At 45.4% G+C, this 57,671-nt stretch carries 51 protein-coding genes and 1 pseudogene (1 of these 52 cut by a window edge); 8 read left to right on the forward strand and 44 right to left on the reverse strand.

Annotated features, from left to right (window positions below):
• From DWX59_RS01940 to DWX59_RS02050, 23 genes are all read right to left on the reverse strand, one after another.
• On the reverse strand, positions 1–699 hold a 699-nt coding region (locus tag DWX59_RS01940; RefSeq protein WP_235844877.1), incomplete at its 3' end, for a CpsD/CapB family tyrosine-protein kinase.
• A 3-nt stretch (positions 700–702) separates the two neighbouring features.
• Positions 703–1,491 (reverse strand): YveK family protein, encoded by a 789-nt coding sequence (locus DWX59_RS01945; protein WP_117557186.1) that lies wholly within the window; start codon positions 1,489–1,491, stop codon positions 703–705.
• A gap of 31 nt (positions 1,492–1,522) precedes the next feature.
• Entirely contained in the window at positions 1,523–2,320 is a 798-nt protein-coding gene (locus tag DWX59_RS01950) for a CpsB/CapC family capsule biosynthesis tyrosine phosphatase (protein ID WP_117555775.1), read from the reverse strand.
• Positions 2,321–2,633: 313 nt separating this feature from the next.
• The gene (locus tag DWX59_RS01955; RefSeq protein ID WP_117555777.1) at positions 2,634–3,497 is read right to left on the reverse strand and encodes a tyrosine-type recombinase/integrase; all 864 of its coding nucleotides are present in this window, start codon (positions 3,495–3,497) and stop codon (positions 2,634–2,636) included.
• Positions 3,498–4,542: 1,045 nt separating this feature from the next.
• Positions 4,543–5,517, reverse strand: a complete 975-nt coding sequence (locus tag DWX59_RS01960) for a carbohydrate kinase family protein (RefSeq protein WP_117555779.1) — start codon at positions 5,515–5,517, stop codon at positions 4,543–4,545.
• A 63-nt stretch (positions 5,518–5,580) separates the two neighbouring features.
• A complete protein-coding gene (locus DWX59_RS01965) occupies positions 5,581–6,963 on the reverse strand; it encodes a NosD domain-containing protein (protein ID WP_117555781.1) in 1,383 nt (460 codons plus the stop codon).
• Between the two features lie 50 nt (positions 6,964–7,013).
• Positions 7,014–8,498 carry a glycoside hydrolase family 32 protein gene (locus DWX59_RS01970; protein ID WP_117555782.1) on the reverse strand — a complete coding sequence of 495 codons (1,485 nt, stop codon included), beginning with the start codon at positions 8,496–8,498 and terminating at the stop codon, positions 7,014–7,016.
• Positions 8,499–8,516: 18 nt separating this feature from the next.
• A complete protein-coding gene (locus DWX59_RS01975) occupies positions 8,517–9,347 on the reverse strand; it encodes a carbohydrate ABC transporter permease (protein WP_117557187.1) in 831 nt (276 codons plus the stop codon).
• 19 nt (positions 9,348–9,366) lie between these two features.
• Complete coding sequence (locus DWX59_RS01980) at positions 9,367–10,251, reverse strand: carbohydrate ABC transporter permease (RefSeq protein WP_117555785.1); 885 nt, start codon at positions 10,249–10,251, stop codon at positions 9,367–9,369.
• A gap of 25 nt (positions 10,252–10,276) precedes the next feature.
• A complete protein-coding gene (locus DWX59_RS01985; protein ID WP_117555786.1) occupies positions 10,277–11,509 on the reverse strand; it encodes an ABC transporter substrate-binding protein in 1,233 nt (410 codons plus the stop codon).
• A gap of 305 nt (positions 11,510–11,814) precedes the next feature.
• On the reverse strand, positions 11,815–12,798 hold the full coding sequence (locus DWX59_RS01990) for a LacI family DNA-binding transcriptional regulator (protein WP_117555788.1): 984 nt from the start codon (positions 12,796–12,798) through the stop codon (positions 11,815–11,817).
• A 258-nt stretch (positions 12,799–13,056) separates the two neighbouring features.
• Entirely contained in the window at positions 13,057–13,671 is a 615-nt protein-coding gene (locus tag DWX59_RS01995) for a dihydroxyacetone kinase subunit L (protein ID WP_117555790.1), read from the reverse strand.
• 12 nt (positions 13,672–13,683) lie between these two features.
• Positions 13,684–14,694: a dihydroxyacetone kinase subunit DhaK gene (locus tag DWX59_RS02000; protein WP_117557189.1), complete on the reverse strand. Its 1,011-nt coding sequence runs from the start codon at positions 14,692–14,694 to the stop codon at positions 13,684–13,686.
• 30 nt (positions 14,695–14,724) lie between these two features.
• Positions 14,725–15,456, reverse strand: a complete 732-nt coding sequence (locus DWX59_RS02005; protein WP_117555792.1) for an ABC transporter ATP-binding protein — start codon at positions 15,454–15,456, stop codon at positions 14,725–14,727.
• Complete coding sequence (locus tag DWX59_RS02010) at positions 15,449–16,210, reverse strand: ABC transporter ATP-binding protein (RefSeq protein WP_117557191.1); 762 nt, start codon at positions 16,208–16,210, stop codon at positions 15,449–15,451. The genes DWX59_RS02005 and DWX59_RS02010 overlap by 8 nt, the downstream gene beginning before the upstream one ends.
• 19 nt (positions 16,211–16,229) lie before the next feature.
• Positions 16,230–17,207 carry a branched-chain amino acid ABC transporter permease gene (locus tag DWX59_RS02015; protein WP_117555794.1) on the reverse strand — a complete coding sequence of 326 codons (978 nt, stop codon included), beginning with the start codon at positions 17,205–17,207 and terminating at the stop codon, positions 16,230–16,232.
• Between the two features lie 12 nt (positions 17,208–17,219).
• Positions 17,220–18,089, reverse strand: a complete 870-nt coding sequence (locus DWX59_RS02020) for a branched-chain amino acid ABC transporter permease (protein ID WP_117555797.1) — start codon at positions 18,087–18,089, stop codon at positions 17,220–17,222.
• Positions 18,090–18,188: 99 nt separating this feature from the next.
• Positions 18,189–19,430: an ABC transporter substrate-binding protein gene (locus tag DWX59_RS02025; RefSeq protein ID WP_117555799.1), complete on the reverse strand. Its 1,242-nt coding sequence runs from the start codon at positions 19,428–19,430 to the stop codon at positions 18,189–18,191.
• A gap of 31 nt (positions 19,431–19,461) precedes the next feature.
• A complete protein-coding gene (locus tag DWX59_RS02030) occupies positions 19,462–20,472 on the reverse strand; it encodes a zinc-dependent alcohol dehydrogenase (RefSeq protein ID WP_117555801.1) in 1,011 nt (336 codons plus the stop codon).
• A gap of 184 nt (positions 20,473–20,656) precedes the next feature.
• The gene (locus tag DWX59_RS02035; RefSeq protein WP_117555803.1) at positions 20,657–22,435 is read right to left on the reverse strand and encodes a sigma-54 interaction domain-containing protein; all 1,779 of its coding nucleotides are present in this window, start codon (positions 22,433–22,435) and stop codon (positions 20,657–20,659) included.
• 306 nt (positions 22,436–22,741) lie between these two features.
• The gene (locus DWX59_RS02040; RefSeq protein WP_117555805.1) at positions 22,742–24,265 is read right to left on the reverse strand and encodes a Na+/H+ antiporter NhaC family protein; all 1,524 of its coding nucleotides are present in this window, start codon (positions 24,263–24,265) and stop codon (positions 22,742–22,744) included.
• A gap of 55 nt (positions 24,266–24,320) precedes the next feature.
• Positions 24,321–25,271: a N(5)-(carboxyethyl)ornithine synthase gene (locus DWX59_RS02045; protein WP_117555807.1), complete on the reverse strand. Its 951-nt coding sequence runs from the start codon at positions 25,269–25,271 to the stop codon at positions 24,321–24,323.
• A 114-nt stretch (positions 25,272–25,385) separates the two neighbouring features.
• Positions 25,386–26,729, reverse strand: a complete 1,344-nt coding sequence (locus tag DWX59_RS02050; RefSeq protein WP_117555809.1) for an MATE family efflux transporter — start codon at positions 26,727–26,729, stop codon at positions 25,386–25,388.
• Positions 26,730–26,810: 81 nt separating this feature from the next.
• On the opposite strand from DWX59_RS02050, the gene DWX59_RS02055 reads away from it, so the two are divergent.
• Positions 26,811–27,461, forward strand: a complete 651-nt coding sequence (locus tag DWX59_RS02055) for a Crp/Fnr family transcriptional regulator (protein ID WP_117555811.1) — start codon at positions 26,811–26,813, stop codon at positions 27,459–27,461.
• An 18-nt stretch (positions 27,462–27,479) separates the two neighbouring features.
• On the opposite strand, the gene DWX59_RS02060 is transcribed toward DWX59_RS02055, so the two are convergent.
• Positions 27,480–28,439, reverse strand: a complete 960-nt coding sequence (locus DWX59_RS02060) for a LysR family transcriptional regulator (RefSeq protein WP_117555813.1) — start codon at positions 28,437–28,439, stop codon at positions 27,480–27,482.
• A gap of 273 nt (positions 28,440–28,712) precedes the next feature.
• Here DWX59_RS02060 and DWX59_RS02065 point away from each other — a divergent pair, with 273 nt between their 5' ends.
• Both DWX59_RS02065 and DWX59_RS02070 read left to right on the forward strand, forming a co-directional pair.
• On the forward strand, positions 28,713–29,726 hold the full coding sequence (locus DWX59_RS02065) for a uroporphyrinogen decarboxylase family protein (RefSeq protein WP_117555815.1): 1,014 nt from the start codon (positions 28,713–28,715) through the stop codon (positions 29,724–29,726).
• 35 nt (positions 29,727–29,761) lie between these two features.
• Positions 29,762–30,946: a hypothetical protein gene (locus tag DWX59_RS02070; protein ID WP_117555817.1), complete on the forward strand. Its 1,185-nt coding sequence runs from the start codon at positions 29,762–29,764 to the stop codon at positions 30,944–30,946.
• A gap of 287 nt (positions 30,947–31,233) precedes the next feature.
• On the opposite strand, the gene DWX59_RS02080 is transcribed toward DWX59_RS02070, so the two are convergent.
• The 9 genes from DWX59_RS02080 to DWX59_RS02120 all read right to left on the reverse strand — a co-directional run bounded on the left by DWX59_RS02080 (position 31,234) and on the right by DWX59_RS02120 (position 40,567).
• Positions 31,234–31,587 carry a hypothetical protein gene (locus DWX59_RS02080; protein ID WP_117555818.1) on the reverse strand — a complete coding sequence of 118 codons (354 nt, stop codon included), beginning with the start codon at positions 31,585–31,587 and terminating at the stop codon, positions 31,234–31,236.
• A gap of 86 nt (positions 31,588–31,673) precedes the next feature.
• On the reverse strand, positions 31,674–33,209 hold the full coding sequence (locus DWX59_RS02085) for a hypothetical protein (RefSeq protein WP_117555820.1): 1,536 nt from the start codon (positions 33,207–33,209) through the stop codon (positions 31,674–31,676).
• A 389-nt stretch (positions 33,210–33,598) separates the two neighbouring features.
• Complete coding sequence (locus DWX59_RS02090) at positions 33,599–34,588, reverse strand: ornithine cyclodeaminase family protein (RefSeq protein ID WP_117555822.1); 990 nt, start codon at positions 34,586–34,588, stop codon at positions 33,599–33,601.
• Positions 34,589–34,609: 21 nt separating this feature from the next.
• Entirely contained in the window at positions 34,610–34,876 is a 267-nt protein-coding gene (locus tag DWX59_RS02095; protein ID WP_117555824.1) for a tautomerase family protein, read from the reverse strand.
• Between the two features lie 12 nt (positions 34,877–34,888).
• Positions 34,889–35,602 (reverse strand): maleate cis-trans isomerase family protein, encoded by a 714-nt coding sequence (locus DWX59_RS02100; RefSeq protein WP_117555826.1) that lies wholly within the window; start codon positions 35,600–35,602, stop codon positions 34,889–34,891.
• A gap of 36 nt (positions 35,603–35,638) precedes the next feature.
• Positions 35,639–37,042, reverse strand: coding sequence for an MmgE/PrpD family protein (locus DWX59_RS02105; protein WP_117555828.1), 1,404 nt, complete (start codon positions 37,040–37,042; stop codon positions 35,639–35,641).
• Between the two features lie 103 nt (positions 37,043–37,145).
• Positions 37,146–38,600 carry an SLC13 family permease gene (locus DWX59_RS02110; RefSeq protein ID WP_117555830.1) on the reverse strand — a complete coding sequence of 485 codons (1,455 nt, stop codon included), beginning with the start codon at positions 38,598–38,600 and terminating at the stop codon, positions 37,146–37,148.
• 27 nt (positions 38,601–38,627) lie between these two features.
• Complete coding sequence (locus DWX59_RS02115) at positions 38,628–39,698, reverse strand: NAD/NADP octopine/nopaline dehydrogenase family protein (RefSeq protein ID WP_117555832.1); 1,071 nt, start codon at positions 39,696–39,698, stop codon at positions 38,628–38,630.
• 155 nt (positions 39,699–39,853) lie between these two features.
• On the reverse strand, positions 39,854–40,567 hold the full coding sequence (locus DWX59_RS02120; RefSeq protein ID WP_117555834.1) for an aspartate racemase/maleate isomerase family protein: 714 nt from the start codon (positions 40,565–40,567) through the stop codon (positions 39,854–39,856).
• Between the two features lie 284 nt (positions 40,568–40,851).
• Between DWX59_RS02120 and DWX59_RS02125 the strand changes: the two genes are divergently transcribed.
• A complete protein-coding gene (locus DWX59_RS02125; protein ID WP_117555836.1) occupies positions 40,852–42,186 on the forward strand; it encodes a sigma 54-interacting transcriptional regulator in 1,335 nt (444 codons plus the stop codon).
• Between the two features lie 361 nt (positions 42,187–42,547).
• Here DWX59_RS02125 and DWX59_RS02130 read toward each other — a convergent pair whose 3' ends face one another.
• Positions 42,548–43,657 (reverse strand): hypothetical protein, encoded by a 1,110-nt coding sequence (locus DWX59_RS02130; RefSeq protein ID WP_117555838.1) that lies wholly within the window; start codon positions 43,655–43,657, stop codon positions 42,548–42,550.
• A 502-nt stretch (positions 43,658–44,159) separates the two neighbouring features.
• Here DWX59_RS02130 and DWX59_RS30315 point away from each other — a divergent pair.
• Positions 44,160–44,450, forward strand: a pseudogene (locus tag DWX59_RS30315) (transposase); the annotation flags it as partial.
• Between the two features lie 390 nt (positions 44,451–44,840).
• Here DWX59_RS30315 and DWX59_RS02140 read toward each other — a convergent pair.
• From DWX59_RS02140 to DWX59_RS02160, 5 genes are all read right to left on the reverse strand, one after another.
• Entirely contained in the window at positions 44,841–45,746 is a 906-nt protein-coding gene (locus tag DWX59_RS02140; protein WP_147325735.1) for an SGNH/GDSL hydrolase family protein, read from the reverse strand.
• A gap of 87 nt (positions 45,747–45,833) precedes the next feature.
• On the reverse strand, positions 45,834–47,339 hold the full coding sequence (locus DWX59_RS02145) for an MBOAT family O-acyltransferase (RefSeq protein ID WP_117555842.1): 1,506 nt from the start codon (positions 47,337–47,339) through the stop codon (positions 45,834–45,836).
• A gap of 1 nt (position 47,340) precedes the next feature.
• Positions 47,341–47,571, reverse strand: coding sequence for a phosphopantetheine-binding protein (locus tag DWX59_RS02150; RefSeq protein ID WP_117555844.1), 231 nt, complete (start codon positions 47,569–47,571; stop codon positions 47,341–47,343).
• Positions 47,498–48,763, reverse strand: a complete 1,266-nt coding sequence (locus DWX59_RS02155; protein ID WP_117555846.1) for an alanine racemase — start codon at positions 48,761–48,763, stop codon at positions 47,498–47,500. Before DWX59_RS02155 ends, DWX59_RS02150 begins: the two co-directional genes overlap by 74 nt.
• Positions 48,764–50,269 (reverse strand): amino acid adenylation domain-containing protein, encoded by a 1,506-nt coding sequence (locus DWX59_RS02160; protein ID WP_117555848.1) that lies wholly within the window; start codon positions 50,267–50,269, stop codon positions 48,764–48,766.
• Between the two features lie 227 nt (positions 50,270–50,496).
• On the opposite strand from DWX59_RS02160, the gene DWX59_RS02165 reads away from it, so the two are divergent.
• The gene (locus DWX59_RS02165; protein ID WP_117555850.1) at positions 50,497–51,162 is read left to right on the forward strand and encodes a phosphatase PAP2 family protein; all 666 of its coding nucleotides are present in this window, start codon (positions 50,497–50,499) and stop codon (positions 51,160–51,162) included.
• Positions 51,163–51,289: 127 nt separating this feature from the next.
• Here the strand turns inward: DWX59_RS02165 and DWX59_RS02170 are convergent, their stop codons facing one another.
• The 3 genes from DWX59_RS02170 to DWX59_RS02180 form a co-directional block, all read right to left on the reverse strand.
• Positions 51,290–52,726 (reverse strand): PspC-like choline-binding domain-containing protein, encoded by a 1,437-nt coding sequence (locus DWX59_RS02170; RefSeq protein WP_117555853.1) that lies wholly within the window; start codon positions 52,724–52,726, stop codon positions 51,290–51,292.
• Between the two features lie 108 nt (positions 52,727–52,834).
• Positions 52,835–53,752, reverse strand: coding sequence for a histidine kinase dimerization/phospho-acceptor domain-containing protein (locus DWX59_RS02175; protein ID WP_207660391.1), 918 nt, complete (start codon positions 53,750–53,752; stop codon positions 52,835–52,837).
• Positions 53,753–53,774: 22 nt separating this feature from the next.
• Entirely contained in the window at positions 53,775–54,482 is a 708-nt protein-coding gene (locus DWX59_RS02180) for a response regulator transcription factor (RefSeq protein WP_117555857.1), read from the reverse strand.
• 196 nt (positions 54,483–54,678) lie between these two features.
• Here DWX59_RS02180 and DWX59_RS02185 point away from each other — a divergent pair, with 196 nt between their 5' ends.
• Entirely contained in the window at positions 54,679–55,383 is a 705-nt protein-coding gene (locus DWX59_RS02185; protein WP_117555859.1) for a response regulator transcription factor, read from the forward strand.
• 49 nt (positions 55,384–55,432) lie between these two features.
• Positions 55,433–56,713, forward strand: a complete 1,281-nt coding sequence (locus DWX59_RS02190) for a histidine kinase dimerization/phospho-acceptor domain-containing protein (RefSeq protein WP_207660392.1) — start codon at positions 55,433–55,435, stop codon at positions 56,711–56,713.
• 66 nt (positions 56,714–56,779) lie between these two features.
• Here DWX59_RS02190 and DWX59_RS02195 read toward each other — a convergent pair whose 3' ends face one another.
• Both DWX59_RS02195 and DWX59_RS02200 read right to left on the reverse strand, forming a co-directional pair.
• Positions 56,780–57,415: a hypothetical protein gene (locus DWX59_RS02195; protein ID WP_117555863.1), complete on the reverse strand. Its 636-nt coding sequence runs from the start codon at positions 57,413–57,415 to the stop codon at positions 56,780–56,782.
• A gap of 32 nt (positions 57,416–57,447) precedes the next feature.
• Positions 57,448–57,671 carry the end of a phosphatidylserine decarboxylase gene (locus DWX59_RS02200; protein WP_166460154.1) on the reverse strand. 604 nt of this gene lie beyond the right edge of the window, so only the last 224 of its 828 coding nucleotides appear in the window; its start codon lies beyond the right edge, outside the window; its stop codon occupies positions 57,448–57,450.

Below are 57,671 nucleotides of genomic sequence, written 5' to 3' on the forward strand. Positions count from 1 at the left end.
CCCCCCCCCCCCGCCATATTTCCCGTAATATTTTCCATAATATTTTTTGTAATATCCATTATCATAATCCGCACCCACCCGGTTAAGGACCGCGCCCAGGATTCGGCATCCGCTCTTTTCCAGCTGTACCTTTACTTTCTGGACCAAATGGCGACTGATTGTACCGCTTTCAATTACTATTACCGCCCCATCACATTGGCCGGCAATAATGGCCCCGTCAATAAGATTTGCCATGGGCGGAGTATCTATAATGATATAGTCATATTTTTCCTTTGCTTTTTCTAATAGTTCCTTAAATAACCGATCTTCCAGAAGTTCTGCCGGATTGGGGGAATACGGGCCGGCCAGGATCATGCTGAAATTTTCTATATCGGTGGCATAACAGATTTCCTCCATGGTTTTCTGTCCGCTGAGATACTGGGACAGACCGCTGGGGCTGCCTTTAATTTCATATCTTTTGACGAATACGGATTTGCGGATGTCCGCGTCAATCAGCAAAACCTTTTTCCCTATGCTCCCAAAGGACGCCCCAACAGAGAAAGCGATTTCACTTTTGCCTTCATTGGGCAATGAGCTTGTGAACATGATTGTTTTCAGGCTGCTTCCACAAAACTGTAAATTGGTCCTGAGCGTCTTGACGGACTCCTCAAAATGATAGTCCTTCTCACCTGTATTCTGCAGATTTAAAATTTGTTCCACGTCTTACTTTCTCCTCTCAGCCCTTTTTGCCTGGGTTTTCCGCTTTTTCCTGCTTTTCTTTCCTTCACTTCCCTTGTCCGGGTTATCCTTTTCCTCCCCGTTATTTTCCGGAATCACGGCCAATACACTGATGCCAAGATAACGTGAAACATCTTCCTCTGAACGGATGGTGTCATTCATGATGACCTGAAGTGTAATAAAACCGCATGCCGCCACGGATAAAGCAAGTCCTCCCAAAGCAGCGTTCTTCTTTATATTAGGAGAGGTGGGGTTGTCCGGCACGACACCATTTTCAATGATTTTAGGCGGTATCATTTCCATGATATCCCCAATATAATCTGAGGATGCCTTTGCTACTGCATCCACGATGGCTTTTGCCCTGACCGGATCAGTATCTGACACAGACATGTTAAGTATTCTGGTATCGGCAGGATTTGAGATGCGGATCATACGTTTTAACTGGTTATAGGATAAACTCAGTTTCTGTTTTTCGATTACCTCCTCCAGAACCGGCCTGCTGGTAATCATTACACTGTAATCCTTTGTCAGCTGGCTTCCTATCTGCAGGTCGGCCAGGGATGTGAGTGTTGTCTCCTTTGATAATACATACACCATGGAAGTGGACGTATAAACCGGGCTTAAAATCACTTTGCTGTATATACCTGCCCCGAGGCACCCTATCACTGCTGCCAGAATGATCATCCACAGTTTTTTCCTTAAAGCAAACAGCAGCTCCAATACGTCAATCTCGATTGCGTCTTCATTTCTGTCTTCATACATTTTGTTTTCCATTACAGTTACCTTTTCCATACTTTTTCTTTTGCTATAACATTCTGTCCTGCAGGATGTACCCTGGGTTTGTCCTGGTTATGGTGACAGATGTCCTAACCCCCATATTGTGTTCCATCCACGAAACCGCTGTTTGGATATCCGGAGTACGGACCGATGGATCATGCATATCCGTGGCAATAAAATGGATTGTTCCTTTTTTCAGGTTTTTCCTGCACCAGCGGGCCTTTTTATCCATCCACCCCCCATTCAGGCTGCGGGCGTTTATCTGAAGGTATGCCCCGTATTCAACCAGTTCCTCCGGCCGCTCCTGTTCAAGAAGGCATTTATAACGCTCCACATGTGCAATCACCGGAAAATAGGATGCCTGGACCAGCTGCCGCACAGCCCTCTTTATCCTGCCCAGGCTGTCCGATGGCCCAAACTCCACCAGCACGTATCTGCTGCCTGCCAGTGTAAGGGCCTTTCCCTGATTCAGGTAATCAACCAGGTTTTCAAAATACATGATTTCCTGTCCAAGGCTGACGCCAAAACCGTCCGCTATGGCCTTCGCCTGATTATCCAGACATGTGCATAACTCCTTAAGCAGCCCCGGGTCCTGATTTCCTGTAAAGTGCGGAGTCGCTATGATGTGCCGGATGCCCTGCCCATACGCCAGTTTTAATAATGCAGCGGCCTCGTCCCAATCATGGGCCCCGTCATCCACCCCTGGTAATATATGTGCATGTATATCAATCCAGCCATTGTCAGAAACCTTTGTATTCATCAACACCTCTTCCACCTGCTTATGAACCGTACAAACCACTGCCCCTTTTTCAGTTTCAGCTGCCATTTTCTATTGTTAATATTTATGCATACCACAGAATAACTATTCTGTGGTGCCCCCAATCAAGGAAAGACCACAGAATAACTATTCTGTGGTACCTAACAGCTACACTGTCTAACGAAATCTAGTGTTGTTTGTATTTTATACCAAAATGTTAATAACGTCAATATACATATAGCTATTTTTTCTACACTACAATAAGGCCGGGAGCAAAATAATGTTTAACCGGCCTTTTTGGCATGGATGCAATTTTGTTGTTTGTATCAGAATCTGAAACAATATATAAACATAATGAAATTTATGACTAAAATCATTTGGACTATACCACAGAATAGTTATTCTGTGGTTTTTGTTTATCAATTTGAATCCTCATCTTATCCATGATTTTTTCATACTGTTTTATACTTCCCGCCACATAAATCCTGGTGGTTTCAATCGAGGAATGTCCAAGGATATCCGCAAGATGGGACAGGTTCTTTTCAATGGAATAAAAACATTTTGCAAAAAGATGCCTGAAATTATGTGGAAATACTTTTGACGGTTCAACCCGCGCATCCCTGCACAGCTTCTTCATGGAATGGCATATATTGCTCCTATCCAGGTTTCTCCCGCTTCTTGTCCGGAAGATACAGCCCTGTTTTATATTCGAAATTTTAATATATTCCTTTAATGAAAGGACCAGGTTTTTAGGAAAAATGATTATCCTGTATTTTCCTTTCATGGATATATCCGCCCTTCCCGCCTTAATGGCCTCGACCGTGACAAATGGGAGTTCACTGATTCGTATTCCCGTACCATATAAGACCATCATCAGATAGTACAGCTGCTTATTTCCATTTCTATCAGCTGTTTCAAGAAGTCTTTTGAAATCCTGTTCCGTAAGCTCCCGTTTTTCGTCTATATACACCCGTTTCTGCACTTTTAAGAATTTGACCTTAAATTCCAGTAAATCCTTGAATCTTAAAAAGGCATTGATTGCTGAAAGCTTTCCGTTTACGGTTTGCGGCTTGTATCGGCAGGTCAGATTCTTCCGGTATTCTATAAGGGAATCTTTGTTTAAATCCGTCTTTTCAATGAAAACCAGCATTTCTTTTACATCGTGCAGGTATTTACTGATTGTCGCTTCGGCTTTCTCTTCACTTCTCAGGTAGTTTCTAAATTGATTGATACATGTTTCTGTCATAAACGCCTCCATTGTCCTTTACATGCCTGATTGATATTCCTGTCAAAGATAATTGATTATTCCTTATTTTAGTTTCCCTGATTTAGAATATTTTCATACTACACAGAATGTTTTATATTGTCTGATTATTTAGAATCATCATTATTTTCAATCATAACCGTACATGCAGAATATCCACCGTGTTTTATGGGAATAGGATTCTCAATATTCCAAAGCAATGACCCCCCTGCAAAAAAAGAGCCTCGTAAAGAAACGCTCTTTACAAGGCTGCCTTAAATAACCATATATCAATTGTTGTCCCCCCTCAAACGCATCCTGACGAATAATACGCAGAGTCTTCTTAAAAATCTTCCTATCATATTATACTCCACCGTTTCATAAATATAAATATATCTGTTACCGCGTGATTTTGCTACATTTTTAAAATATAGAGCCAACAAAGTTGGCGGTGTACTATAGATACTGATTTATAAGACAACGTATTGCATCTATTCCATTGCAACATTATGATTTACTGCAGTGGAACGGATGAAGGAGCAGTATGCGGATATTACCATGGCAACGGCCTGGTCCCTGACCCCCTGACCCCCTAGCTGCCGAATGCATTTCCCGTATATATTCAGGCAGGATGACAAAGCGCTTATCAGTAAATCAAAAGCCCCAGAAGGGATGCTCCCCCGTTGGCAATAAAATCATTTACATTTTGCCTTCCAAATCATATCCAATATGAATTTAATCCGCTCCAATTACAGCAAAACAGTATAACCATAACGGTTATACTGTCTGCAACGATACCATCTTCAATTTTAATTACATCCAAACTTCATCCTGCATCACCAAAGTTCTCCCCAGGCCTCCTATGTGCGAAAAACCGGGTAATAAAACAGAGGCTGCCGCAAAATGGATTTCTCATACAAGATGTTGGCACTGGCCTGTAAGCCAGAAACCATGTCCTACTGAGATTTTACATTTTGCGGCTGCCCCTGTGGAATCCGTATTCCGCTGCCAGCTCTTCTGACAGATAAGGATTTCTGTATTTTGCTGATTATTCCTTTGTATACCCCAAAAGGTCCTCTATCTCTTCCTTCCCCGGCATCACCTTTAACGCACCGCGCCTGGTTGTAATCAGGGATGCTCCCCCATTGGCAAATAAAAGCATCTGGCGGATATCTTCCTTTGTGAGACAATAAAGCCCCTTCTCCAGAACCGTATTCAGCATACATCCGGTAAATGTATCCCCGGCGCCGGTTGTCTCAATTGTATTTTCCTGCAGAAACGGTTTCCCAGTAACCTTCATGCCTTTATAATAAGCCCTGCTCCCCTCTTTTCCAAGGGTTACACATAGGAGCGGAATCTTATATTTATCCTGCAGGAATAAGGCCCCTTTATCATAATCCGTTTCACCGGTCATGAACACCAGTTCATTATCCGATATTTTCAGGATATCACAGCACCCCATCCCATATTCAATGGCCTTCTTCGCATCCGCTAAATCGTTCCACAAAGGTTCCCTGAGATTGGGGTCAAATGAAATCCATGCCCCGGCCTCCTTTGCACATCGGATTGCATGTATGGAAGCCTCCCTGACCCCCGGGTGGGTAAAGGACAGGGAGCCGAAATGGAATATCCTGGATTCCCGGATTTTGTCGCAGGCAACCTCTTCCTTCCTCAGCATCATATCCGCTCCCGGGCTGCGGTAAAAGGAAAAGTCCCTGTCCCCGTCCGGATAGGTGTGCACAAACGCCAGTGTGGTATGCACCTCCTTATCTGATATCAGTCCCCCGGCATCAATCCCCACAGACTCAATAACCTCACGCAGCAGCCTGCCAAACCGGTCCTGTCCCACCTTACCGATAAATGCCGTCTGTCTGCCCAGCTTTGCCAGCATGGCCAGCACATTGCAGGGCGCGCCGCCGGGGTTGGCTTCCATCAGGACATTGCCTTGGCTGCTGGATCCGTTTTCAGTAAAATCAATCAGCAGCTCTCCCAGCGCTGTCACGTCATATTTTTTTTCTGTCATTTTGGTGTCCCTCCTTGTCCCGGCCATGTTCCCGAGGGAATCCTTTATCTATTTTTAGGATCCTCATGCCCATTTTGGCCCAGGCGTGGCCCTGAACCCATTGACCGTCCTGTCCATCACAACCTGTCCGTCATACCCTGAATCGAGGACCGTATTATGCACCGCTTCCCGTTCCACCAGCACGGCTGTCACCTTAAGTTCCTGTAATTCGCGGGCTGTCAGCAGCGCTCCCACCTGTGCAGAGAAACAAGAATCCGAATCCCCGGCCTGCGTCCCTGATGCCTCCTGGACCATCCTCCCCGGCGCTTCGGTGGAGGCCACAATATGGTTGCTTGAAATATAGTTCCCCTGGCCGGCCGCAACATGTATGATGACAGGTACCGCGCCGGAGGGCTTAATATACCGGGCAGCTATGGACTCTGAAATATGGTTGGCAATAATGGAGTTATGATTGCCGCTGATATACAAAAGACCGTACAGGTCATCCAGACCATTGTCATAGGCCTGCATGGGAGGCCACGGTTCATGGTCCCGTAAAAAGTGGTTGGAGGATACCAGGTTTTCCGAACAGTTATCCTGAAATACCAGCATTCCGGGATAAAAGGAGTGGAACCGGTTGCCCGTGACACTGGAACGCATGACGCCCTCAAAATGGATGCTGCTGGCGCCCCGTGGAAAGATATTGTTGGCCGTGACCAAAAGCCCGCCAAAGTTCCGGGCGTATATGGAATATCCGTTATATCCGGCCCCTATCAGGTTATCCGTTATTTTGGACGCCTGTCCCGCCCCCCGCAGTTCGATGCAGCTTTTGCATTCTGCAATGAAATTATCATGGATGGTCAGCGCATCCGCCTGATAGCTGATGATTCCGTGCTCCAAATACACAAGTCCCATGCCTGTAATCCGGAAGGAGTCCTGGGCGCCTGCAATATAAATCCCGGTCTTTCCATTGATATATGTGTTTTCCGGGTCCCCGTTGCCTGAACCGTCCTCTGTAAAATGCAGGCCGTCAATACAAAAATCAGCAAACTCCACCGAGCTGATCCGGGGATTCCCGCTCCGCCTGACATAAAATGCTGCCCCGGCCGCTTCCCCGGCCTCTTCCTTTGGGGTAATATCCACAAGGATGCGGCTGCCACCAGGCCATAATTCATGCCAATCCGCCCACTCGCGTTCCGGGGTATTGAAACGTATGCTTGAAGATGTGAATCCATGTCCGGAGCCGGCAATCTTCAGATAACTGATATCTATCACCACCTGGGTTGTAAGATGATAATCCCCCGGCGGTATGTAAATCACCGCTCCCGGTTTCCCGCCCTGGTCAAGGTCAGGATCCCCCTGCCTGCTTTTGATATCCCCGATGATACTGTTGATTACCTGCCCCACATCCTTATATGGATTGCCCTCCGGCCACTGCGTCACGTCATAATAATTATTATCAGCCATACTGTTTCCTCCATGTTCTTAACACTCATCCTGATTGCATGCAGATGCGTTTACCTGAAACATTCCTCCAGTCCATAGGACTCATACTCCCGGATAACAGCCCTGCCGCCCTGCGCCCGGATGAATATCCGGTTCTGGTCATTTCCAGCAAATACATTGTTGGAATGGTTGTTCTGATATCCATTGGAAAATATCTCAAGGGAACTCTGGTCTGAGAAAATATGGATATCCAGTTCCCGTTTTCCTTTCAGGAACAATGTGCTTCTGGAAACGCCCCTGCTCCATCCGTCCGAGGCATTCCGGTCCACGGACATCTGTCCATGCGCCAGATCAAACCGGCACAACGTCCTTTTCCCGCTGCCGCTGCGCAGGATTAATTCCAGTGTATCCGCGTCTGTTTCCTCCAAATCCACCTTCATCTTCAGTTCAAAGGCAACCCCGTCCCCGGCCTTCAGTTCCTGCCCTGCATCCGTAACCACAAGCACATCCCGGTACTGCGGATCCTGTCTTAAGGATTCAGTCTCCGCGGCCGGCAGGAACTTAAGCGTCCCGTCCTCCAGCATCCTGACTTCCCTTGGAAGATTGAAAAAGCCGCACCAGCCTTCCTTATAGGTTGGTCCCCAGTCCTTCCATAAGGGCATCCATTCCCATTCATTGGCCCAGGCAACAATGATTCGCCTTCCATCCGGGGCCAGGAAGGACTGCGGCGCGTAATAATCAAATCCCCAGTCAATCTCGCCGCTGATATAATGGCTGAACGTACCTGTCCCATAATCAAAATCACCCGCCAGGTACACCGAGGTATGGTCCCCTGAACCCATTGGCGAGAACATCAGTACGTATTTGTCCCCCATGGGATAAAAGTCCGGGCATTCCCACATATACCCCCACTCCCCGCGGCTCTCAGCCAGCACATTGAAAAATGTCCAGTGGAGCATATCCTTTGATTGGTAAAGCAGGGCCTGGCCTTTCCCATCACGGCTGGCGCCGCATACCATGTAGTAAGTATCCTCGTGTTTCCAAACCTTAGGGTCCCGGAACTGGTTGGCCTCAATCCCTTCCGGCGCGGTCAGCACCGGATTTCCATGGTATTTCTCAAAATGGATGCCATCCTTACTGTATGCAATGCACTGTGTCTGCTCAACTCCCCTGCCCTCATTGGCGGCTGCCGTATACATCAGGAACAGCCTTCCGTCGTGTTCAATGGCGCTGCCTGAAAAACATCCGCCCCTTGGATGTTCATCATAAACTTCGCTGGGCGCCAGGGCTAAGGGAAGGTACTCCCAGTGAAGCATATCATCGCTGACAGCATGTCCCCAATATATGCTGCCCCAGAATCCCTCATATGGATTGCATTGATAGAAAAAGTGGTATTTTCCTTTAAAATAAATCAGTCCGTTGGGATCATTGATCCATCCGGCCTGCGCCATGAAGTGATAATGCTGGCGCATGTTCCCATCCTTAACAACCTGTTTCCTGCAGTCTATCCAGCGCTGGGCCTTCTCAATCTTCTGCTGCATTAATTCATTTGACATAAGATTCCTCCATTATTTTCAGCCTTTTACGGCCCCGGCCGTCATTCCCTGCACAATATACTTCTGGGCTGCCAGGGAGATGACCATTACCGGGAAGCTAAATAAAAACGCGCCCGCGCACATGGGTCCCAGATCCAGGTTGTAGGCTGACAGGAATCCTGCCAGGCCCACTGTGAATGTCTTTGCATTTGTGCTGGTCAGCAGCAGGGCAATCAGGAAATCATTCCACGCCAGGAACAAGGTAAATATAAACGCAGTGGCCAGTCCCGGTCTGCAGATGGGCAGTATCACCTTACTGAATGTCTGCAGGCTGCTTGCGCCGTCCACAAACGCTGCTTCATCAAGGGTGGTGGGGATTCCCTCGTAAAAGCTTAACATGGTCCACATGACAAAGGGCATGTTAATGGCCGCGTACACAATGACCAAAGCAATCCTTGTGTCATATAAGCCCAGATTACAGATCAGTTCATAAATCGGCACCACGATACTGGAAGTGGGAATCATTTTCAGACACAGGACCAGGACAACCAGTATGACCGACAGCTTTGCGCCGGAACGCTGAATCGCATACGCCGCAAGGGACCCCAAAAGCAGCGCAATGATTGTGCTTGCCAGGGATACGCTTAAACTGTTGAGCAGGTACTTTAACGCGTCCATCCTCTCCAGGAGGTTTAAAAAGCTTTCAACGGAAAATACCTTTGGGAAAAAGCTTGGCGGGACTGCAATCACTTCCGCACCTGGTTTAAACGAACAACAAATCACATATATGTATGGGAAAAGCCAGCAGACCGTAAGGATTACCGATAAACCGATTCCCAGGCTTTTCCATATTTCTCCTTTTTTTATCACCATCATCGCCTCCTGACGCCTACCGGTCCTGTTTTTTGGGGTTCCACAAGCTCTGCATGAAAACCAGGGTAAATAGTACCAATACCGCAATAAATACCACTGCCATGGCGCTTGCATACCCGGTGTCGTTATACCGTGTCAGCGTCTTATAGATGATGATGCTGATGGTTTCCGATGAACGGTTAGGGCCGCCTTCGGTCATTGCCCAGATGATGTCAAAGGTCCTGGCTGCATCAATGATCCTTACGGACAGGGCAGTCAGCAAAACCGGTTTGATGACCGGGAGCTTGATGGAAAATACCTGCTGGAGCAGGCCCGCCCCATCTATTCTGGCAGCTTCCAGCATGCTGGTGTCCAGTCCCTGCAGCCCGGCCAGTATCATCAGCATCATAAAGGGCGTGGTGAGCCAGATATCCGCAATGCAGCAGGCCAGCAGCGACCATTTTTCATCTGCAAGCCAAAGGATGCCGCTGGGGCTTTCTAATATCCCAACCCGGGTCAGCAGTTCATTGACAATCCCAAAGCTGGAACTCATCATCAGTTTCCAGGTAAGGCCGGCTACCAGCGGAGCTATCATAAGGGGAGCCATCATGAATGAACGGATGATCTTGCTTCCTCTGTAATCCAGTTCAAAAAACAGGGCAAACAGCAGACCGGCCACTGTCTCAACACCTACTGCAACCGTGATATAAATCAGGGTGTTCATCAACTGTTTTAAAAAGCCTCCGGCGGTAAATGCGCGGATATAATTGTCCGGACCAATGAACCGTTTGCTGCCTGTAATCCCAATTTCATAGAAACTGTCAATTACCATTGTAATGATTGGATAGATAAGGAACGCACCCATAAACACAGCGCCCGGCAGAAAAAATAATAATAATGTTTTTCTTGAAATCAACCTCATTCCCACTTACCACCTTTTTATGAGACTATCTGCCAATTGATTCAATCTCAGCCTTAGCTGCTTCCAATGTGGCGTTTACATCCGCCCCGCCTAAGCTGGATTCCACTACCCCGATAAGAACCTCTTCAATCTGTGACCATGTGGTTACCATGGGCCTTGCCTGAGACTGCGGGGCGCTTAATGTCTCAAGGACCGCTGTGGTATGCTCATTCCCCGCCACTTTACCTGCTGCCTCGTATACAGAGGTCCTGCCTGCAATCTTCAGGGTAAGGTCCATATAATCCCCGTTGTGGTCATACATGAACTTTACATATTTTTCAGCCATCTCTTTATTTTCAGAATTCTTCATCACACATTGGTACCAGGGACCTGTGGTGGCTCCGATGCCCGCGCTTCCTCCAATCATTGGGGCGCAGCCAACCTTGTCCGCTCCAAGGACAGCCACTGCCGCAGGATACTGATGGCTCCAGTTCAGCTGCATTGCCGTTTTCCCGTTTGTAAAAAGTTCCTGGGACTCTGTGGCAGCTGTGGCCAGGGAATCTGCAGGCGTGTAATCCGCTTTTGCATTTTCCACCATAAAATCCAGCGCATCCACATAGGCCTGGTCCGTAATGTTTACATTGCCGTCTTTATCAAACACAAGCCCCTGTGCGCCTGCCTGGCAGGCAAAATCCAGGAATGAGCATACGGCGTCGGATCCGCTGCCGAAAACAGTGGTGCCGCTCATGTCGTCGGTCTTCAGTTCTTCTGCAAGGCTCCGGTACTCTTCCCACGTGGCCGGGACTTTCTCTTTTGGGATAAGGTCCTTTCTGTAAATCAGCACCTTTGCATTGACCCACATGGGATATCCGAGAAGATTGCCGTCAATGGTCCCGCTCTCCTGCAAGGTGGGGAGGAAATCACTTGTATCCGCGCCATTTACCGGCTCAATGGCATCTGCAAAGGCTGCCAGCCATACCACATCCATGCAGGCCACGTCATGGGCCGCCTGCCTGGCCTTGATTTCGGTCGAAAGCTTGTCATACATTCCCGTATAGGCCACCGCGTCAATGATGACCCCGCATCCGGTCTCCTCTTTAAATGCCGCCGCTGTTTCCTTTGCAAGGGCCTCTGCGGGCGAACCGCTTTCCACCAGGACCGTAATGCTGTCCTTATCCGCTTTTTGGGCCACGCTCCCTCCGCTGCCAGAGCCGCATCCGGCCAACAATGTTCCTGTCATTGCTGCTGCAAGCATGATACTGAGAATATTCTTTTTCATTGTTCTCCTCCTCTTTCCTGATTCAATCATAAGCGTCCTGCCTGTCAGGCGCGCCCTGACAATGCATTATAAAAAATGTTCCTGGCGCATCTATATGGAACCCGTTCCATATAGGTTGTATTTTTTGCCTTGTTTCTTTCCAAAAGTGGAACCCGTTCCATATTTGTGAAAAAAAACAAGGCAGCCGCCATCTATAAACACATTATACGCCCTGATCTGTATAAGTCAATACTATTTTTTATGTCAGGAATCATTTTATTCAATATGGCAGAAAATAACCGAACGCTTTTGTGCACTTCTTACAATCATAAAACCGTTGACTTTCCTTTACGCAGCTCCACTTGAAGGCTTACCTGCTTATTCTTATAAACCTTGCCATTGACCAGATTGCAGACAAGGCGTACGGACTCCCTTGCAAGCTCTTTTATGGGCTGGACAATGGCGGTCAGCGGCGGTTCCACCATCTCGGTAATGAATGTGCCGTCATAGGCCACGAACTTCACATCCTCCGGAACCCTGCGGTGTCTTCTGATTGTCTCGTTCATACATTCAATCACCGGCCTGTCTACGCCAAATACGCCGTCAAAGTCGATTCCCCTTGTGAATACGTCTTTTACAGCTTTCTTATAATACTCTGAATCCAGGCGGTTCCTGCCCAGTTCATAATCAATGGTCTGTATCCCATGTTCCTCCATGATGCGGGCAAATTCAAAATGCCTGTCATGATAGGGGGATTCCACCGTCACCTTGCCCCGGAAATGAAGCACGCGCCTGCATCCGTTCTGAATCAGCGTCTCTGCCGCAAGCCTTCCGCCTTCCTTATGGTTCACCGCAATCACAGGAATATCCTCGCCCAGGTACCGGTCCAGGGCAACAATTGGCTTATGGATCTTCTTATATTCTTCCACTGCCAGGGAATGGGCGCCCGTAATCACCCCGTCCACAATATGCCGGTTCAGCATGTCCAGATACTCCAGTTCCGCATTAAATTCCTTTTCCGTTGTACACAGCATCATCTTGAAGCCGGCCTTATAAAGTTCAGCCTCCACATGATCCACGAATTCCGCAAAAAACGGATTGGATACATTGGGAACAAGGACTGCTATGATTCCGGTCCTCTTATGGTACAGGTTCCTTGCAAGCTCGTTGGGCGTATAGTCCAACGCTTTCATCGCCTCCTCAATCCTGTTCCTGGTCTCCTCCGACACATATCCGCTGTCATTGAGCATCCTGGATACCGTACCAAGCCCCACGTTGGCCAGCTTGGCAACATCCCTCATACTCGCCATATATTCACCTCCTCTGTCTCTTACTTACATTTTAATTGCTTTTAATTAAAAGTCAATTAAATCTTCCGGTTTCTTCATTTCTACTTTCCATCAGCAGATTGGAAACTGAATGGATTAATAATCGTATATACTTAAACATATAACAGGTTATTTACTGCTTTCATTTTATATTTAGCATAAAAACAGATGAGCTGCCATAGCCTGTTTCCGCTTCGGCAACCCACCTGTTTTTTAACCTATGTTTCCCTGATTATCCCATTATTCACTCAAAGCATCAAAAATCAGTTGTCCAACCGCCGCTCCACCATCCATATGCCCCAGGCTCTTCTCCCCATAATAGGCAGCCCTCCCATGAACCGGCTTCATCTGTTTTGTTGCCTCTGCCCCTTCAGCAGCAGCCTTGGCCGCATTCTTTAATGCTATATCCATGGTTCCTCCCTCTGCAATTGTTTTCTCACATGCTTTTACAGCAGGGTAAAGGGAATCCAATATGGTCCTCTCTCCTGGTTTGGAACCAGCCTTCTCCATGATTTTATTAATCCCTGCCTGGAAGGCGTCCATTATCTCCGCGGGACCTGCCTCGCTTTTTCCCTTCAGGCTTTTCGCCATCCCCATAAAGCCAAAGGAAAGTATGGTGCCAAGGCTGGAGGGTGCTGCTTCATTAAAAGCATTTCCTGACTTCATGAGTATTTTTCCCAAGTCCTCTTCTTCTGACAGTTCCAGCAGCATATCGACTGCCTTGAATCCATCGCTCATGGATATACCCAAATCCCCATCTCCATTCTGCTGGTCCAGCTTTACAAGATAGTCTTTATTCGTTTCAATCTTTCTGCTGATTTTCTTTATTGCTTTTCCTAAACCCTGTACGTTCATACTATCCTTACCTCACTTATTATAGTTGGTATAAAATGGAGACTTGGCAACCTGTCCTAAAAGCCCCTTTAACTCCTCATCCAGCTTCAAGATGGTAAGGGACAATCCTGCCATTTCCATGGAGGTTGCATACTCCCCGATATGAGGCATGTATACGCTTATCCCCAGTTCTTCCAACATCTGGTGTATCCGGCGGTAAACAATGAACTGTTCTTCCAAAGGCGTTGCTCCCAGTCCGTTAACCATGACAGAAACTTCATCACCGGCTTTTAACGGCATATCTTCTGTAATTTTACCTAAAAGTATTTCAGCCACCTGGTCCGCGGTCATCATCTTACATACCTCCAGGCCGGGCTCGCCATGAATCCCCATTCCAATCTCAATCTCGTCATCTGCAATTGAAAAAGTAGGTTCCCCTACCTGGGGAACGATGCATGAAGTTAATGCCACACCCATGGTCCTTATATTATTAAGCGCATGCTGTGCTGCCTGGGCTACCTCCTCCAGATTCCCGCCGTTCTCTGCCTTTGCGCCTGCTATTTTAAAAGCATATACCATTCCGGCCACCCCCCTGCGGCGGTGGGCTTCTGCCTCGGGCGCGCTGGCCACATCATCCTTTACCAGGACCATTTTTGTCTGAATGTCATCCTCCATATCCACTGTCTCACAGGCAAGCTCAAAGTTCATCCTGTCTCCGCCGTAATTGCCAAGCAGCACCAGGACTCCGCTTCCCTTATCGCAAGCCCGTATCATATCAGCCATTTTTGCTGCGGCAGGGGAAGCAAACACATTGCCTACCGTACACCCATCCAGAAGTCCCTGTCCCACATACCCCAGAAAAACAGGCAGATGGCCGGAACCTCCGGCAGTTACAATGCCTACCTTTCCTTCCATTGCACCGTAATTGCTTAACAGAATACGGTAATCACCATCCAGCAGCCTTACTTTATCTCCATAAGCGGCAATGATACCTTCCATTGTCTCTTTTACAAAATCTTCCGGCCTATTAATCAATTTTTTCATCATGTCCGTACCCCTTTCATAGTGAATCCCTTATTCATGCTGCCACGCCTGTTTTCCCAGATAAGCCTCTGCCACCCTGGGATTATTGCGCATTTCCGGGGATGGACCGCTCATCTTAATCCTCCCCTGTTCAATCACATAAGTAAAGTCAGAAATCTTCATTGCAAGTCTTGCATTTTGTTCATTTAAAAGAATTGTCATTCCCGTCTTATTGATTTCCACTATCTTCTCAAACATTTCTCCTACTAATAACGGTGACAATCCCATGGAAGGCTCATCTAACAGCAGAATCTCCGGTCTTGCCATCAGCGCCCTTCCAATTGCCAGCATCTGCTGCTCACCGCCGCTCATACTCCAGGCCAGCTGCCTGCGCCGTTCCTTTAATCTTGGGAAAAGTTCATATACCATCTCCAATTCTGCCTCATATGATTTTTTCCCAAAATACCCATGCCACACAATGGTTCCTGTCTGAAGGTTCTCCTCCACCGACAAGCCCGGAAATACATGGCGCCCCTCCGGTACCTGGATAATGCCCATCCTGGCAATCTGACGGCTGTTTTTCTTTACAATCTCGGTCTGACCATCAACCATGATAGAACCCTTATGGGTAATAGCGCCGGATATGGAATTCATCAACGTACTTTTTCCAGCGCCGTTACTTCCGATAAGACAGGTAATCTTACCTTTTTCAATCACCATATCAATTCCCTTGAGAGCTTCAATGGGACCGTAATAGGCATGTAAATCTCTAATCTTAATCATCAAAGTCCCTCCCCAGGTATGCTTCCAGAACAATCGGATTCCCTGCAATCTCATGCGGCAGTCCTCTTGCGAGGATTTCACCAAATACAAGAACATCTATATTTTCACAGCTGCTCATAACCAGATCCATCTGGTGTTCTATCAGTAGTATTCCAATATTGCGTTTCTTGGCCGCAAACATGAGCAGGTTCCTTGCCTGTTCTATCTCCTGAGTAGTCAGTCCGGCAGCCGGTTCATCCACAAGCATTACTTTTGGATGGCTTAACATTGACCTGACAATTTCCAGGATTTTCCTCTGCCCAAATGGAATCGCGGTGATATCTTCATCCCAGTCAAACGTAAATCCCACCATCTCCATCAATTCATCCAATTCTTTCAGAAAGTCACTTCCCTTTATTCCAATAAAACTTTTTAAATACCCCAGCTGGTCATGCAGATCCACTCCCAGCATCAGATTATCCCTGATGTTCGAGCGGTACAGAAACCGAGGTGTCTGGAATGTCCTGCCAATTCCCTTTCTTGCACGGATGTGGGATGGTATATTGGTAACGTCCTCCCCATGGAAAAAAATCTTCCCCTCATCCACCTCATAGATACCGCTTATAAGGTTCATCATCGTACTCTTGCCCGCGCCGTTGGGGCCAATCAATCCATGGATTTCTCCCGGTTGTACCTCCAGGTTTACCTGTTTCGCTGTCACAACACCGCCAAAGCTTTTACAGACCCCTTCTAATCTCAATATTGCCTCGCCCATACTATCCTCCTCTGATTTCCTATGATTTTAGCTTATTCTTCCTTCTCATGGTTTTCAGAAAATCCGAAACGGCGCCGCCAATACCCATGGGCATGAAAATCATCATTATAATTACTGCGATACCGTATATGAACATCAGATACTTATCAAGCCCCCTGAGAACTTCCGGTAAAAAAGTAACAATCAATGCTCCCACGAAAATGCCCGGAGTACTGTTAATCCCTCCCAGCATTGACATGATGACAATAGTGGTACTCTTAGCAAAACTGAACTGGTCTCCAGATATGAAACGGTTATGCTGAGCCAGAAGGGTACCTGAAAGTCCTGCAAAAGCCCCCGCGATTACGAATGCAATGACTCTTGTGCGGTATATATCCACCCCCAGGGTCTGGGCCGCTAATTCGTTGTCCCGGATAGAAGCAAGGGACCTGCCAAGACTTGTCCTTCGGATCCGCTCCACCAGAAGAGCCACTATGATTACCGCTCCCAGAAGCAGGAAATACCATTTCTTATAGCTGTCAAATACAAAACCACCTGCTGACAATGTCCGGATTTCGGGAATTCCTTTTGGCCCTCCAAATGCCGGCTCATAATTTAAAAACAATGTATACAGAACCTGCACAAATCCCAGGGTGGCAAAGGTACAGAATGAGCTTTTCAGCCTAAGGAAAAGAATTCCTGTTGCCCAGGCAATGAGTGCGGTAAGCACTACCGATACAACAATGGCCGCATATCCTGGAAGTATGAAATTCATACGTCCGGAACAGAGATTTGCCGTGATATAGGCCCCGATTCCCATAAATGCCACACCGGAAAATACCAGCTGCCCGCACATTCCCAGCATAATGGAAAGGCCATAAGCCGTAATCATATTAATCAACGCCATATTTACCACAAGAACCGTATAATTATTCATTTTAAGTGAGACCAACAATGAAAAAACGATTAAAAAAATAATCATAGCCCCTGTTTTAGGGTCAAACTTACTTTTATTCATACCATTTCCTCCTTAAGCCTTATCAGCGACTTTATCAATAATTAATCCCCGAGGCCTGAATATCAGGAAGATAATCAGAATCAGGAAGACAATCGCATCCTTATAGGAGGAAAACCTGACCGTAGCAAAAGACTCCACAATACCCACCAGCAGACATCCTATAATCGCACCTTTAATGCTTCCAAATCCGCCTATGACCGTCCCGGCAAATGCCCTTAGCTGAAGGGATGCCAGGGATGTGGTAACCGTATATACAGGAGCTACCATATAGCCTCCGATAGAAACCAGAACCACGACCAGCATATAAGTGACAGCCGTTGTCATTAACGTTGATATCCCCATTAATTCAGCTGCCGGTTTGTCCTGTGCGGCTGCCTGCATCATGATACCGATATACGATTTCTCAAACAGAAGATAAATCAAAGCCATGACTGCAACTGCAACCGCAATAATCAGCAGGAACTGTGCCTGGAGCCTTGTCCCAAAAAGATTGACAGTCAGGGCATTTCCCTTGGAGTTCTTTAATATCGGGGAAATGGTCCTGGGCCAGGATCCAAATATAATCATGGTTCCTTCTGACAAGACCAGGGATGCCCCCATAGTGGCAATAATAGGCGCTACCGGGTAGGATGCCTTTCTGAGGGGCCAATATGTCACTAACATGAATATCAGGCCTAATACTGCATAAAAAACCAATGATAACGGCGCTGCAATATAAAATGGAAGCTTAAAGTCCATAAAAAGCACACATGCAATATATGCTCCTACCATCAATAAATCGCCCTGTGCAAAGTTAAGGACCCCGACCGCCCGGATTAAAAGAATCAATCCCATTGCAATCATCGCATAAATCATTCCCATCGAAAGCCCATTTACCAGCATTGAAAAAAATATGCTAAAGTTCACTTTTATACCCCCAATTCCATTCTATGCTTACCCGGGAATGCCACAGCCTGGCAGCATTCCCCCCAAGCCTGTCTGTTATCTGAAGTTAACAATCCTTACAGGAACAGCTTCCCCGCCTGTTGTCTCACACAGCATGATATACGTAGACATTACATGATAGCTGTCCTCGTAAATCTTGTAATAGTTGTTTGCGCCCTGCAGGTCTGTACTACCCATGGCTTCATTGATTTTTTCACGGTCTTCTGTGGTTCCTGCACGTTCGCAGGCTTCTTTAAAGAGATAGACACAATCATAGCCCCAGGCTGACTGCATCGCACTTTTAGCGTCATACAGTTTCTCATAATCCTCTTCAAATGCCACGGCACGTTCAGGCACATCCAAATCCCGTCCCAGAATATTCGGAGACCAGTCCGCCACAGTGTACCAGCCATTCGCTGCATCTTTTGCCACCTCGATAAAAGGGGCGCTTGCAAAACTGGAGGATCCCATAAGAGGTATATCGCAGCCCGCTGACTGCAGCTGCTGGGCCAAGGCTACATCCCATGCCTCGCTGACCCCCATTACCACCAGGCCATCCACGCCACTGCCCAAAATCTGATTGATAATGGAACTGAAATTTGATTCATTCTCTGGCGCGCCGTAGATATTGTTTTCTGAAACCGGATTGCCCTTTTCTTCCATCGCCTTAACAAAATTATCCTTCTGTATGGTGGTCGAAGAAGCTGTGGTATAAAGAACAGCCGGGTTCTTCATGTTAAGTTCATTTAGGGCAACATCTGCCATGATTGGACCGGTAAAGTCATCTGTCACCCGTATCTGCCACACATAGGGGTTCTTTGAAGCAGAAATATCCGGATTGGAGCCATTAGCAAAATAGGGAACTTTATTTTTCTCTATTTCAGGAAGTACCGCCATGCAGTTAGTAGAAAAATAGGAACCGATGATAGCCGGTACGCCGCTTTCTATCAGCTTGATTGTAGCATTAATGGCAATGGACTGGTCCGTCCCCTCATCCTGCACATCCAAAACCAGTTCTCTCCCAAGGATGCCTCCGGCTGCATTGATTTCATTCACGGCCTGATTCATTCCATTTACATAGTAACCTCCAGTCAGCTGGTTAGGCCCGGTCAGGGGGGCTGTTGCCCCTAGTACCACCGTTCCATCAAAACCTGTGCTGCTGCTTTGTGCCGTCTCTTCTTCCATTTGCTGTGCCACAGTACTCCCCCCGGACGTCCCTGCAGTCCCATTGCCGGCACATCCGCTCATCATGCCAACTGTCAATGCCATGCTTAAAAACAGTGCTGCTTCTTTTCTCATAATAATATCTTCTCCTTCTATGCTTTTATTTTTATGGTCTTAACATTACTTTGCAGGCATCCGGGTCATTGCAGGCCACATCAAATGCCTTGGCAGCATCAGCCAGGTCAAATACATGCGAAATCAAAGAATCAATCTGTATCATTCCGTTTGCCACATTCTGCATTGTCTTTTCAATCCACCATGGACGGTCAATCTTAATACGGTGCATCAGTGCCAGTGTACGGATATCGAAACCATCGTTATGCCATCTGTTGATATACAGCTGCGCCGGTTCCAGTACCCAGCTGTAAAGCCCCATAATACCTCCATGCTTGAGCACATCACTGCACAGCTGGATTGCCGAATCATTTCCTGCAACTTCGATTACGACATCAGCTCCCTGGTTGTTTGTCTCCTTCAATACGGTTCCCACCACATCATCCTTATTGGGGTTGAGTACAATGTCAGCACCCATCTTCTTAGCCAGGTTGAGCTTACCATCCACTACATCCACACAAATCACTTTTGCAGCGCCCATCTTCTTAACAACCTGGGCAATGATCTGTCCGGCAAATCCCACGCCTACCACAACTACCACATCGCCTAATTCCACCCCTGACTGCATGCCTGCATAGATTGCACAGGCTGTAGGTTCTCCCAGCGAAGCTGCTTCCATGCTCATTCCCTCCGGAACCTTCACAACACCATAGCCATTATGCACCACTGGTGCAACAAAATAATCAGCCATGGTATTATACCATCCAAAGGACATTACCTTGTCCCCCACTTTAAAGTCAGTTACATTCTTTCCCACCTCTACTATCACGCCTGCTGCCTCGTGTCCCATTTTTAATGGATAAGCATGATGGGCCTCATTGTTCCCGTCAACCTGTTCAACCTGTACTTCCCTGGGCATCTTTCCTTCTGAATAATTCTTGTCTGTCCCACATATGGATGCCAAGTATGTTTTAACCAGCACCTCATTGTCACCTGGTTTTAAATCATGCTCCTCCACCACGACCTCATTTGGTTTTTTTGTCACTACAACCCTTGTTCTCATTATTTTCCTCCTGGTATTTAGTTATTTATATAGGCTTTTAGCCTTTGAACATATATATAGCAACTATCATGCCAAAGAGAAACAACGGTTTTTTCAGGTATTTCGAAACCTTTTTCGCATTTTTCTCAAATCCTTCGCATGAAAAATTCGCATTATGAGAATTTTTATCATAATGCGAATTTCATCATTGCATTTTATTGATACGACGGTACAGAGTCGCCAGGCTGATTCCCATCTGTCTTGCAACCTGTTTTTTCCCTTCTGTTGTATTTCCGTATTGTCCCAGCAGCTCCTTCATATGAATCATTTCCCTTAATTTAAAATCCATTTCCCGTTCTTCCTGTACGTTTTCCTCCGCATGAAAAACCCTGTCTTCCATGACCTGGGCCGGCAAAGCGGAAACACCCATGATACCTGATACGCTGTCTGAATTCATGGAAATCATATACTGTACTACATTTTCAAGTTCCCGTATATTTCCCTTCCACTGATAACGGCAAAGATACTCCATGGCTTCCGAATCTATTCCGGATACATTCACCTCAAAGAAAGAGCGGTATTTTTCTATAAAATAATGGACCAGCAGCGGAATATCCTCCGGGCGTTCCCTCAGCGGCGGAAGATGGATTTCAAAAATATTCAGTCTGTAATATAGGTCTTCCCGGAATTTCCCCTCCTCCACCATTTTTTCCAGATTCCGGTTCGTAGCCGATATGATACGGATATTAAGGCTGACCTGTTTATTTCCGCCAACCCGTTCAAGCTTACGTTCCTGCAGGACCCGGAGCAGTTTTGCCTGAAGATGAAATGGCATCTCCCCAATCTCATCCAGGAATATGGTTCCTGTATCGGCCAATTCAAATTTTCCTATCTTACCACCCTTTTTTGCTCCCGTAAATGCACCTTCCTCATAACCAAACAGTTCCGATTCCAGAAGTTCCATTGGGATTGCCGCACAATTGACTGTAATGAACGGATTCCCGCACCGGTCTGATGCATTATGAATAGCCCTGGCAAACATTTCCTTTCCTGTTCCGGTCTCACCTGTCAACAGAATATTTGGCATTGTCCTGGCTACCTTTTGGGCGATTTCTTTTAAGTGTCTCATTCTTGGACTGTTGCCTAATATATGACTGAAGGTAATCTGGTTCTCCCTGAACGCTTCACCTGCAATACGTCTTCCAATATTGACGATAGTTTTAAAGTTCAGTATTTTTACTAAATCCTCCCGCCCTTCTGCCACCTTATAAAATAACGTCCCATAACTTTCTTCTCCTATTTTTATCTTCTCATAGACGTTCACACTCTCATCCTCAATCATTCTGTGAAAAACAGGATCCGGTATAAGATTAAGGATATTCTTTTCCAGGATGGATTCATAATCCATTTTAAAAATATTCAGGGCCTTCCTGTTAATGTTGCGGATCATGTTATCTGCATCCAACAGGACATATCCGTCTGAAATCTGTTCCAGTACCTGGTTTAATACCTGGTTCTGGCTGTCCAGTTTCCTATAAATCTGCTGTTCCTTCTGCCGCACCTCCTCCTCTTTTAACTTTAATGCAATAAGTTCGCACATGCTCTGGATAAAATTCAAGAGTCCCCTGCGTTCATCCTTTATCTTCTCAATATGCTCCTTTTCATAACATATAAGCCCCATAACCCCAATAACTACATTGCCATGCACAATGGGACAATGGAGATACCCCATTTCCTTACAGCTATCCCGCTGATTGCAATTTAAGCATGCAGGGCTTGTCCTGTCCACGGTAGTGCTGATTGCATACTCCCCTGTTTCAACCACCCTTTTAACAATACCGCCATTTTTAGGTATCGGCTTATAGACGGTACCAGCCACCCTCTGAAGATTACTGTCAATTACCTGTGTGTCAATACCGATTGCAAAGGTAATTCCCTGAGCAATTTTCTGAATAAAATCCCTAATATCCATCAATTCAGGCATTTCTCCCCCTCACCTTCATATGTTTTTCATGTTTATGACTACTTCTTTATAGTTTTATCATCAATAGAATAAATTCTCAATAGTTTTTGGTTTATAACCCCTGTATTCTTAGTCATATACATTTCAATCATTTAACCATATTCTTCTAGAAATTTTAAAAATATAAAAATAGCCCCGGTAGAAATATCTCCCGGAACTATTTTTGCCACATCCGCCAGTACAGCATTTTATTATAGGGTCATTTTATTTCCAATATGATTTTTGTATACATAGGCATATAGTATGTGTCCTCAAAGCATGATCCGTCTACAAGTCCACAGCAGACCTGGCAAACCGCACAACCTTGCCCTTATGTTTACGCCTGGTCAGGATCAGGCATGTGGCGGCGCACAGGATGCCTGTCTGTGTGGCAAAGGCCGCCCCAAGGCTTTCCGTATATCCGATTGTCAGGAAACCGGAGGCGGCCACTGCCGCTGAAAATAATGCATAAGGCAGCTGGGATATCACATGGTCCATGTGGACACACTGGGCGCCTGTGCTGGACAATATGGTTGTATCCGATATGGGGGAACAGTGGTCCCCAAAGACAGAGCCTGAAAGCACCGCCCCAAGGCAGCAGTAAAGCATTGCATCCCCCATTCCCAGGGCAGAAGACATCTGCACGCTGATGGGAAGCATGATTCCGAACACGCCCCAGGAAAAGCCGGTTGCCAGCGCCATGACTGCGGAAAAGACAAAGAGCAAACATGGCAGGAGCTGGGAAGATATATTGTACTGGACCAGAAGCCCGGACAGGAACGCACCCGGCCGAAGCATTCCAATCATATCAATCAGCACCCATGCAAAGAGCAGGGCAGCGGTAGCTCCCGCCACCTTTTTCATACCGTAAAATGCAGTGTAAAACAGTTCATTTCCATGGAAATGCCAGTACCTGTACACTGCCCATCCAAGTCCGGCAGCGCAGCCTGCGCATAGTGAGAGATAGGTGGACGCATGCTGGAGTATCTCAAAAACATCCCATGAACCGGAGAAGATGCACCCCGTCATATACATGGTGCCCACGCTCACTGCCACCAGGATACTAATGGGCATAATCAGGTCGGTGGCATGTTTTTCATGGGTGCTGTCCGGCAATCCGTCATCTGCCTTGATGGATGCCGCATCATTCATCCTGCCCAGATTGATGTTCCATATGGCGCTAAGAAATACCAGGGTCAGGGAAAAAATCGCATAGAAATTATAGGGTATGGTCTCTATGAACTGGTTTAACGGTGCATCCGTCCCCGGCAGTATAATGGCAAACAGGGCAATGATATATGCCCCCCAGCTGGACAGCGGGCAGATGGAGCAAACCGGCGCGCTGGTGGAATCAATGATATACGCCAGTTTCTCCCTGGAAACCTTGTAGCGGTCCGTCAGGCTTCTGGAAACCTCGCCCACGGTCAATGCGTTAAAATAGTCATCTATGAATATGATGATTCCCAGCACAACCGCCAGAAGCTGGGCCATAGCCGCGTTCTTTACCCGTTTCTGTGCCCATCTTGCAAAACCTATGGTCCCGCCGTTTTTGTCAATAAACGCAGTCAGCATCCCAAGGCCAAGGATAAAAAGCACCAGCAGCATGTTGTCAAAATCCCAGTTTCCCTCCGTATAAAAAATCCGTGCCGCCGAACCCATGACAGCTTCAACCGCATCTCCCGGACGGAAGCCGCACAGTATCAGCGCGCTGGCAATAATGCCAGCCGATATGGAAATGATTACCCTTCTGGTAGCAATCACCAATAATATGACAATCAGGGGAGGAATTAAAGAAATAGCAGTTGTCTCCATGATGTAACCCACCTTTCATCCAATCTACATAATCATGCTCATCAAACCATCACGCTTAACGGCAGCTTTCCTCCAGAATCATTTTTCCTCCGTCAATCACCCTGCAGCCCTCCAGCACACCGTCCTCTGTTTCCAGCACCAGCGGTTTGATGAAAAGCGCTGTCTTCTCGCTGATGAACTCCGAAGCGCTTCTGTAAAACAGGCTTGGGGAATGGTCCAGGCAATAATGCGCAATCCCCCCTTCCATGTAGATGGGGGACTCCATGGCTGTTGGATGGGAAGTCTCGATGGCGCCGTGCTCATCACAGCTCACATCAATCAGCAGCGCGCCTCTTTTTAAATGTTTCAGATCATCCCTGGATATGATATGGTCCCTGCGCCCCGGATCCCACAGCACGGCGTTTACTATGATATCAAACCGTCCCATCTCCTTCTTAAACTGCTGTTCCTGCCTGCGTCCATATACAGTGACCAGGGCGGCATTGGAGACAAGGGCCTTATAAGCGCCCGCGGCCGTGTTGCCGCGGCCCAGTACGGCCGCTTTCTTTCCTTCCATCAGCATGCCGTAGCTTAAACAGCCATGAATGACCGATGCCTGGCCTGCAAGAATATTATTCCTGTAAAAAATCTGGGTGTTATTCTCCAGCATTTCCTCCCAGGCATATACCTTAAGCTTCCTTTCCAGCAGAAGTGCCTTCATGTCAGGATCCACATGGGGATGGACCCAGCCGAAAACCGTGGTGCCTTCCCTAAGTTCACCCAGATACTCCGCGTCCCCTGCCTTTGGGTCACAGATAATATTGCATTTGTGCAGGATTTCTCCCCTGGGGGCAACGGAAGCTCCCATTTCCTCATATTCCCGGTCGGATATTCCCAATTTTCTTCCATAGCCCTGTTCAAAGAACAGATATCCGGCAGCCTTTCCCAGTTCCTTCATGTGGCATGGCAGAAGCGCTATCCTGTTTTCATTTTCCTTATGGCTGTTTATAAATCCCATGGTCTTCATAATCAGAACCCACCTTTTTTTGTTTTAGTTATACCATCTTTTTATTGAATGGCAAGACTAATTGGCAAGGATTGATTTTATCTTTATATGAACCGCCAAATCATTATGGTTTGTTTATCTGAGTCTTCCTATATTTTTTGAATCTTTTACATACATAAGTAAACAGATGATAGTTAATACTGTTTCTACTATGGGCTGTGCTGCAATAACACCATTTAATTCCCAAAAATAATTCAAAATGATTACTCCTGGAATAAAAAGGATTGCATTTCTTAAAAGGGTAATAATCAGCGATTTTACCGCTTTGCCTAATGCCTGAAAATAACTGGACATCATATTGATTACACCAAGCATAGGTGCTGATAAACAAAGAATTCTCAAAAAACGGGCAGTCTGCTTAATCAGCATATCATCCTGAAGGAATATGGAAGCAAGTGGTTTCCCACCGAATATAAAAACAGCAGCAGAAATCAAGCCTACCAGCATTCCGTATAATGTTGTAACTTTCACAATATCAGCCATTCGCTTTGTCTGAATTGCTCCATAGCAGTAACCGACTAAAGGCGTTACTCCCTGAGCCAATCCCACTGATAGCATAATAGGAATCATATCTAGCTTATATGCAATTCCATACGAAGCAACCGCATCAGATCCGTAAATGCCGATATAATTATTCAGTACGATATTGGATACACTCATTAATACTGTTATGAGTGCTCCCGGAATACCAATACTTACAACCTTCTGAACCATATATGTATCCGGCGGAAAACACTTTGGTGTCAGTTTTACCAGAGGATTACCTTTACGTTCTTCGCGAATCATACAGCCAATGTAATAAACCGCTGCACACATAAATCCTAAAGAGGTCGCAAGCGCTGCGCCTGCAGTCCCCCATCCAAGCACTACAATAAAAATGCAATCCAATACAATGTTAATCACATTCCCCAGCACCAATCCAATGGTACTTTGCTTAATGAGTCCGGCAGAACGAAATAAATGCACAAAACCATTTGCAAGCATAATAAAAGGGGCGCCCATAAAAATATATTTCAGATAATCGAAGGTATAAGCGGTATTATCCGCGTCTGCGCCCGCCATGTTGACCAGCAGCTTTAAAAAGACCAGTCCAAGAATAAGTGTGATGATACCTGCTATTGCTATTGCATATACGCAAAAATTCAAAGTTGAACAGACTTCCTTTTTCTTTTCTTCCCCCAATAATCTGGCAATGACGCTACTGCCGCCCATACCAAAAACACATGCAGCTGACATGATAATAAGCAGGATTGGTGCACACAATGTGACTGCGGCAATCATTGCCGGTTCTCTGGTCAGAGAAACAAAAAAAGTGTCTGCAATATTATAAATGAGGGTGGTAAGCTGCCCCAGCATAGCTGGTAATCCAACCCTCATAATTGCCTTGGTTATATTCTTTTCTTCAAAAACTGACGTCATTTTCTTTTCCTCCTTGTAATCCTTGTAATTATAATGTAAAATCAATTTAAAAAACAGGACATATGTCCTGTTGGAGGTTTTATGAGAAAAATATATGATAAAAATGAAATAGCCACATATATCGCACAAAGCAAATATCAAGCAGTTCTGGATACATTAAATGTAAATTTCTATCTGATAAAATATAAGAAAGGCGAATTGTTATCCTCGCCTTTTCAGAAAGATTTTCTTTTTCAAATTGTAGAAGGCGGTTCCGTAAATATCTACTTTATCCGCGAAGATGGAACTCGTTATTCCCTTTCAGCCGGCCACACAGACTTGTTTTTAGGTGATATGGAAATTTTTTATCCAAAAAATAATAACGTCTATGCCGAAGCCACTGAAAATCTAACCAGCCTTTCTTTTTCTATTGATAAAAGCAGAGAAATACTGCTTTCAAATAATACATTTCTTCAGCTCATCTGCAGCAGTCTTTCCACCAAGATTGCTGCAATAACAACGATTGATGCTGCTCCTGCATCTTTAGCAGAAAAAGTCTTGTCTTTTATGAAATATAAATGCGATGACGGAATAATGAAAGGTGTGGAGCAGACTGCTTTTCATCTTCATTGCAGCACAAGACAACTTCAAAGAATTTTAAACCAATACGAATCAGCAGGATTAATTAGTAAAATAGGGAAGGGAACCTACCGTTTAAACAGCAGTAAAAAGGAAGAATGGGAAACAGCGTAACGCGCCGCCTTAAGCATCTTATCTCCCGCCATGCTCCGCCAGAAACCGTGCCGACGCATCCTGTATGGTCTTAATCAGCTCCCGCAGGATTGGGTACTGGCTGTATGCCTGTTTTTCATAAAACAGGCATATGTTTACCTTTGCCTCATGGCCTTTTAAGGGGATATAGACCAGTTCCCCGCTGGCAACGCCTGCATACCGGTTACAGGCCGGATAACATGCAATTACATATCCTTCCGGATATTTCTGAAGCAATTCAATCACATTGGCTACTGTTTCCACCTGGACCATCTTGTGGGAAGATACCGTGTTGACCGTATCCTGCAGGACCGATGCCATGAATCCCGGCTTTTCCACCATTTCCTGAAGATTGGGGGCAATGAAGAAGTAATGGCTTTTTAAATCCTCCAGTGCAATGGACCGCTGCTTGGCCAGCGGCCCGTTTTTATTCACAAGGCAGCCATATTCGCCCTGCAGCAGCAGGACCTGCACATAGCCATTTACCCTCTGGTTCCGGTCTGTGTCACACCGCCCTCCTTCTTCACAGATGGCCAGGGCAATGACCGGCCTTCGGATATCATGGGACAGAAATGTTTCCGGGCACGGGACCGTGGAGTAATTAATGTTCAGGTCTGAATACTTTTCTTTAAAATACAGAATGATGTCCGGAAAAAGGAAGCCGGAAAGAGATGTATGGGCGTACACATCGATTGTTGTTAAAAAATTCTGTTTAGACAGCCCCAGCCAGCCATTATAATATTCCACAATCTGTTTTGCCTCGGGAAGGATCTTTTTGCCTGCTTCCGTCAGGACAATACCGGCATGGGTGCGACAGAAAAGGGAGACGCCGATTTCCTTTTCAAACAGCTGCAGGGCCTTTGTGAGGCTGGGCTGGGTGATATACAGTTTCTGTGCAGCCTCATTAATGGATTTCGCTTCTGCCAGGGTAATGAAATACTCCAGCATTTTCATTTTCATAAACTCCCCTCCCTTGTTCCTCCATCCAAATTTTTTTATATGGGCAATATCCAGGCTCTTATGATTATAGGTTCTTATGATTATAGGTTCTTACCATTATAGGTTCTTACCATTATAGGTTCTTACCATTATAGGTTCTTATCACCATAATTCCTTATCATTATAGCTTTTTTTCATAATGCCGGATTTTTTATATATTATACAATTTCTTGTCTCTATGATATTATATTTTTGACAACTTTGTCAAATAAAATTAAAAAGAGGAGATAAGTTATGACCAAACGCGAAAGATTCATGAACTTCCTGGAAAACAAACCCGTAGACCGTGTTCCGGTGGCCTTCTTCCACCATTTCTGTCCTCCCTGTGAGTGGGGCAGGGGGCTTGAAAACCAGGATGCCTTTGAGAGGAACATCATTGGACACAAGCTGGCCAGGGAGAAGTTTGACCCTGATGTGATTAAAATCATGAACGACACCCTGATGATCATGCCTGTGGATGTCTCCTTTGTAAACACCTCTGATGACTTACGGAAAGTCCAGGCTCCTGCCGTGGATTCCGCCTTTGCCATGAAGACCCTGGAGCTTACAAGGCGTGTGCGCGCTATCTATGAGGACTCCGACGCCCCGGTATACGCCACCGGTTTCTCTCCCTCCGTGGTGCTGCGCAACAGCCTGTGCGTGGGCGGCATCCCCGGCGAGGGAGATGAATCCAGAATGCTGCAGTTTATAAAAGAAGACCCAGATGCAGTTGCCGCCGCAATGAAAAACCTGTGCAACGGTATCTCAGCCATCAATGAAATGCTAATCAAAGAGGGGGGCGTGGACGGTATCTACATGAGCGTCAACAACCAGTCCAACTTCTTTACCGATGAGTTTTACCGCACCTATGTGGCGCCTTATGAAAAAGAAGTGATGGAGAACGCCAACAAACTGAGCAGGATTAACCTGCTGCATATCTGCGGCTACCATGGCCGTGCCAACCATCTTGAACTGTTCACGGATTTTGAGGCAGCCGCTGTGAATATTGCTGTTTTCGTGGAAGGCGTCTCCCTCAGCGAAGGCAAAAAACTGTTTAGGGGCAAGCCCGTCTTTGGCGGCTTTGCACAGGACACCGTCATCTACAGGGGTACTAAACAGGAAGTAAAGGAAGCCGCGTGGAGCATCCTGGATGAATGCGGACAGATTGGCATCATGCTGGGCGCCGACTGCACGGTTCCCAATGATATTGACGATTCCCGCCTGGAATGGGTCCGTCAGGCAGCCATTGAGTATGCCGCTGGTAAGTGAAATCCGGCAGCCATTATTTTGTAAGGAGGTTTATCATGCAACAGAAAGAAAAAACCGGTTTTGCAAAAACATTCTCCATATGGTTTGGCCTTGGCGCCCTTATGTTCGGCACCTTCTGCGGGGCCAACATGGCTTCCGGTGTCTATGCCTCCACCTACATTGTTACCTTAGGCGGCGGATGGGCCCTGGTATGGCTGATCATGTTTTTTACAGCCATGTCCTTTTTCTGCAGCGTTGGCCTGAACTTTGTCCGGTCCTATAAAATCACCAACTACAATGCCTACTATCTGGCGCTTTACGGCCTGCAAAAGCCTGGGGCCAACCCGGTTTTAAAAGGCATTGTCACCGTGTTCTTTGACATTTACACCATGATGATGGGCCTGGTAACCGTTGCTGCTACCGTTGCCCTTTTCTCCGAGCTGATGAATGTCCTGTTGGGCATCCCCACCGTGATTGCCAGTATCTTCGGCGTTCTGCTGTTTGCCGTACTGAGCATATACGGCGCCGCCTTCCTGCGCAGATTCAACACGCTGATGACCATATCCCTGATTGTGTCCCTGGTCACCATCCTGATTGCCGTAATCAGTATCCGCGGTCCTGTCCTGATGGAGCGCATTGGAAATTTTGACATTGGGACGGATTGGACCACCACAACCGCGGCCGCCCATTTCTCCATGTTTTTCTCCTACTGCATGACCTGCTCATCCTGGGGTTCCACCCTGAGCAATTACTCCGACCAGATCCGCAGCCAGAAGGATGCCATTGGTTCCGGTATCACCATCGGTCTGCTGGTCACGCTCCTGTTTGCCATGACCGGCGCCATCGTGCTTCCCTTCATGCCTGAAATCATGTCGGGAACGCCCATCCTGCTAATCTGCCAGCAGTATCTGCCCACTGTCCTTACCGCCATCTACTGGGTGGTCGTGGTACTGGCCGTGGTTTCCACTGCCCCCAGCTTCACGTTCAACTTCTCCAACCGCTGGGCCACGGTATGGAAAACTGAAAAACTCAGCCACAAAGCCAAATTCTTCATTCTCTCCATGGGCTTTTTGCTGACCTGCTGGCTGATTTCCAGCGTGGGCCTGGTGGCCATTGTCCAGAAGGGGTATGTCATGCTGGGCAACGTGGCACTGTTCGCCGTTGTAATCCCGCTTCTTATCTCCATTTACCGGGTGTGGAAAAAGGAACATTGCTGTGAGGAAAATGGTCCTGAAGCTTAACTATTTGCTTGCTGATGTCTTAGGGTATGTAAAAAACTCACCTAAAGAAAAATCGCTGAATTTGTGAGACTTCAGCGATTTTTTGTTATAATTAATTATGCGGCTAACTAATAAGCCATGAATCAGGAAGTCCTTCTGTCCCAAGGCATCTGGCAGCAGAACAATCCGTATGAACCAAGAATTGACTGCTATCCATCAAAATATAATTTCAACCCTCGAGTCAGTTCGCATTTTGCCGGAACTGACGATTCCTATTTGGGACTTATTTTACAGCCTCGATGGTGACATTATTTAGTTGCTATTTTCAGGATTTTCTCAATATCCGCTTTCCCTGTTTCTGCATCTACCTCAACCTCCATAGATACAGGGAGTGATGCGTTTAGACGCTTCACAAATGCTTCCCCTAACTTTTTTCTTCCAGATAACTCCAATACCTGTTCTTTGACATCCAGTTGGAATGACCTTCCATCCTCATTCTCTCCAGCCAGAAGCAGTTCTGACCCTCCATACTCATGGCAACCACCATAACCGTTGAAGCTCTTCTTTCCATATCGATGGTCATAGTTGTCTTTCCCCTTAATCTGCTGGTGATACATATACGTTCCAGGTGTGTACAAAAAGCAAAGATTTAATAATTTCATAGACATCCTCCTTGAAAAACAATATTTATGGTTACATTGCTATTATAGGAGCATATCTCCTTTGCCAAAAGGGACGGAATATCTATTTATTTGTCGAAAACAGCCTCCATCGTTTCATGCAGGTAATCGTTAAATCGATGCAGTTCTGTTATTGCTTTTTGAATGGATGGAATCTGGTATATCTCAAGAATCTTTTTATAATACACTTGTTCCAGATTACTCTTTGGTATGAACAGCCAGCCAATGTCCCGTTCACGCATAAATCCCCTACTTACCTTAGCAAGTACAAATTCGCTTTCCTCTGTTCTTCCAAACGTATAGGTACTCCCCTCCCGCTTTAAATCTTCTCTGGCCACCTGCATGATGGTACGGGCAGTTATGCCGGCATATTTTGTTTTATCCATAAGTATCTCACGATATACGTTTTTTATATGCTGCAGATAAAAGGGGGCAATGATTCTACCTGCGTATTTATGTAGGAATACGCAGTTTTCCCAGCTTTCTTCCAATTTTTCACGAAAACGTTTAGGCGTTAAACAACAATTGCTTTCCAGGATAAGCTCCTGTGTACGTTTCATACCAACTACCGTTTGATATTTTGCGCCTTCGGTTACTTCCAATGCCGCCTCCAACCTTCGGTTAACACATTCTGACGTCAGTGCCCCATCCTCTAAGATATCTTTTAGTTTTTCCATGTTCTTGATTTTATTAAAGAGGTCCAATATATAATTGAAGCCGGTCTCCGGAATCTCAATGAGATACCGCTCGAATGCATATGGCTTATCTATTTCCATTGAAAACCCATCTTCTACCTGCCTGACCAGGCACTCTAATATCTTACGGGCAGTCTCCAGTTCTTTCCGGCGGTTTAAATATGAAAGCTTAATAGCAAAATCCTTAAATATATCCTTCTCTTTCTGTTCCAGGCATATATCCACCCGATAGGCATCCAGTTGTTTTTCGATAAACTGCAATTTTTCTATCCGTTCCTCTTTAGCAAAATTCCGGTTATCTGCAATATGATAGATATAAATCTGCTGAAAAAAATAGGTAATAAGTGCTTCTGCCTTACTCAGACAGAGAATCTGTTCCAGAAATGAATCGTTTGTTTTCTTAAGATAATTCTCTGGAAACTCTTTACACATCTTCATATAGACATCCTTAGTTCCTCTTTCTGCTATTCTGACAATGCTTTTTATTTTATTGCATCCCTCCCCCATTTCTATATACATACGATTGATTCTATTTTTGATATATTCCCTGCCTTCTTTACAAACAAAGTCCAAATAATAAGCCAATACCTCATTCATATCAATGGACCAGTCCATTTTTTTCATATTATCAAAAAGTTTCCGGTTTACACCTTTGATATCCTCATGCAGAAGCCGTATCCAGCTTGCAAAAAATTCAGCCTTTTCATCAACCTGATAATTCCGTAAATTCAGATATAATACATTCTTATCCGGCTCAGCAATAAGTGCATGGGATAGGCGTTTGACATGTTTTTTTATTTTTTCTTTTTCTAAATCCCGGTCATACTTAAACGCCCCTGCATCAGGGTACAATATGTCAAACGTCCTAGCAATTGTGCCTGCATAAATAGTCCCTTCATCCATCCTCATACCTGCCTTCCGACTTATGATTCCTTATCATTATTATAGCCTAAAAGATGCTAGATACAATCCATATATCAAGATACCCTTCTTTATTACCCACTATGCCTCCCTGACCCGCTTTTATAAGCTAACACGGCGGCTTACGGTACACTACACTTAATCACCTAATATCTTTCCCTTACATCATTCTCAAGTCCTACGCACCCAAAAAGCCCCAGGAGAGTCATCTCCCAGGGCTAAGGCCTCTATTTCCCACGCCCTAAAAATACCATTTCCAGACCGCAATTTCACTGATTTTTCTTGCACAGACTACCACATTTTGTAGTTTTCTTCATTACTTCCCTCCAATAACATGAACCACATCCAAACTGCCGCCCCCTTAATGAGTAGTTATATTAAACCTCCAGCCTCACCCCGATTCCCTTTTCTTTCGCTCTTTTATAGGCAATATTGGCGCAGGCAACATCGAATGCACCCATGCCCATATGGGAATAGACCAGAATCTCCCCGTCATTCTCACGCCCCGCCTTTTTTCCGCTTAAAAGCTCCGGAACATCTGCATACACCAGGCTCTCATCCAACTTGACGCCATGGGTCAGGTCGGAGCCTGTGGTATAGTGCAGCAGATCCTCCTGCCGTACCCCCAGCACCCATTTGTCGGCCAGCCTGGCCACCTCCGGATCGATATCCTGGAAACCGTTGATGGCGACCACTGTCATTCCCGGCTTTATCCAGTCCTTCTCCACCAGGATTTCACGGCTGCTGCTGCAGGTCATAAGGATGTCGCAGCCCTCCACGGCCTCCTTTGGGGAGGCGCAGACCGTAAACCGCACGCCGCTCCCACCGTACATCTGCGTGATTGCTTCGCAGGCAGCCGGGTAAGCGTCATAGAGACGGATTTCCTCCAGCGTCTTAAATTCCTCCAGGAAACCGCCAACGCCGCTTCGTCCCTGACTGCCGCAGCCAATCACTGCCAGCACGCCCGGATTCTTTTTCGTCAGGCATCGCGCGCCGATTACGCCATGGCCGCCTGCGGTACGCATGGTGGTAATATCAGTTGCGCTGACTACCGCCAGGGGAGAGCCTGTTTCCGTGTCATTCACCAGGACCAGGTTGCCATGGCTGAAGGGATACCCTTTGGCCGGCTGGTTGTAGATGTTAATCCACTTTAGGCCCAGCACCTTCTCCCGCGGTATGCTGACAGGCATGGCAATGAAGCGGTTTTGCTTACCATCGCCTGTTGACAGGAAGCTGTTCTGCCCCAGCACAATGCTCTCCTCCCCTGCCTGGCAAAAGACCTTCTCAACCGTATCAATGACATCCTTTCTGCTGAGCACGGCCTGCACATGGGCCGCACTTAAGTATAATATTTCTTTCTTTTCCATTTGTCTTATTCTCCTTTTGGTTTAACAGCATCCCCGTTTTTTTCCGGTCATACTCAGATATTCTGCGTCCCAGTCATAGGACGGCGGCAAAAGAAGATTGGGATTTCCCTGAATATCATGGTCATATACATTTCCCCACTCCTCCAGGGTCTGATCCTCCACGGCAACGGTCACATGCTCTGTCCCACAGGCCAATACCCTTCCCAGTTCCGCCTGTAATGCCTTTGCAAGCTTCATCTTGGTATCCTTATCCCTGCCTTCAAATAATTTTACTGTAATATGCGGCATGACTGCGCCCTCCTACCGTTTAAACAATTTTCCAAGTCCCAGATCATCCCTGATGCCAAGCTCGCGCAGCGTAGCCCACCAGGTTGCCTGGTTGCTTGTGATTACGGTCTTGCCGAAATCCTGTTCCATCATAGGCACCACGTCCATAATTCCCAGCCCGGTACAGCTGACAAAAACAGTATCTGCTTCCGGCACATCCACCTGTTTGGTAAGATTATACATCATATCCGGAGTAACCCTGGGCATCAGCAGCGGATCCTTATATCCTAGTCCCTTGATGTCCAATACCTCAAAGCCATTATCCTCCAGGAACTTCTTTTCCACCTGGTCCACCTCTTCTGAGTAGGGGGTGGTAACAACCAGCTTCTTTGCTCCCACCGCCTTAAGGGCCCGGACAAGAGCCGTAGAGGTGGTCATTGCCTTTTTCACGCCTGAGGCAGCCTTAATCTGCTCGCATAATTCCAGGTCATAGCCATAACCTTTAATCAGGCTTCCCGTTGTGCAGGGGAAAACAATGATATCCTGTCCCGCCTTTCCCAGCAGGGCGGCTCCGTCCACCACCCGCTGGCTCATTTCATACAATCCGTCCGGATCAACACGCTCAAACAGAATACGGGTTGTATTGATTGTCACGCCTTCCGGCAGATATTTATGATATTCATGCTCCGGTGCGGACCCGGTATGAGGAAATACAAGCCCTACTTTTCCACGCCAGCCATAATACATTTTCCGCTCTCCTTTCTGTAACTGAACCTTCCGTGTTTATTTCAGCAGTTCCCCAAAGGCTGCCATGTTCTCAACCTTCTCAATATTCAGCACGAAGTCAATCAGCTTCTCAACCGTCGGAGCGCTGTAATACTGACCTGCATTCATACGGAACAATTCCACAAATTCCTCACGGGACAGCATGTTCTTTGGATGTCCCTTGTGGAAGCGCATGCTCTCCTCATATACCTTGCCGTCCTTAGTGGTGATGGTAACCGTCTTTTCGGGGTGGCTGCCGCCCTGGAATACATTAAAGGAATGGAGCAGGGTATCCTCCGGATCTGTTCCGCCCTTCACACGCTTTGCCAGTTCCATGATGCGGGGATCATTGAATTTGTCCGGTGTAAACCAGTTGGGGTTGGGCGTTGGGTCTAACAGATAGCTTGCAATAACAAAGGGGGTGCTGAACTGCGCTTCCATCAGAGAAGAATATCCCTTCTCCGGGCAGTGCATGCGGTACTGGATGGGCGGATTGATTACAATCTCCTCAATATCCTCCGGCTTGATGCTGTATTTCTTTGTCATATCCGCAACAAGTTCTACCGGGTTCTGCACCCACATATTGGCAGGCCAGTGCTTAATCAGGATTTCCATGATCATGAACTGATCCATATCCTTATTCAGCCAGCTGCGGTCTACCGCATCGGTCAGCTGCTCGCAGTAGCCATAGGGGATGTCAAAGCAGCCCTGCATATTGGCAATGCCATATTTCGCGCACAGTGCAGCCTCAATACCGCTCTGGGATACATGGCCCCACTGATAGTGGTAAGCATTGGACATGGTTGCCTGCTGCATGTTGGAAGCCATCTCCGCAAAATGACAGGACAGGCCAAATGCCTTATCAATCTGGGTTGCATCCAGTCCCATCAGCTTGGCGGCGGCAGTGGTAGCGGCCCAGATATTCCAGTTGGAAATCGCCCATCCCTGATTATGGTCAAAATCAGGCCCTGGCTGTACTGCCATGGAAACACGCATACATACCTCAAAGCAGGCAATGAGCGCTGCCAGGTATTCCTTACCTGTTGAATGCTGATCCTCAGCTACCGCAATCGATACCGGGACAGCGCTTGCAGAAGGGTGACCGGTCCAGGAGCAATCCTCCCAATCCAGGATATCGGAAATTGTGCCATTTACAAACACGGCATTTGCCGGGGAAAGCTTCTCGCCCGTTGTCCATACGGTTGCGCTTCCGCCAACTCCGTTGTTCAGCTCGCTTCCGATTTTTACCGCATTCTGAGCCAGCTCATCCATCTTGGCCGCCAGGGACACCCCAAGGGTGTGCAGTGTCATCAGCTTTGCCCGCTCAATCACCTCAGCAGGAATCTTGTCGTAGGTCAGATTTGCCGCATACTCGGCTAAGACCTGGGTGTAATTGGTTCCATTGTTTTTGAAATAAGACATAATATACCTCCTCGTAATATCTTCTTTTGGACTTTGTCCATGATTTTCCTAATTTGGTGCTATCCATTCAGGGCAAGGCTTTTTCCCAGCCCTGAACCATCACTTAAAAAATCGCGTTAACCAGGCAGAAATAGGGGATACCTAAAATAACATACAACAGGCAGGCGATACCTGTATGGGATATGATCATCTTTGCATCCAGCTCCTTCTGTCCATAAAGCAATGCGGAAAGTGCGGATGCGCCGGGAAACATCAGGCCAAGGCTGGCGCTGTAAATAATGACAATACCCAGCAGGCCCATGTTTGCTCCCATCTGTTTTCCCAGGGGAACCGTGATTGCTATGAGGAACAGGGCCACCCCGGTGTTGCTTCCCAGGTTTGTCAGGATCAGCGTTACAATCAGGATAAAGGAAATCAGTACCGGGATGCTTGCGTTGGCAAAAAGCGGATTCAGGATGCTTGCGAACAGATCCAGGATTCCGGTGGCATCAGAGGTCAGGGCGTTTGCAATGGGAATCGCTGCCGCACAGATGAGGATTGGTTCCCAGCGGACGCCCACCTGGGATACCTTAGCAAAATCCATCAAGGGCTCACCATCCATCTTTACCAGGCAAAGTATGGCAATGATCAATGCGTAAATGCCTGCCGTTGTAAACTTCTTATTGATAATCTGCACAACCGCCATCTCAGGAGGCATGACAGAAGCTACCAGTGTAATCACCATGATGAAGAGGAAGGTTCCCAGATAAATCCCCTGAACCTTTGTCATGCCCTTCTGGCTGGATGCCAGCACGCCTGCGTCAAAATCAGCCAGCTTAGAGAAATCATGCTTAAAGATGTACTTCATCGCCAGCACGCACAGGAAGATGATGGTGGTTCCGATCAGCAGCGCGGAAAAAATGAAAAGGGGGTAATTGGCAGGCGCACCAACCGCCGCCGTATAGGCGTTGCACAGGGCAAGCTGCCAGCCCTTAAAGGGAACACAGAACTCACCCATGCCGCAGGCCATGGCCATGTAAATCGTCAAGGCTTTAATAAAGGACGAGTTCTTATCGTATCCTACAATATCAGCCAGGTTCTGTATCACGTTCCATGCCAGCAGGATAACGCCGATGGAAATTGTCATGATGGACGAAACAAAGAATCCCATGAAAAACATGAATACAAACAGGATGGGTCTCCCTTTCAGGAAAGGCCGGCTGATGATCCATCTGGCAATGTATTCGCCAAGTCCGCAGGACGTAACGCCGCCCGCAAGAAGCATGAACATCAATACCTGCCATACCACAGAGCTTCCCAGGCTCAGGGCAATCGCCTCATTTACCGTGCAGTAGCCGCTCATGCCCAGCGCTACGATCCCCATCAGTGCGGGCCAGGCAAGGCCCACGGTTGACCACAAAAACAGGACCGCGATAAAAATCCCAAGAACCTTCATTCCCACCGGAGTCAGGGGCGGGATGGGTGGAAGCATACCAAATCCAAACATGAAGAACAACCCAATCAACGTATAAATACAATACTTTAAGTCTTTACTATTTCCATTTGATGCAGTGCCCATTTTTTATCCTCCATTCTATCCAAACGTTTATTTTCCTGTTTCCAGATAGTGATTGATTTCTTCCACTGTCTTTCCTGCCAGTCCCAGATTCTCCAGGGTAAGGCCGCCCGCGTAGAAATCTTCATTGTCATTCAGCACCGAGGCCAATGTCAGCAGGGCCTCTACCACAGGTGCCTTAATGCCGAAGTTTCTTGCAATAGAAAGCAAAAGGCTGTTTCCGGCATGCGCATCTTCCACCACATAGCGGTCATGGACCCCCTTTACCGGGCCTGCCAGAACGCGGAACTGAGCCACCTCCGGATGTTTTGGATACTCCAACAGCGCATAAATCTGTCCCACGGCGCGGGTTCTCTGGTATCCCATCTGATCCATCACACGCTCACGCTCATCCTCCACCGCCGCAATAACAGTTGCCACTGACGGAGACATTCCATCCTGATACAGGCGGAAGTCATTCATGGTCTCCATCTTGGATGTGTTCATCAATGTGCCTGCAAGATGGATTGATACGTTGGGTGAACTCAAGGTTGCCTGAAATACATTCTTGACGGCGCGGCATGGATATACCTTGGAAAGTCCCGCCACAAGGGCGTCATTGTCGCAGGCCGGGAATGCGGCAACCGGCTTCTCAGCATAGGGGAACGCGCAGGTTACCGTTGTGGGGGAAACCAGACGGCAGGGGCCGATATTGCCCTGCATTTCACCTACAACAATCTTTCTGTCTCCCAGTTTCTTCTTCAATGTAATGGAAGCACAGTTTCCGGCTGAGAAGCAGACCACCTGTCCCTCCTTCAGATGAGGCGCAATCCAGTCCGCAATCGCTTCATGGCGCTTCACCATGGCAGAAACCAGCACTACCTCTGCATTCTCCAGGGCTTTCCCTACATCAAATGTAATCTCATGGATTACCGCGTGCCCCGTCCCGCAGCTTCCAACCATATCCACTTCATTTCCTGCTTCCTGGATTGCTTTCAGCCTTGCGCCATGCCACTCTTCGTCGCATACGGTCACCTCGTGTCCCTGGATGGTCAGGTAGGCCGCCATGAAAATAGCTGTGCCTCCGCCGCCAATCACTGTTACCGTTGTTGCTTTTCCCATTGTTCCATACTCTCCTTTGTGATTTTTTGAACTATAATCAAACCATAGTTTTCCAATAGATTTACTATGATTAAATCCTGCTTATGTCCGTCCATCAGCCACGTTTCAGATTTTATGGTTGATGGTGTTTTTTCAAACATATTTCCCCGGTTTTATCAATTTAAAAATTTTGATATGAATAAATGGTCCGTGCTCTCTCCCACGCGCTTCAGCGCGGAATAAAGCAGCATCTGTGTCACGGAGAAAAAGGGTACCGGAATCACCTTCTCCAGTTCTTTTTCAATGCCTGAATTCAAATCCAGCATCGGGTGATCAAAAATTACCGCGTCCGCCTTTGATAAGTCTGCTGTTTTCAGACGTTCAATCATGTCTTCGCAGCAGATATTGATTACGGTATACGGGTTCACATCCGTGCTTTCCGCCATGTTAATACTCTGAACTATGTTAAAATCCATATTTTCAAAAAACATACTTTCCAACAAGCTGAATTCGTTGGAAAAGATTGAAACAATCGCAATCCGTCCGGCCCGTATCTGCCGTAATGCCCTGACCAGTTCAAAGGCCGGCATTAAGACCGGGACCCCTGTAATCTGCTGCAGCGTGTTGATGATCTCGCTCCCCCTGATGCATCCGCCAATCAGATTCGTTATGGCTATGACATCCGGCTGCGCATCCATCAAAAGGCTGGCCGCATCCGGGAGCTTCCTGGTTACCTCCAGAAAACCGTTGTAGGATACTTCCCCAAAAGGCACCCGGGTCGTGGTGATCTGAACCCGGTCCGGTACGTTCTTATGAAACGCCTTTTCTATGGAAGCGCTTGCCCCCATTACAATAAGACCGATTAATGCCGTATCTTTCTGCTGAAACATATCGTCCCCTCCCAAACTATCCTTTTTAACATTCTTCATTGTATCACAACTATTGGGGGAACAATAGTGCTCTGTCTGTTTTTTATACTATTATTTATAGCAATTAATATGCCAACTCTTTTATTACTATTTTTATTGTGGATTTATACCAGCTTTTGTCTAAAATACGCCGCTATATTGGACACTATTTTAGATACATTGACAGTCCGTACCGGTCATGTTATAATTAATCCTATAATTTTAATATTCATACTATTTTGATACTCTTGTTTTCCGGAGGGATAATGAAAAGAGAAAAAAGATCGGATAAAATATATAAAGTAATTTCACGGCACACCCAGGACTTAGAGCTTTCACATCTGGACGCGGGACTTGTATTCCTTCAAATTCAGCATCTTGCGCAGGAGACAGGAATCACGCCCAACAATGTCAGCCTGGAAGCAAAATTACTCTACGAGGGAGGGCGGCTGATCCGGATCGGCAACCGCCCTGTAGCCTATGCCTCCCTTGACCATATAGAAAAGCTTCTTGGCCACACAGTAGAAACACGCGTCTTTCCCTCCCCTGACAGCTTTATCCGGTACTGCCTGCCAGGGCAGGAGTCTGACGCCCCGCGCCCGCGCCTTCATTTGGCAGAGTCCTTTTCCGCCTCCTCCTTTGAGCATATCATCGGATGCAACGAAAGCCTTTCCGTTCCCATCAAGCAGGCCAAAGCCGCCATGCTCTATCCGCCCCACGGCCTGCATACCCTTCTAACCGGCCCTACCGGAGCAGGTAAAAGCATGTTTGCACGGGCCATGTTTGACTTTGCTTCCAGAAGCGGGCGGATCCCAACCGGGAAATCCCTGATTACCCTGAACTGCGCAAACTATGCGGACAACCCGCAGCTGCTCATGTCTCTCCTATTTGGCTATGTCAAGGGTGCGTTCACCGGGGCTGAACGGGAGCGAAAGGGTCTGATTGACCAGGCCAATGACAGTATTCTCTTTCTGGACGAAATCCATCGGCTCAGCCCTGAAGGCCAGGAAAAGCTTTTCCTTCTCATGGACCAGGGGACATACAGCCGTCTTGGCCAGACGGAGCAGGAGCATCACGCAAATGTGCTCATTATCGGGGCAACCACTGAAAATCCATCCGAGGTCATGCTGCATACCTTTTTGCGCCGTATGACCGCGCAGATAGCGCTTCCTTCCCTAAGGGAACGCACCATTTATGAACGCCTGCAGTTAGTCATTTTCTTCCTCTGGAAGGAATCCAAGAACATCCGGCTGCGGATTTCCATCCATTCCACTGTGTTTAACGCACTCTGTTCCTATGAATGCAGTGCAAATATCGGCCAGCTTTCATCTGATATAAAGCTGGCCTGCGCCAATGCATATTTTGATTATTTATCCGCAGTCAGCCCTTCCATGCATGTGCAGCTAAGGCATCTGACCGAGCAGGTACGCAACGGCCTCTATACCATACCCACGGCAAACAACAAGCTCCTGGATTCCATCCTGAAAAATGAACAGATGACCATTGACGGAGCCTGTTTCTTTGAGCAGAACCTGCAAAACTGCATCCGTGAGCATGATGACATATGGTTCAGCGCTTCCATCTCATCTGCAAATGGCTGAATAGCGATAAAATTCATTGCAGGACACTATTTTATTTATTTTCTTCCCACCCGGATAATCCACTGAATGATAGCTTGGATTGGATTACTTATTTCCATTAGATATAATCATATCATATATCCATGATATGGTTATAAAAATAAAGCCCCAGGAGGATTACCTCCCGGGGCCAGGGTCTCTGTTTCCCACAGCCTGAAAAACACCCATTTCCAGGCCGCAATTTTACTGATTTTTCTTGCACATAGTGCCATATTTTGTGGTTTTCTTCATCATTTGCCTCAAAATACCGCAGTTACATCCGTACTGCCGGCACACCTTAATGTGGTGCTGCGGCGGATTAGATGCCAATCATACAAATCTTCTAATGAATCTCAATGACTCCCTGATGTTCCATCCCCATTTTTTGATGTAGTTCCCTGCATCGCCACAATACCGCTTTCCACTGCATATCATCTAAATCTTCTGGCTTTTTCATCCCCAAAACATGATCAAATGATACCTCTACATGGTTAATGGCCTCATACGCTGCCTGCTGCAATGACTCATCCTGTTCTGAAGTCTGGGACGGAATATCCTTGTCTTCCGAAAAAGCATGGTCATGGTCCATCAGCGGATACAAGCCCATAAGCTGCCCACTCTTATTATTCATGAAAAATCCAAAATTAGCTCCGTGGCGATCTTCATTGCCAAGTACATAATCTGCTATTTGCATGTTATAATAATTGGCAGCATCCATCCCTTTTACCATATCATATTCATTTTTATTGTGATAACTGCAATATACCTGAAAGTCTTCCCATGGTACAAGGGCAGTTTCTTCGGATGAGATAATACGGCATTTTACTATCTTTTCCCCCCTCTTATATATTTTATCTATATAATCTTGATCTGCTATCTCCTCCAGCCTGCTGTTTTCTGCCTCGATATAGCTTACATGGGGGATATTAAGCGCATCTAATATCCTGCTGGCCGGCAATTCCTTTTTTCCGACTTTATACAGATAAAGCCCGTCCGTTTCCCTTATCCAGGCTTTGGCCGCCATCCCCTGAGCAGTGAACTCCGGTGTTTGAATCCTCTGTACAAGTGTATGGAATGTCCGGTTAGTACCAAGAAGAGCCGTTGATGTTACTGCTTTCTCCAATGGATTCTCAAACAGGCTTACCTGTTCCCATGTATATGTTTCTTCCACGTCTTTCATCCAGTAACAGTCAGAAAGGGAAGCAAAATGAAATAGCCTGGCTATCATATATGGATTACTCTGGCTGATACGAAAACCGGCCAACAGTTTTTTTGCATTGGTCCTGCCAATATTCATGGTGCGGTTCTCTGTCCATCCGTGCATGACATCATCGTAGTTTACATCCGGATAACGCAGCGATATGGGGAGTAATTCATAATTCAATATTTTACATCTGTAATCTTCTATCTCTAATACAGGGATATCTTTTAGCATGATATATGTTTTATTCATTGTCGCTCACCTCTCTTCTCTTAAATACGGAATAATCAGTATATGGATTTTATTATATCATTATTTTTATGCATTATCTATTTCTTTATTGGGATAAAATGCCTATCCTTATCGACATTATTTCCAGCAATACATTATCATTTTGACATTGCGTCATTCGGAATACTTGTTTCCGCTTTTTCTTCCAGAAATCTTATTCCTAAAGTACCAGATATCATGACATCTGTTCCTCATCCTGCTTAAAGGCAGAGGAGTTTTCTCTTAAGGCCCCAGTAACACCTCCCTGATTGATGCCTTACTGACACCGGTAGCTTCTTTGTTTCCATTTTATCACACCACTAGCAAGTATGCCAATCTGGCTCTTGTCAGTTAATGCTGAACACCCATCAGCGAAGGTTGTAACTTTAATCCGTCTCCACCTGTCGATATGCCATCCCATAACATTAATTGGAATTAGACACTAATATTAGTATAGCAGAATAAAAAAGAGAACACAAAATATTTGATATTAAGTTTGGAAGGGTTAGTTCCTAATGATGATTCTGTCCGACTGCTGAGCCACGAATTGGAGGATTCAGATTACAGTTTATTGTATCAGGCTTACTCTGCCAAAGGCAGAAATCCCGCAGCGAATCCCAAGACCATGTTTAAGATTCTAACCTATGCCTACTCTCAAACCATTTACTCCTCCAAAAAGACCGAGACTGCCTGCCGCAGGGATATCAACTTCATGTGGCTGCTTGCCGGAAGGAAAGCTCCGGGGCACTCCACCATCTCACGGTTCCGTTGTGGACAAAGGATGTCTGTATTATTCTTTTTGTCTTTTTTACCTCCATACCTCTTATGTGTTAAAACCAATAAAATATCCCCGGAAAAGTCATCTTCCGGGGCTTGGCATCTACTTCCTGCAGCCTGAAAAACACTCTTTTCCAGGCCGCAGATCCACTCAATTTTCCGTCAAAAACCACAAGCGTCATCTAAACTGCCGCAGCTTAATGTGTTGCTGCGGCGGAATGGATGCCAAGTTTGGTGTTAATGGCGCCCTATTAGATTGCCTTAGCTGATACCGAAACCAGTTAGCAGCCGTTGCAATGGCAGTTCCGGATTGATAAGCAGATTCATCCCAAAGGCCAACGTATAATACCGATTTAAAATTCTACAATATATTTATCTGATATTATATTTAAAAATCTCCTGTCTTTACCGGCAGCTTACCCGTAATTTCCTTATACTTTTTCCAATCCCGATGCCAATACTGATACATCTGATTCTCCCGGTAATCTGTTAACGCATAATTTTTTTTCAGATATGCGCCGAGATATGCCGTCACCTTTTTAGCTCCATTAATATTTAAGTGATCTCCTCCGTCCATCGTGTCAGTTAGCCAATTTATTCCCAACTCCTTTTCCAGTAGGTTGAAATCCAGATATGGAACTCCTTTTCCCAGTGCGTATTCATTTACCTCATTATGCCGTTCATAGCTCCAATTCAGCGGAGCTGGAATACCAACCAGAAGGACCTCTATATTATTTTCCCTGCAAAGATTCAAGATTCGATCCATCCAAAATCTTACCATTGGTTTACTCTTCTCCTTTTTATCGGTTTCTTCCATATAAGTTCCACCGGTATATGGTTTCGTTTTATCGTTATAATTATATCCCTTTAGTGGATTTCTTTCTGTTTTAGCTGCCATGTCACTTTGATTTAACCATGTCTTCCATAGGTTATGATATTTAAAAACAGGAAAGTAATAGTGTGCGGTATTCTTTATCACATGTTTTAGTTCCGTCTGTATATCTCTGCAATGATAAAATTGATCGGTTTCCAGAACTACCAATTGGGGCGTCTGTGTTTTCAATACTTCTTTCAGCCAAAAATATGACTCCATTGTCCTCTGCCCTGACTGTCCGCAAATATAGGAAGTAATTCCATTGGTATTCCACAATTCCATTGGCAATACCCCTGTCTGGATTTCACTGTCACCCAGAAAAAGAACCTGCAGCGTCTGCGCCGGCTCAGACAGCACATTGACTGCATGAATATCACGGCTTTCCACCCCGCTTTCCGTTGTATATGTTTTTGGCTTCACAAGTCTGAAGCTCCACGACATCAGACAGAAGAACGTGAAAAAAAACAACAGGCTTCTCATATATTTCAAAGGGTTTCTTCCTCCTGATTAAAAATTCGCGTAAATTAGTTCTACTGGCATATAGCCAACGCCATAAGCCCCAAACAGGCAAATGGCCAACATCACACTGTAATAAAGACTCCAGCGAAGCGGTAAGGGGAGCTGTTTTATATCCCGGCGCACATCCCGCCCTTTTTCTTCAGCCAAACTGATAAAAAAGACAACGGTTAAAGCGGCTCCTATCAACAGATAATCCCCTCTGTCCAGACCCAGGGTCAGCAAAGTCCCGTTCCAAAAAGACGACAGGTTAAACTGTGTAAAAATACGTGCAAACATCTGCAAGCCAATCCGCAGACCTTCAGCCCTGAAAAACAGCTCTCCAATCACCACCAACAGAAATGTCCTGCCAACCTGAAACAGATGATAAAGGGCAGACGACTGATTCAGCTTGAAAAACCGGCACAGTTTTTCTGAACATGGGCGCATGGCAATGGACAGAGTAATCAGCACAAAATAATAGAGCCCATAAAATATATAGCTCCATCTTGGCCCGTGCCATATTCCATTGCAAAGCCATACCGGAAACAGCCCCAATGCGGCGGCGGTTACCTCCCCCCAGTGCCGGTTATGTTTTCTGGCTGTCCTTGACAGCTTTCTTACCGGCCCCCACATAGATACCGGATAAAACACATATTCTTTAAACCAGCTTCCCAGCGTAATATGCCATCTTCTCCAGAATTCCGATACGGTCTTTGAGAAAAAAGGGCGTCTGAAGTTTTCCGGCAATGTGATTCCAAATATTTCACCGGTGCCAATAACAATATCCATACAACCGGAAAATTCCATATACAGCTGTATTGTATAGGCAACGGCTGCCACACTGATTACTGTCCCGTCATAGTTTTGATATCCGTCATATACGGTTTTCACCAGGACATCCAGCCGGTCTGCCACCAGCATCTTCTTGAAAAGTCCCCAAAAGATTCTCTGAGCCCCAGTTGCCAGCCTCTCCATGGTAATGCTGCGTCCTGCAAACAGCTCCCTTCCCAGCTCCCCATAGCGGCAGATTGGTCCTTCCATAATAGTCGGAAAAAAAGAAAGAAACAAAGCCAGCTTCCCGATATTTTTTTCTGCCGGTATTTTTTTGTAATATATATCTATAAGGTATCCTGCTGCTGATAAGGTATAGAATGAAATCCCAATGGGCAGAATCATGGCCTTCAATGTGAATGGCTGTTCTGACGTTATAAAACTGATGATGCGGTTTCCATTGGCGGCAAAAAAGTTATAGTATTTCATATATGCCAAGTTTTCCATCAGCAACAGGATACAGAAAATCAGAAATCCTTTCTTTTTTTCAATCAGAAGACCTGATAAATATGTAGTTATGGTTGCCGCCATGATATAGATAATCAGTGTGCCGCTGATACAGTAATAGAAATAATATCCAAACAGCAGCAACACATAAAAGCGGTATTTCACCGGCATAAGCTGATATGCGATCATAGATGCCGGGAGAAAAAGGACCAGATATAATGTTGTATGATAAGCCATATTACCGTTCTTCCTTAAGCCTCTCTATCATTTGCCACAAGGCTTTGGCTGAATTGAAGTTCTCTGCAACGATATCTGCAGGAGAAATGCGGATATGATAGGTATCCTCCAACTCTGCAACTAATTCCAGTATCAAAAACGAGTCGAGGATATGGGCATCAATAAGAGCCTGCTCCTCCATGTAATTTACATCCGGTTCCAACTCCTGCAATATTTTCATTAATTCGTCCATCCGATATTTCTCCTTCCGAAAATGGTTTATAAAACAAACTGGTCAGTATTGAAGGCCTGAATTGAATCAAACCGGTTATCTTCCTATACACAAGGATTCCGGGCAGTTCCCTACTGAGAAACAGCGCTATCCCTTCTGTTATCGAGTAAGCTCCCATCTTTTCAAAAACCAACACATCACCTCTATGGACTTCATTCAGCCACATATTTTTCGCAAGCACATCATTGACCGTGCAAAGTGCTCCACATATATTCCAATAGGCTCCTTTGCAGCTTTTTCTGGGAAGCTGCCGATAGAACGGAAGCCTCATCCCCATAATCTGTCCGTCATAATGCATTTGATGGATTCCGCCATCCACAATGGCATAAGATTCATTTCCATTCTGTTTCAGTTCCTGGATGGTTGTCACATAATATCCGCATGTGGCCGTGAGGCTTCTCCCAAGTTCCAGGGTGAGCGTTCCCTGAAAGCTCATATTTTTTACGCACATTCTCAGTTTCTGGAAGGCTGCTTCCACTTCCCATCCTTTCTGTTTCTGAAAATATTCCACATATATCCCTGGACCATACTCCATTTCATCCAACTCTATTCCATACCGTTTCTTGAATTGTTTGTAAATTCCATTCAGATAAAGTAATTCTTGTGTCATAAAGCTCACATCCGTTTTCTGTGTTCCTGAAAAATAATGCAGCCCTGCTATCTTTAAATATGGATTTTCAAGACTCTCTATCATCAATTCCTCCACCAGACTGAGCTCCATACCAAATTGATTTCCGCTGGTCAGCCGAAGCATGATACGAATATTCCTTTCATATTTTTGAGCCAACTCGGAAATCAGCAAAAACTGTTCTTTTGATTCTGCTGTAACGACCGGCAGTGTCATCTCTTTTCTGAAAATCCGTTCCAGTTCCTCTTTCTTTTTTAACACTCCGGACAAAATAATCTTCTCCGGCTTAATTCCCTGATTTCTACAGATATCATATTCCCCTGCCGAACATGCCTCAATCCTATTTACCCGTTCTGCCAGTGCAGCAACCAGAAAGGGATTTGCTTTCATTGCATAACAAATATTGATATCTTCACCTGACAGTTTCCTAATCCGCTCCACATTTTGGATTAATTCATCAATATCAAACAGATAGAATGGCGTCTTATATTGTTTTGCTGCTTCCTGTAAAATCGCATCCGTCATTTACGCGCCTCCTTTCCAGGTTTTCAAATATTCCCTGTCAATCTTTCCATTTTTATTTAATGGCATACTCTGTAAGTTTACAAAATGGCCGGGGAGCATATATCGCGGGATCCTCTCCTTCAAGAAGCTGCGCACCTGCCTGTTTTCTGCTTTTCCTACATAAAATACCGTTATATCTCTTCCATCGTAAATACAGCAGGCCTGCCATATACCATCCATTAAACTGCATTCATGTTCAATCTCCTGCAGTTCAATCCGATGTCCCATCCGTTTTATCTGAAAATCTTTTCTTCCGATAAAACATAAATTCCCCCGATTATCATAAAAGCCTAAATCCCCTGTCCGGTAGATTGTCATTCCTACATGGCTTTTGACAGGGCTTCTGACAAATCTCTTGCTGGTCTCTGCCTCATTATGGTAATAACCATCTGCGAGTGTCGCTCCTCCGACACAGATTTCCCCCGGTATTCCGTCCGCCATAACTGGCATATCATATTCGTTTAAAAGGAAAACATTCCTCTTAGCAAATGGTATCCCTATGGGAAGCGGCACATGTTCCGGCTCCCTTCCAGTTACACGGTAGTAAGTACAGTTACAGGTAACCTCTGTTGGGCCATAAAGATTGATAAACTCAGCCTTCGGAAGTGCTTTCCGCCATATCTTCAACTGTTTTTGAGGCATCACCTCCCCGCTGAACATGACACGCCGGATTAGCCCCGGAATCCTATATTCAAATCCCCTCATTGCACTGACTATGCAAAGAGCGGATGCTGCCCAAATTAAAACTGTAACTCTCTTTTCACAGAGATAGTCCAGGAGCAACGCCGGTTCCGCAAACATCCTTCTTGGTATCAGAACCAGTTTGGCTCCGGTAATGACAGACAAATAAATATCTTTTACCGATACATCAAAATCAAGCGGTGCCTGATTTCCCAATATATCATGGCAGCCTACTGAAAATTCCTGACAGAAATCCTCCATAAAATCAAGAACCGCCTGATGGCTTACCACTACGTTTTTTGGAATTCCAGTGGAGCCGGAAGTAAAAATTCCATATAGATAATCTTTGTTCTGAATCCCTGTAATCCTCTCCTTTAGCACATTCTTATGGATTGGTTCCGCTTTTGCCTTTTCTATTCCCAGTAGATTTCCCTGGAATCCCACCGATACCAGACGCTTCTTCAGCTGTTCATCCACAATTACCGTATCGGCATCAAGTACCTGAAGCATTCTTCGGATTCGTTCATCCGGCAGATCTGGATTTAAATAGACATAAAAACATCCTGCCGTTATAATTCCAAGAAAAGCGGCAACCGCATCGGCACTTTTTTCCATGAAAACCGGTATAGGCCTACCTGTAATGCTTTTTTTTGCCACGGCCGAGGCAATATGCTGTGTCAATAAATGAAGTTCACGCCATCCATAACAGTACACGCCATCGTCTACCGCTTCACGCTCCGGGAAAGTTTCCACTGTTTTGTTGAAGTATTCCATTATATAATCCAAATTTAATTTTCTCCTTCTATGATGTACTTCAAAGATGCTTCTCCCTGATTATGGTATCTTAACAGTTGACCCTTAATCCATTTCTGAATCAGTTCTTAACATTTCTGAACTCTGTCATTCAAGGTGTACATTCCTTAAAAATGCTTAAATAATCTTAATTCTGTGAAAAACTGTGCTGATATCATGTATGATTTTCTTCACAAGATTCTATCTTACGGAGGTCATACATGATAAAGAAAAAATCCACTTGTCTTTCCCTGATTCCTGCCCACATTTATTTGCCGCTTATTGTGGCTTTCCTATGGAATCAACTTGTCTACTGCGGTTCCAGAATGTTGATGAAGAACCACTTCCACTATGACTTAACAACAACTATGGATTCGTTTATTCCGGTTATCCCCTGGACACTGGCCATCTATGTTTTCAGTTTCATTTACTGGCCATGCCAGTATATTCTGTGCTGCCGGATGGAAAAAGAACATGCATACCGATTTCTGAGTGCAGATTTTTTCGCAAAAACGATATGCCTTATCTTTTTTCTGGCTTTCCCAACAACTAACATTCGTCCGCTGATTAATGAGCATGGTTTCTGGAATCTTTTTCTTAACCTTCTCTACCGGCTCGATGCACCGGATAATCTGTTCCCATCAATCCATTGTCTGATCAGCTGGCTGTGCTATGTGGGAATCCGTAGACAACAGCAGCTTCCACAGGCCTACCGATTGTTCGTTCTTTGTATGGCATTGGCTATATGTATTTCTACCCTTACCACAAAACAACATGTGATTCCTGATGTGGCAGCCGGTATTCTGCTGGCAGAATTCAGTTACTGGTTCGTCCATTATAGTCATTTTGATTGGTTGTATGCGAAGATCCTTTCCAATAGCAGATGATTATGCCTAAAAAACATATCACAACAATAAAATTTATATTTTTATGGCAATACAGCAAAAGGAGAACTGGCGAGAGTGGTTCCAGTTCTCCAAAAAGTCTAAACGGATTGCCGCCTGTCACGGCTTTCTATTTCTTATATTTTTCTGTTCCTTTATAAATGATGACTCCTTTCTTATCGGTGCAGTAATATACATCATCTGCGTCTTTCTGATTCTTCGCATTTTTCATGATTTTTCCAGAAGTATTAATCAAATACTGGTCGCCGTTATAGGTAACCGCATCATATTTGGAATCTTTTTCTGCCTTTAAACGTTTTCCCATAACATAAATTGCGTTATCTTCAATTCCATCCGCACCGGCACCTTTATAATTTCCTGATTTTTTAAAACGGTACTGGTATGTTTCTCCATCAATCGTAATTGATGCGTTCCCCGTTGTCATCGCTCCTTCCTTGGGGGAGTTTCCAAAGTAATATACAAATACGCCTTCCTCTGAAGCGGTCGGAATATCCGCCTCGTTTTCAATTTCCACTGCCGTTTCTATGGTTTTTTTATCATCTGCAAAGGTAATCCTATACAATCCCTGAAGCATTTTCCCATTCACATCAAATCCATACTTTTGACCGTTAATTGTTTTAATCTGTGCTTTTGTCAAATCTCCATTCTTATCCGCATGGAACCAGTGAGCTTCATCATTGTTATGCGCCTCTGCATCTATATCTTCACTTGGAACCGTTTTAAACCAGCCTGTTGCCAGCCATGTTTGGCTTTCTTCATTGTAATACCGGTTGACCGCATTGGAGGGAGTTGCTTCAGAACCGGTCGCCTTAGGTGGTTTATTGTACCAATCGAATTGTGCCGCGCCATACTCATTGAACCGGTATTTTTTCCCGTTAATCGTTTTGCTGTCTGTATCAACAATCTTCTTTCCGTTGGATTTAAAGTAAAACCAGTATCCATCGCCATCTCTGTTCACATCTTCATCATTTTCCGCTGTTATATAGCTCCAGCCAGTTACAATCTTGCCATCATCAAATCCGCCTGCATAGTACACCCCATTTTTCCACGCCTCATCATCTGTTATCATTTCTCCATTTTCGTTAATCCAGCCGCTCATCATATGGCCGTTTTCATCAAAAATGAATTTTGCTGTTCCAGACTTGACCGGCAGGGAAACCAGTTTCGCAGTATTGGCGCCGGACGGCTTTTTTACAGCCTTTCCGTTGCTTTGGAAATAATACCACCACTCGTCCGGTTCACCTTCGGATGGGGAATCATTCGGAACCGATTTCCACTCATTTGTTATGACAGCACCGGTGGAATTTACATAGTAATAGTCATCATTGACTTCTACCAGCCTGTCTGTTGCCATTTCACCCTTATCATCCAGATAATACCAATTATTCCCGGATTTTTTAAGCGTGTCTGTTACCTTGTCTTTGCCGCCGTTATAGTATACCCACGTGCCATTCTCCTGGGCCCAGCCTGTTGCTGCCATAGAGACCATCGTACTTCCCAGGGCTATCACCATAGACAAGCACGGCACAAGAAAGATTTTCCTCATGTTTCATCACTCCTTTGTGTTTTATAGTTCTCAATATTCTTGAGATACCCATATCTTATTCCGCATAATTTAAACCATTCTTAACTCAATCTAAACGATTCTAAACTCTCAAAAGCCGGTTTCGCGATGTTCAAAGTCCTGTCCCGGTATTGCAGCGGATTTATCTTCCAGGGAGTAATCAATGATATAATCTGCCAACAGCTTTATTTCCCTTGCCTTTTGTTCGATTTTGTCAATATATGTCATGATAAATTCTGAATCCCACTGACTATTTGAACGAAGAATATCAATGTATATCATAAGTGCTGTCAGAGGAGTTCTCAGTTCATGAGACATTTCTGTAATGATTTTTCCGTTCAGTCTCATTGCCTCCTCTTTCCCGGACATTTGTTCTCTGAGTGACTGCCGCATGCTGTTTAACCCTTCTGCCATGGATGCAAGCTCATTTTTTCCCTTAATCGTAATGACATAATTTAAATCCCCGCTTTCTAATATCTGTATTTCCCGGTTCAATATACAAATATATCTTATGACTTTATGCACTTCCATCATCACCACACCAATTAAAAGCAGCGCGGACAATAAAACCGACGCAACTGTGATACCGGTGTAAAACCTCTGATTATAATATCCTGTCAGAAATACGTAACCTTCTTGATCGGTAAACTGAACCAAATGGTATGCCTCATAATCTTCGTAATCTCCACTGAATGAAAATACAGGCATGTTTTCACCTTCCGGGTAATCAGAATCATACAAAAGGGTATTTCCCCTGTATACCTGCAGCGAAACCACTGACTGCTTTTTCACCCAATCTGCAATTTTGTCTGTATCCAGGATTGAAACTTTTTCTTTATTAATAAACTTTTGGAATGCTTCCAGCCTGCGATTATTCTCTTTTTGCAGATAACCGCTTTGTATGTAATAGGAATCAAGAAGGGCCTTCCCGGCACTTTGCAATGAAACGAACAATACAACCGCCGACAGAAGTGCTGTAATGACGCATACCCCAAAACGAAAATACATGGAATTGCAGTTCATTTTCTCCCTATGTTCCAAAGCGATACCCCTTTCCCCATACAGTGCTAATATAGCGCGGCTCCTGCGGCGACTTCTCAATCTTTACCCGCAATTTGCGGATATGTACCATGACTGTACTGTTGCAATTATAAAAATACGGTTCATCCCAAACGCTCTCATACAAATTCTGGGCAGAAAATATTTTTTTCGGATTTTGCATAAGCAGGAGCAGAATATGATACTCAATATTTGATAATTCGATTTTTTCTCCTCTTACCTGTACCTCATTATATTGCTGATTAATCCGTATTTCTTCCATCTCCAGGTACTCCTCCACTTTCTTCCCTTCCACCGCGTTCTTCCCCTGATACTGGTGATAACGCCTAAGCAACGCCTTTACTCTTCCCAGCAGTTCTGCATAAGAAAATGGCTTCGTCAGATAATCGTCTCCCCCAGCCATGAAACCAATCAGCTTATCTGATTCCTTCGCCTTAGCAGTCAGAAACAATATCGGCACATTGGATTTTTTTCTAATCTCCTCACAAGTCCTCAATCCAGACATTCCCGGCATCATGATATCAAGAATAACCAAATCAATACTTTCTGTCATAAGCTCTAATCCTGTGCTTCCGTTCTCCGCCTCTATGATTGTATATTTTTCATTCCCTAAAAGAATTCGGACAGCTTCCCGGATATCCGCATCATCCTCAATGATTAAAATAGTGCCATTATTCATCGACATTCTCCCCTCGGATTTTTTTATAGCTTGATTATCCGTCGCAAAACTGAATGGTTTCTTAAAATCTCCTTAACAATTGTGAAACCCTGTCATATAAAATATTTGGTTACCCCTTCAGAAAATTTAAGAATTTAATTTTGAGACATTTTTATCAAAAGCAAGTATAATTAAAAAATGAAAGGAGGTAGCTTACATGGACATGGGAACCATCTTGCTCATTGAAGACGATGCCGATATCCGTGAAGGTGTTCGTGTTCTATTGACGAGCGAAGGATACTCTGTAATGGAAGCTGACTGTGGTAAGAAAGGGCTTCAATTACTTAATGAAACGATTGATTTGGTGATTCTTGATATCATGATGCCGGGAATGTCCGGGATTATCACCTGTGAAGAAATACGTAAAGTATCGAATGTACCTGTACTTTTTTTGACTGCTAAGGCCCAGGAATCAGATAAATTATTAGGTCTTCTAGTCGGCGGAGATGATTATCTCCCTAAACCGTTTTCCTATGCGGAGCTTTTAGGGAGGGTAAAAGCACTGCTCCGCCGCTATCATATTTACCAGGGAAAGTTTGTGCCATCCAATCAGTCCGATGGCGAATGGATGGAACACAAAGGCATACGGATACTCACAACCTCAAATGTCGTACAGGTGGATGGCAGAGATATTGAGTTATCGGAAATTGAATACCAGATACTGCGCTTATTGATTCAGTATCCAAATAAGATTTTTACTACTCAAAATATATATGAGAGTGTATGGAATGAACCATTCTACTACTCCTCAAACAATACCATTATGGTACATATCCGTAAACTTCGGCTTAAGATTGAGGAAGACCCCCAACAGCCAAAACGTATCTGTACTGTATGGGGAAAGGGGTATCGGATTGGATAAATTCAAAATACCAGCTGCAGCGCGGTTAATTGGGAAGCATACAAACAATTTGATTAAGAAACTTCTTCTTCTCTTTTTAGGCGCTGCCATAGCAGGCATTCTTTTTTTCTTTGTACTGCATACGGGAATTAGTTGGGGATTAGACTGTTTCTTTTATAAATCCGACTACCTGGAGCATGCCGAGCAGCGCACCGTTGAGCATTTACAGGAATATATCCAGGAAGGAGCGCTAACTCCCTATGACAGGGATTTCTTATCAAAATGGGTGAAAAAGAAGAATGTTGTGTATTTGGAGATATACCGTGACAACCGTCTCCTATATGCCTCCGGAAGCCCCATGGATATGGTTCTTGATAATCTGGAAATACCCTATTACAAAAATCACCGCTACACGCTCAAATTTGCAGATGGTGAAGCTGATATCGTCTTGCTTGGAATCTTCGACTACCAGTTTTACACCTCTGCATTGATTGCAGAAATTCTGCTCACTTTTCTTGTATTCCTTGTCCTGTTTATCTTAGGTATAAAAAGGGGAATTCAATATATTCAAGAACTGCAGACAGCAATCAGTGTCATGGAGGGCGGATGCCTGGAGCATCCGATTACTGTAATGGGAGAGGATGAACTGGCTAAACTTGCAGAGGGCCTGGAACAGCTCAGGCTTTCCCTTAAACAGAATATACAAATAGAAAACGACTTAAAACAGGCAAATCAGAATTTAATCACTGGAATCGCCCATGATTTACGAACTCCGTTGACTGCGCTTACCATGTATATCCAGATTCTTCAGTCCGATGTCTGTACCGAAGAATCTGCCAAACAATACTATCTGGAAAAGATTATGGGAAAGGCTTCAATGATGAAGGAATTATCGGACCGGCTGTTTGAATGCAGCCAGATTCATGATGATGTAGATGAAAAACCGCTTAATGAAATACGGACGCTGCAGGACACCTTTATGGATTATCTGTCCGAATTGGCAATGTACTTGGAGAACCGAGGCTTTAAAGTCGCTGCGGAGTTAGGATGGCGCGCTGTATCGATTGGGGTACGGATGGATTATATTGCACGAATAGTAGACAATTTGAGCAGCAACCTTGTTAAATATGCAGCCTCTTTTGCTCCAATCACCTTAAAAACGATTTACGAAAACCATATGGCTGGAATTGAAATAGTAAATCAGATTACAACGCAAAACGGACAGGTGGAAAGTACAAAGGTCGGCATTAAAAATGTCAAACGCATGATGAACCAGATGAATGGAATCTGTCAGATTGAAATGGAACAGGAATCCTATAAAATACGGATACTATTTCCTATCATAGATTAAAAAGTAACAGCAGCGAAGATTTAATCTTTGCTGCTGTTTACTGGCACTGCCGTTTTTAAGAATGAACTACTGTCTATTTTCAGAATCTCTTTTACTGGTCTCTTTTTTATCAGCCGCTTTCTTCCCTCCAACATCCTTCTTAGATTTTGTTTTCTTCTTTTTTTTCTCATTCACGATTTTCTTATCTGATTTCTGTTTCTTCTCATTTTTCTCTACCGCTTTATTTTGGCCATTAGATTCCGGTTGAGACTCCGGCGCATTGGTTACTGGTGCGTTGGCGGTCGGCGTATTGTTGGTGGGCGCATTGGCCGTTGGCGCATTCGTTTCAGGTGCCTTTGATTCTGGTGCTACGGCTCCTGGTCCCTGTGCTGCGGCTCCTGGTCCCTGTGCTGCGGCTCCTGGCCCCTGTACACTTTGGGATTTGTCTTTGGCAGGAACTTTAATCTTTTTCTTTCCTTCCGTATGCTTCTTAATATTCTCCACTTTTTTCTTTGCTGAAGCAGTGCTCTCCACTTTGGTCTCCTGCTTCTTTGTATTGTCCTTTGTCCCTCCGCATGCCGCCAGTGAAAATGCCATGACTCCCATCATGATAAATACTGAACACTTTTTTAAGATTTGTTTCATAACTTTATTTCCTTTCTGAATTTTATTCTCAAGCATTTGCTTTGATGATGTATAATTTACCAGTTCTTCCTTAACCATTTCTAAAATACTTCTTAACAATCCTTAACTCATTAATTCCTCTTACAACCTATTTTCTGTCCCATTTTCACCTCTACTTCCTGCCCCAGTTTAGAAAGCATCCATATAGCAAGTTCTGGACATGCCTGCTCCTTTTGAATTAAAATAACAATTGTAGAGCCTCCAAACTCAAAATGCCCTTTTTCTAAACCACGCTGCACATAACCCTGATATCTGTTGTTTTGTATTTTTCCTACAAGCAGAGCGCCTATCTCCA

Origin of the sequence: Enterocloster aldenensis (genome assembly GCF_003434055.1) — a bacterium.
In the GTDB taxonomy this organism is placed as follows: Bacteria; Bacillota; Clostridia; order Lachnospirales; family Lachnospiraceae; genus Enterocloster; species Enterocloster aldenensis.

Bases quoted from the DNA above. Each gene is read 5' to 3' on its own strand.
- DWX59_RS01945 (WP_117557186.1), bottom strand. From the start codon at position 1,491: ATGGAAAACAAAATGTATGAAGACAGAAATGAAGACGCAATCGAGATT.
- DWX59_RS01950 (WP_117555775.1), bottom strand. From the start codon at position 2,320: ATGGCAGCTGAAACTGAAAAAGGGGCAGTGGTTTGTACGGTTCATAAG.
- DWX59_RS01955 (WP_117555777.1), bottom strand. From the start codon at position 3,497: ATGACAGAAACATGTATCAATCAATTTAGAAACTACCTGAGAAGTGAA.
- DWX59_RS01960 (WP_117555779.1), bottom strand. From the start codon at position 5,517: ATGACAGAAAAAAAATATGACGTGACAGCGCTGGGAGAGCTGCTGATT.
- DWX59_RS01965 (WP_117555781.1), bottom strand. From the start codon at position 6,963: ATGGCTGATAATAATTATTATGACGTGACGCAGTGGCCGGAGGGCAAT.
- DWX59_RS01970 (WP_117555782.1), bottom strand. From the start codon at position 8,498: ATGTCAAATGAATTAATGCAGCAGAAGATTGAGAAGGCCCAGCGCTGG.
- DWX59_RS01980 (WP_117555785.1), bottom strand. From the start codon at position 10,251: ATGAGGTTGATTTCAAGAAAAACATTATTATTATTTTTTCTGCCGGGC.
- DWX59_RS01985 (WP_117555786.1), bottom strand. From the start codon at position 11,509: ATGAAAAAGAATATTCTCAGTATCATGCTTGCAGCAGCAATGACAGGA.
- DWX59_RS01990 (WP_117555788.1), bottom strand. From the start codon at position 12,798: ATGGCGAGTATGAGGGATGTTGCCAAGCTGGCCAACGTGGGGCTTGGT.
- DWX59_RS01995 (WP_117555790.1), bottom strand. From the start codon at position 13,671: ATGAACGTACAGGGTTTAGGAAAAGCAATAAAGAAAATCAGCAGAAAG.
- DWX59_RS02000 (WP_117557189.1), bottom strand. From the start codon at position 14,694: ATGAAAAAATTGATTAATAGGCCGGAAGATTTTGTAAAAGAGACAATG.
- DWX59_RS02005 (WP_117555792.1), bottom strand. From the start codon at position 15,456: ATGATTAAGATTAGAGATTTACATGCCTATTACGGTCCCATTGAAGCT.
- DWX59_RS02010 (WP_117557191.1), bottom strand. From the start codon at position 16,210: ATGGGCGAGGCAATATTGAGATTAGAAGGGGTCTGTAAAAGCTTTGGC.
- DWX59_RS02015 (WP_117555794.1), bottom strand. From the start codon at position 17,207: ATGAATAAAAGTAAGTTTGACCCTAAAACAGGGGCTATGATTATTTTT.
- DWX59_RS02020 (WP_117555797.1), bottom strand. From the start codon at position 18,089: ATGCTGGTAAATGGGCTTTCGATGGGAATGATTTATGCGATGATTGCA.
- DWX59_RS02025 (WP_117555799.1), bottom strand. From the start codon at position 19,430: ATGAGAAAAGAAGCAGCACTGTTTTTAAGCATGGCATTGACAGTTGGC.
- DWX59_RS02030 (WP_117555801.1), bottom strand. From the start codon at position 20,472: ATGAGAACAAGGGTTGTAGTGACAAAAAAACCAAATGAGGTCGTGGTG.
- DWX59_RS02035 (WP_117555803.1), bottom strand. From the start codon at position 22,435: ATGCCTGAATTGATGGATATTAGGGATTTTATTCAGAAAATTGCTCAG.
- DWX59_RS02040 (WP_117555805.1), bottom strand. From the start codon at position 24,265: ATGGAGACAACTGCTATTTCTTTAATTCCTCCCCTGATTGTCATATTA.
- DWX59_RS02045 (WP_117555807.1), bottom strand. From the start codon at position 25,271: ATGAAGACCATGGGATTTATAAACAGCCATAAGGAAAATGAAAACAGG.
- DWX59_RS02050 (WP_117555809.1), bottom strand. From the start codon at position 26,729: ATGACGTCAGTTTTTGAAGAAAAGAATATAACCAAGGCAATTATGAGG.
- DWX59_RS02055 (WP_117555811.1), top strand. From the start codon at position 26,811: ATGAGAAAAATATATGATAAAAATGAAATAGCCACATATATCGCACAA.
- DWX59_RS02060 (WP_117555813.1), bottom strand. From the start codon at position 28,439: ATGAAAATGAAAATGCTGGAGTATTTCATTACCCTGGCAGAAGCGAAA.
- DWX59_RS02065 (WP_117555815.1), top strand. From the start codon at position 28,713: ATGACCAAACGCGAAAGATTCATGAACTTCCTGGAAAACAAACCCGTA.
- DWX59_RS02070 (WP_117555817.1), top strand. From the start codon at position 29,762: ATGCAACAGAAAGAAAAAACCGGTTTTGCAAAAACATTCTCCATATGG.
- DWX59_RS02080 (WP_117555818.1), bottom strand. From the start codon at position 31,587: ATGAAATTATTAAATCTTTGCTTTTTGTACACACCTGGAACGTATATG.
- DWX59_RS02085 (WP_117555820.1), bottom strand. From the start codon at position 33,209: ATGAGGATGGATGAAGGGACTATTTATGCAGGCACAATTGCTAGGACG.
- DWX59_RS02090 (WP_117555822.1), bottom strand. From the start codon at position 34,588: ATGGAAAAGAAAGAAATATTATACTTAAGTGCGGCCCATGTGCAGGCC.
- DWX59_RS02095 (WP_117555824.1), bottom strand. From the start codon at position 34,876: ATGCCGCATATTACAGTAAAATTATTTGAAGGCAGGGATAAGGATACC.
- DWX59_RS02100 (WP_117555826.1), bottom strand. From the start codon at position 35,602: ATGTATTATGGCTGGCGTGGAAAAGTAGGGCTTGTATTTCCTCATACC.
- DWX59_RS02105 (WP_117555828.1), bottom strand. From the start codon at position 37,042: ATGTCTTATTTCAAAAACAATGGAACCAATTACACCCAGGTCTTAGCC.
- DWX59_RS02110 (WP_117555830.1), bottom strand. From the start codon at position 38,600: ATGGGCACTGCATCAAATGGAAATAGTAAAGACTTAAAGTATTGTATT.
- DWX59_RS02115 (WP_117555832.1), bottom strand. From the start codon at position 39,698: ATGGGAAAAGCAACAACGGTAACAGTGATTGGCGGCGGAGGCACAGCT.
- DWX59_RS02120 (WP_117555834.1), bottom strand. From the start codon at position 40,567: ATGTTTCAGCAGAAAGATACGGCATTAATCGGTCTTATTGTAATGGGG.
- DWX59_RS02125 (WP_117555836.1), top strand. From the start codon at position 40,852: ATGAAAAGAGAAAAAAGATCGGATAAAATATATAAAGTAATTTCACGG.
- DWX59_RS02130 (WP_117555838.1), bottom strand. From the start codon at position 43,657: ATGAATAAAACATATATCATGCTAAAAGATATCCCTGTATTAGAGATA.
- DWX59_RS02145 (WP_117555842.1), bottom strand. From the start codon at position 47,339: ATGGCTTATCATACAACATTATATCTGGTCCTTTTTCTCCCGGCATCT.
- DWX59_RS02150 (WP_117555844.1), bottom strand. From the start codon at position 47,571: ATGGACGAATTAATGAAAATATTGCAGGAGTTGGAACCGGATGTAAAT.
- DWX59_RS02155 (WP_117555846.1), bottom strand. From the start codon at position 48,763: ATGACGGATGCGATTTTACAGGAAGCAGCAAAACAATATAAGACGCCA.
- DWX59_RS02165 (WP_117555850.1), top strand. From the start codon at position 50,497: ATGATAAAGAAAAAATCCACTTGTCTTTCCCTGATTCCTGCCCACATT.
- DWX59_RS02170 (WP_117555853.1), bottom strand. From the start codon at position 52,726: ATGAGGAAAATCTTTCTTGTGCCGTGCTTGTCTATGGTGATAGCCCTG.
- DWX59_RS02175 (WP_207660391.1), bottom strand. From the start codon at position 53,752: ATGTATTTTCGTTTTGGGGTATGCGTCATTACAGCACTTCTGTCGGCG.
- DWX59_RS02180 (WP_117555857.1), bottom strand. From the start codon at position 54,482: ATGAATAATGGCACTATTTTAATCATTGAGGATGATGCGGATATCCGG.
- DWX59_RS02185 (WP_117555859.1), top strand. From the start codon at position 54,679: ATGGACATGGGAACCATCTTGCTCATTGAAGACGATGCCGATATCCGT.
- DWX59_RS02195 (WP_117555863.1), bottom strand. From the start codon at position 57,415: ATGGTTAAGGAAGAACTGGTAAATTATACATCATCAAAGCAAATGCTT.